This is a genomic window from Lentzea sp. NPDC005914, assembly GCF_040629405.1.
Taxonomy (GTDB): Bacteria; Actinomycetota; Actinomycetes; order Mycobacteriales; family Pseudonocardiaceae; genus Lentzea.
Window position 1 is genome coordinate 57,379 of record NZ_JBEXVQ010000031.1, and the last position, 57,305, is coordinate 114,683.

49 protein-coding genes and 1 pseudogene (2 of these 50 only partly in view) are annotated in these 57,305 nt (G+C 69.2%); 19 read left to right on the forward strand and 31 right to left on the reverse strand.

The features are described 5' to 3' along the window. The 6 genes from ABZ345_RS34520 to ABZ345_RS34545 form a co-directional block, all read right to left on the reverse strand. On the reverse strand, positions 1–12,227 hold the 5' portion of the coding sequence (locus tag ABZ345_RS34520; RefSeq protein WP_359858253.1) for an SDR family NAD(P)-dependent oxidoreductase. It extends 3,055 nt beyond the left edge of the window; only the first 12,227 of its 15,282 coding nucleotides appear in the window; it begins with the start codon at positions 12,225–12,227; its stop codon lies beyond the left edge, outside the window. A 198-nt stretch (positions 12,228–12,425) separates the two neighbouring features. Continuing rightward, the gene (locus tag ABZ345_RS34525) at positions 12,426–12,671 is read right to left on the reverse strand and encodes a DUF2630 family protein (protein ID WP_359858256.1); all 246 of its coding nucleotides are present in this window, start codon (positions 12,669–12,671) and stop codon (positions 12,426–12,428) included. Continuing rightward, complete coding sequence (locus ABZ345_RS34530) at positions 12,672–12,977, reverse strand: nuclear transport factor 2 family protein (protein WP_359858259.1); 306 nt, start codon at positions 12,975–12,977, stop codon at positions 12,672–12,674. Between the two features lie 24 nt (positions 12,978–13,001). Then, positions 13,002–13,346 carry a VOC family protein gene (locus ABZ345_RS34535; protein WP_359858261.1) on the reverse strand — a complete coding sequence of 115 codons (345 nt, stop codon included), beginning with the start codon at positions 13,344–13,346 and terminating at the stop codon, positions 13,002–13,004. A gap of 206 nt (positions 13,347–13,552) precedes the next feature. After that, on the reverse strand, positions 13,553–13,975 hold the full coding sequence (locus ABZ345_RS34540) for a hypothetical protein (protein ID WP_359858264.1): 423 nt from the start codon (positions 13,973–13,975) through the stop codon (positions 13,553–13,555). A gap of 42 nt (positions 13,976–14,017) precedes the next feature. Next, positions 14,018–16,489 (reverse strand): tetratricopeptide repeat protein, encoded by a 2,472-nt coding sequence (locus ABZ345_RS34545; protein ID WP_359858267.1) that lies wholly within the window; start codon positions 16,487–16,489, stop codon positions 14,018–14,020. 267 nt (positions 16,490–16,756) lie between these two features. Here ABZ345_RS34545 and ABZ345_RS34550 point away from each other — a divergent pair, with 267 nt between their 5' ends. The 4 genes from ABZ345_RS34550 to ABZ345_RS34565 are packed head-to-tail and all read left to right on the forward strand — an operon-like array spanning position 16,757 to position 19,613. After that, positions 16,757–17,602: a lytic polysaccharide monooxygenase gene (locus ABZ345_RS34550; RefSeq protein WP_359858270.1), complete on the forward strand. Its 846-nt coding sequence runs from the start codon at positions 16,757–16,759 to the stop codon at positions 17,600–17,602. Next, positions 17,602–18,135, forward strand: coding sequence for a DUF305 domain-containing protein (locus tag ABZ345_RS34555; protein WP_359858273.1), 534 nt, complete (start codon positions 17,602–17,604; stop codon positions 18,133–18,135). The genes ABZ345_RS34550 and ABZ345_RS34555 overlap by 1 nt, the downstream gene beginning before the upstream one ends. Positions 18,136–18,142: 7 nt before the next feature. Then, the gene (locus ABZ345_RS34560) at positions 18,143–19,159 is read left to right on the forward strand and encodes a membrane dipeptidase (RefSeq protein ID WP_359858276.1); all 1,017 of its coding nucleotides are present in this window, start codon (positions 18,143–18,145) and stop codon (positions 19,157–19,159) included. A 49-nt stretch (positions 19,160–19,208) separates the two neighbouring features. After that, positions 19,209–19,613, forward strand: coding sequence for a PRC-barrel domain containing protein (locus ABZ345_RS34565; RefSeq protein ID WP_359858279.1), 405 nt, complete (start codon positions 19,209–19,211; stop codon positions 19,611–19,613). 11 nt (positions 19,614–19,624) lie between these two features. Here ABZ345_RS34565 and ABZ345_RS34570 read toward each other — a convergent pair whose 3' ends face one another. Further along, positions 19,625–20,809: a PP2C family protein-serine/threonine phosphatase gene (locus tag ABZ345_RS34570; protein ID WP_359858281.1), complete on the reverse strand. Its 1,185-nt coding sequence runs from the start codon at positions 20,807–20,809 to the stop codon at positions 19,625–19,627. A gap of 35 nt (positions 20,810–20,844) precedes the next feature. Then, positions 20,845–21,216 (reverse strand): STAS domain-containing protein, encoded by a 372-nt coding sequence (locus tag ABZ345_RS34575; protein ID WP_359858284.1) that lies wholly within the window; start codon positions 21,214–21,216, stop codon positions 20,845–20,847. A gap of 147 nt (positions 21,217–21,363) precedes the next feature. Between ABZ345_RS34575 and ABZ345_RS34580 the strand changes: the two genes are divergently transcribed. Both ABZ345_RS34580 and ABZ345_RS34585 read left to right on the forward strand, forming a co-directional pair. Next, complete coding sequence (locus tag ABZ345_RS34580; protein WP_359858286.1) at positions 21,364–22,185, forward strand: MEDS domain-containing protein; 822 nt, start codon at positions 21,364–21,366, stop codon at positions 22,183–22,185. Next, positions 22,182–23,108, forward strand: a complete 927-nt coding sequence (locus tag ABZ345_RS34585) for a sensor histidine kinase (RefSeq protein ID WP_359858289.1) — start codon at positions 22,182–22,184, stop codon at positions 23,106–23,108. Before ABZ345_RS34580 ends, ABZ345_RS34585 begins: the two co-directional genes overlap by 4 nt. On the opposite strand, the gene ABZ345_RS34590 is transcribed toward ABZ345_RS34585, so the two are convergent. From ABZ345_RS34590 to ABZ345_RS34610, 5 genes are read right to left on the reverse strand one after another with little or no spacing between them, the layout of a single operon-like run. After that, positions 23,036–23,542 (reverse strand): MSMEG_6728 family protein, encoded by a 507-nt coding sequence (locus ABZ345_RS34590; protein WP_359858292.1) that lies wholly within the window; start codon positions 23,540–23,542, stop codon positions 23,036–23,038. The two genes, ABZ345_RS34585 and ABZ345_RS34590, sit on opposite strands and share 73 nt — an antisense overlap. Positions 23,543–23,545: 3 nt before the next feature. Further along, positions 23,546–23,995 carry a general stress protein gene (locus ABZ345_RS34595; RefSeq protein WP_359858295.1) on the reverse strand — a complete coding sequence of 150 codons (450 nt, stop codon included), beginning with the start codon at positions 23,993–23,995 and terminating at the stop codon, positions 23,546–23,548. 9 nt (positions 23,996–24,004) lie between these two features. After that, complete coding sequence (locus ABZ345_RS34600) at positions 24,005–24,415, reverse strand: DUF2243 domain-containing protein (protein WP_359858298.1); 411 nt, start codon at positions 24,413–24,415, stop codon at positions 24,005–24,007. After that, complete coding sequence (locus ABZ345_RS34605) at positions 24,415–25,629, reverse strand: Nramp family divalent metal transporter (protein ID WP_359858300.1); 1,215 nt, start codon at positions 25,627–25,629, stop codon at positions 24,415–24,417. Before ABZ345_RS34605 ends, ABZ345_RS34600 begins: the two co-directional genes overlap by 1 nt. 14 nt (positions 25,630–25,643) lie before the next feature. Then, on the reverse strand, positions 25,644–26,507 hold the full coding sequence (locus ABZ345_RS34610; protein WP_359858303.1) for a manganese catalase family protein: 864 nt from the start codon (positions 26,505–26,507) through the stop codon (positions 25,644–25,646). Between the two features lie 198 nt (positions 26,508–26,705). Between ABZ345_RS34610 and ABZ345_RS34615 the strand changes: the two genes are divergently transcribed. Next, complete coding sequence (locus tag ABZ345_RS34615; protein ID WP_359858306.1) at positions 26,706–27,383, forward strand: bacterial transcriptional activator domain-containing protein; 678 nt, start codon at positions 26,706–26,708, stop codon at positions 27,381–27,383. A gap of 7 nt (positions 27,384–27,390) precedes the next feature. On the opposite strand, the gene ABZ345_RS34620 is transcribed toward ABZ345_RS34615, so the two are convergent. Next, entirely contained in the window at positions 27,391–27,585 is a 195-nt protein-coding gene (locus ABZ345_RS34620) for a DUF3072 domain-containing protein (RefSeq protein ID WP_359858308.1), read from the reverse strand. A gap of 50 nt (positions 27,586–27,635) precedes the next feature. Then, on the reverse strand, positions 27,636–27,962 hold the full coding sequence (locus ABZ345_RS34625; RefSeq protein WP_359858311.1) for a hypothetical protein: 327 nt from the start codon (positions 27,960–27,962) through the stop codon (positions 27,636–27,638). A 115-nt stretch (positions 27,963–28,077) separates the two neighbouring features. Between ABZ345_RS34625 and ABZ345_RS34630 the strand changes: the two genes are divergently transcribed. After that, positions 28,078–28,392, forward strand: coding sequence for a DUF6401 family natural product biosynthesis protein (locus tag ABZ345_RS34630; protein WP_359858314.1), 315 nt, complete (start codon positions 28,078–28,080; stop codon positions 28,390–28,392). 46 nt (positions 28,393–28,438) lie between these two features. Here ABZ345_RS34630 and ABZ345_RS34635 read toward each other — a convergent pair whose 3' ends face one another. The 3 genes from ABZ345_RS34635 to ABZ345_RS34645 form a co-directional block, all read right to left on the reverse strand. Further along, complete coding sequence (locus ABZ345_RS34635; RefSeq protein WP_359858317.1) at positions 28,439–29,227, reverse strand: hypothetical protein; 789 nt, start codon at positions 29,225–29,227, stop codon at positions 28,439–28,441. 68 nt (positions 29,228–29,295) lie between these two features. Continuing rightward, positions 29,296–29,472, reverse strand: a complete 177-nt coding sequence (locus ABZ345_RS34640; protein WP_359858320.1) for a hypothetical protein — start codon at positions 29,470–29,472, stop codon at positions 29,296–29,298. 127 nt (positions 29,473–29,599) lie between these two features. Further along, the gene (locus ABZ345_RS34645) at positions 29,600–31,378 is read right to left on the reverse strand and encodes a hypothetical protein (RefSeq protein WP_359858323.1); all 1,779 of its coding nucleotides are present in this window, start codon (positions 31,376–31,378) and stop codon (positions 29,600–29,602) included. Positions 31,379–31,513: 135 nt separating this feature from the next. On the opposite strand from ABZ345_RS34645, the gene ABZ345_RS34650 reads away from it, so the two are divergent. From ABZ345_RS34650 to ABZ345_RS34675, 6 genes are read left to right on the forward strand one after another with little or no spacing between them, the layout of a single operon-like run. After that, on the forward strand, positions 31,514–32,503 hold the full coding sequence (locus ABZ345_RS34650; protein WP_359858326.1) for a LacI family DNA-binding transcriptional regulator: 990 nt from the start codon (positions 31,514–31,516) through the stop codon (positions 32,501–32,503). A gap of 14 nt (positions 32,504–32,517) precedes the next feature. After that, positions 32,518–34,113, forward strand: a complete 1,596-nt coding sequence (locus ABZ345_RS34655; protein WP_359858329.1) for an FAD-dependent oxidoreductase — start codon at positions 32,518–32,520, stop codon at positions 34,111–34,113. A gap of 15 nt (positions 34,114–34,128) precedes the next feature. After that, positions 34,129–35,334, forward strand: coding sequence for a sugar ABC transporter substrate-binding protein (locus ABZ345_RS34660; RefSeq protein WP_359858332.1), 1,206 nt, complete (start codon positions 34,129–34,131; stop codon positions 35,332–35,334). Continuing rightward, positions 35,331–36,263: a sugar ABC transporter permease gene (locus ABZ345_RS34665; protein ID WP_359858335.1), complete on the forward strand. Its 933-nt coding sequence runs from the start codon at positions 35,331–35,333 to the stop codon at positions 36,261–36,263. Before ABZ345_RS34660 ends, ABZ345_RS34665 begins: the two co-directional genes overlap by 4 nt. Further along, positions 36,253–37,071: a carbohydrate ABC transporter permease gene (locus tag ABZ345_RS34670; protein ID WP_359858338.1), complete on the forward strand. Its 819-nt coding sequence runs from the start codon at positions 36,253–36,255 to the stop codon at positions 37,069–37,071. Before ABZ345_RS34665 ends, ABZ345_RS34670 begins: the two co-directional genes overlap by 11 nt. Then, a complete protein-coding gene (locus ABZ345_RS34675) occupies positions 37,068–37,979 on the forward strand; it encodes an alpha/beta hydrolase (protein WP_359858341.1) in 912 nt (303 codons plus the stop codon). The genes ABZ345_RS34670 and ABZ345_RS34675 overlap by 4 nt, the downstream gene beginning before the upstream one ends. Here ABZ345_RS34675 and ABZ345_RS34680 read toward each other — a convergent pair. From ABZ345_RS34680 to ABZ345_RS34690, 3 genes are read right to left on the reverse strand one after another with little or no spacing between them, the layout of a single operon-like run. Next, positions 37,939–38,304, reverse strand: coding sequence for an aminoglycoside adenylyltransferase domain-containing protein (locus ABZ345_RS34680; RefSeq protein WP_359858343.1), 366 nt, complete (start codon positions 38,302–38,304; stop codon positions 37,939–37,941). The two genes, ABZ345_RS34675 and ABZ345_RS34680, sit on opposite strands and share 41 nt — an antisense overlap. A 4-nt stretch (positions 38,305–38,308) precedes the next feature. Further along, entirely contained in the window at positions 38,309–39,373 is a 1,065-nt protein-coding gene (locus ABZ345_RS34685; protein ID WP_359858346.1) for a family 2 encapsulin nanocompartment cargo protein terpene cyclase, read from the reverse strand. Beyond that, entirely contained in the window at positions 39,373–40,215 is an 843-nt protein-coding gene (locus ABZ345_RS34690; protein ID WP_359858349.1) for a geranyl diphosphate 2-C-methyltransferase, read from the reverse strand. Before ABZ345_RS34690 ends, ABZ345_RS34685 begins: the two co-directional genes overlap by 1 nt. 644 nt (positions 40,216–40,859) lie before the next feature. Here ABZ345_RS34690 and ABZ345_RS34695 point away from each other — a divergent pair. After that, positions 40,860–43,598 (forward strand): right-handed parallel beta-helix repeat-containing protein, encoded by a 2,739-nt coding sequence (locus ABZ345_RS34695; RefSeq protein ID WP_359858352.1) that lies wholly within the window; start codon positions 40,860–40,862, stop codon positions 43,596–43,598. Between the two features lie 60 nt (positions 43,599–43,658). Here the strand turns inward: ABZ345_RS34695 and ABZ345_RS34700 are convergent. From ABZ345_RS34700 to ABZ345_RS34715, 4 genes and pseudogenes are all read right to left on the reverse strand, one after another. Further along, a pseudogene (locus ABZ345_RS34700) lies at positions 43,659–44,438 on the reverse strand (ion transporter). A 60-nt stretch (positions 44,439–44,498) separates the two neighbouring features. After that, positions 44,499–45,386 (reverse strand): cell division protein ZapE, encoded by an 888-nt coding sequence (gene zapE, locus ABZ345_RS34705; protein ID WP_359858355.1) that lies wholly within the window; start codon positions 45,384–45,386, stop codon positions 44,499–44,501. A 19-nt stretch (positions 45,387–45,405) separates the two neighbouring features. Beyond that, a complete protein-coding gene (locus ABZ345_RS34710; RefSeq protein ID WP_359858358.1) occupies positions 45,406–45,804 on the reverse strand; it encodes an FMN-binding protein in 399 nt (132 codons plus the stop codon). Then, complete coding sequence (locus tag ABZ345_RS34715; RefSeq protein ID WP_359858361.1) at positions 45,801–47,132, reverse strand: ferric reductase-like transmembrane domain-containing protein; 1,332 nt, start codon at positions 47,130–47,132, stop codon at positions 45,801–45,803. The genes ABZ345_RS34710 and ABZ345_RS34715 overlap by 4 nt, the downstream gene beginning before the upstream one ends. A gap of 78 nt (positions 47,133–47,210) precedes the next feature. Between ABZ345_RS34715 and ABZ345_RS34720 the strand changes: the two genes are divergently transcribed. Both ABZ345_RS34720 and ABZ345_RS34725 read left to right on the forward strand, forming a co-directional pair. Beyond that, positions 47,211–48,152, forward strand: coding sequence for a pirin family protein (locus ABZ345_RS34720; RefSeq protein ID WP_359858364.1), 942 nt, complete (start codon positions 47,211–47,213; stop codon positions 48,150–48,152). A gap of 99 nt (positions 48,153–48,251) precedes the next feature. Then, complete coding sequence (locus ABZ345_RS34725) at positions 48,252–48,653, forward strand: SsgA family sporulation/cell division regulator (RefSeq protein ID WP_359858367.1); 402 nt, start codon at positions 48,252–48,254, stop codon at positions 48,651–48,653. Here ABZ345_RS34725 and ABZ345_RS34730 read toward each other — a convergent pair whose 3' ends face one another. The 6 genes from ABZ345_RS34730 to ABZ345_RS34755 all read right to left on the reverse strand — a co-directional run bounded on the left by ABZ345_RS34730 (position 48,654) and on the right by ABZ345_RS34755 (position 54,799). Further along, positions 48,654–49,556 (reverse strand): lysyl endopeptidase, encoded by a 903-nt coding sequence (locus ABZ345_RS34730; RefSeq protein ID WP_359858370.1) that lies wholly within the window; start codon positions 49,554–49,556, stop codon positions 48,654–48,656. Positions 49,557–49,607: 51 nt separating this feature from the next. Next, positions 49,608–50,540: a glycoside hydrolase family 6 protein gene (locus tag ABZ345_RS34735; protein ID WP_359858373.1), complete on the reverse strand. Its 933-nt coding sequence runs from the start codon at positions 50,538–50,540 to the stop codon at positions 49,608–49,610. 24 nt (positions 50,541–50,564) lie between these two features. After that, positions 50,565–50,861, reverse strand: coding sequence for a hypothetical protein (locus tag ABZ345_RS34740; RefSeq protein WP_359858376.1), 297 nt, complete (start codon positions 50,859–50,861; stop codon positions 50,565–50,567). A gap of 1 nt (position 50,862) precedes the next feature. Then, a complete protein-coding gene (glpD, locus tag ABZ345_RS34745) occupies positions 50,863–52,419 on the reverse strand; it encodes a glycerol-3-phosphate dehydrogenase (protein WP_359858379.1) in 1,557 nt (518 codons plus the stop codon). 83 nt (positions 52,420–52,502) lie between these two features. Continuing rightward, on the reverse strand, positions 52,503–54,020 hold the full coding sequence (gene glpK, locus ABZ345_RS34750) for a glycerol kinase GlpK (RefSeq protein ID WP_359858381.1): 1,518 nt from the start codon (positions 54,018–54,020) through the stop codon (positions 52,503–52,505). 23 nt (positions 54,021–54,043) lie between these two features. Then, positions 54,044–54,799, reverse strand: a complete 756-nt coding sequence (locus tag ABZ345_RS34755) for an MIP/aquaporin family protein (protein WP_359858384.1) — start codon at positions 54,797–54,799, stop codon at positions 54,044–54,046. A 257-nt stretch (positions 54,800–55,056) separates the two neighbouring features. Here ABZ345_RS34755 and ABZ345_RS34760 point away from each other — a divergent pair, with 257 nt between their 5' ends. Continuing rightward, positions 55,057–55,821: an IclR family transcriptional regulator gene (locus ABZ345_RS34760; protein WP_359858387.1), complete on the forward strand. Its 765-nt coding sequence runs from the start codon at positions 55,057–55,059 to the stop codon at positions 55,819–55,821. 26 nt (positions 55,822–55,847) lie between these two features. Then, positions 55,848–57,305 carry the 5' portion of a glycerol kinase GlpK gene (glpK, locus tag ABZ345_RS34765; protein ID WP_359858419.1) on the forward strand. 36 nt of this gene lie beyond the right edge of the window, so 1,458 of the gene's 1,494 nt are visible here — the first part of the coding sequence; it begins with the start codon at positions 55,848–55,850; its stop codon lies beyond the right edge, outside the window.

Genomic DNA, 57,305 nt, shown 5'->3' on the forward strand with positions numbered 1-57,305 from the left:
TGCGAATGCCCAACAACCGCGTGCGGTTCGACCCCGAACTCCCGCCACAGCGCCGCGAGCGACACCATCACCGCCCACAACGCCGGCTGGACGACGTCAACCCGCTCCAGCGCCGCCGCGTCCTGGACGACCTCGAACAGATCCCAGTCCACCCACCGGCCCAGGGCGTCCGCGCACTCCTTCATCCGCACGGCGAACACCGGCGCGGCCTCGACCAACTCAACCGCCATGCCGACCCACTGCGAGCCCTGGCCGGGGAACACGAACGCGACCCGCCCAGCGTCCTTCGCCACCCCGGACGCGATCTCCGTCCCGCCGCGCGACTCCAGCACCGCCCGGTGCGCGAACTCCGACCGCCTCGCCAGCGTGCCGCCGACATCTCTCGGGTCGACCGCCTGCGCGCCACCGCTTTCTCGCCTGACGTCCGGCTCCGCGCCGGCGCGCGCGAACTCCACCAACCGCTCGACCTGCGCCCGCAACGCCGCCTCGGTCTTGGCTGACACGACCCACGGCACGCCAGCCGCAGTCCCCGCCACCGCAGTCCCCGCCGCGCCCTGAATCGATCCCGATTGACCGGCCCCCTGGGGGGATCGGGTTCCCATCCCAATCATCTCAAGCCGGTCTGACAATTCCGGCGCGCTCGGCGCCTCCAAAATCACGTGAGCGTTCGTCCCGCTCATGCCGAACGACGACACACCCGCGCGGCGCGGCCGATCAACTACAGGCCAAGGCTGAGCCTCGGTCAGCAACGAGACCGCCCCCGCCGACCAGTCCACGTGCGGGGTCGGGGCGTCGACGTGGAGCGTCCGAGGCAGCAGGCCGTGCCGCATCGCCTGCACCATCTTGATCACGCCGCCGACACCGGCCGCCGCCTGCGAGTGCCCGATGTTCGACTTCAAAGACCCCAGCCACAGCGACTCGGCCCGATCCTGGCCGTACACAGCAAGCAGGGCCTGCGCCTCGATGGGGTCACCCAAAGAAGTGCCGGTGCCGTGAGCCTCCACGACGTCGACCTCAGCAGCAGACAACCCGGCGGACACCAACGCCGCACGGATCACCCGCTGCTGCGAAGGCCCGTGAGGCGCAGTCAGGCCGTTCGAGGCACCGTCCTGGTTCACCGCGGATCCGCGCAGCACGGCGAGCACCTCGTGCCCATTGCGGCGTGCGTCGGAGAGCCGTTCCACCAACAACACGCCCACGCCCTCGGCCCATGCGGTGCCGTCAGCTGCGGCGGCGAACGGTTTGCATCGGCCGCCAGGGGCGAGCGCGCGCTGTTTGCTGAATTCGGCGAATGCGATCGGGGTCGGCATCACCGTCGCGCCGCCGGCCAGGGCCAGTGAGCACTCGCCGTTGCGCAACGACTGCGCGGCCCAGTGCAGGGCCACCAGAGAAGAGGAGCACGCCGTGTCGACCGTGATGGCCGGACCCTCGAACCCGAACGAGTAGGCGACACGCCCGGAGGCGACGCTGGCCGCGCCACCCGTGCCGAGGTAGCCCGTGACCTCCTCGGGCGCGCGGTCGTACGCGCGGGAGGCGTAGTCGTGGTAGACGATGCCGGTGAAGACGCCGGTCTGGCTGCCGCGCAACGACTGCGGGTCCAGGCCGGCGCGCTCCAGCGCCTCCCAGGAGACCTCGAGCAGCAGACGCTGCTGCGGGTCCATCGCCAGTGCCTCGCGCGGGTTGATGCCGAAGAACTCCGCGTCGAACTTCCCCGCGTCGTGCAGGAAGCCGCCCTCGCGGACGTAGGACTTCTCCTCGTCCAGGTCCCAGCCGCGGTCGACCGGCAGGCCACTGATCGCGTCGCGGCCCTCGGACACCAGTCGCCACAGGTCCTCCGGCGACCGCACCCCGCCCGGATACCGGCACGCCATCCCGACGATCGCGATCGGCTCGTCGGACGGCCTCGCCGTGGCGAAAGTGGTCGCCCGTGTGCCGCGCAGATGTTCCGCCAGTGCCAGCGGCGTCGGGTGGTCGAACAGCAGCGTCGCGGGCAACGTCCGGCCCGTGGCCGCCGACAGCCGGTTGCGCAGTTGCACCGCCATCAGCGAGTCGAACCCGCACCCGCTGAACGCACTCGCGGGATCAACAGCGTCCATACTCTCGTGCCCGAGCACCGCCGCCGCATGAGCGCGCACGAGGTCAAGCAGGTCCACCGGGTCCGGCACATCGACGGACTCCGCGGTCGTGCTGCCCAACCAGTACCGCTTGCGCTGGAACGCATAGGTCGGCAGGTCGACGCGGCGCGCGCCCGTCCCGTCGAAGAGCCGCGCCCACCCGACCGGCACGCCCCGCACGTACAACTCGGCCAACGCCTTCAGCACGGCGACCGGTTCGTGGCCCGAGGCGGCGAACACACATCCGTCCACTGAGGACAGACTGTCCGCGGCCGCCGTGGTCAGCACGCCGCTCGGACCCAGCTCCAAGAACGCCGTCACGCCCTCGTTCGCCAGCATCTGCACCGCGTCGCCGAAGCGCACGGCTCGGCGCGCGTGTTGCACCCAGTAGTCCGGTGTACCGAGGTCGGCGATCTGGCCGGTCATCGCCGACACGACGGGAATCGACGGCTCGTGGTAGGTCAGCCCTTCCGCGACCTCCCGCAACTCTGCCAGCATCGGTTCGACGAGCGGCGAGTGGAACGCGTGGCTGACGTCGAGGCGCTTCGACTTGCGGCCGGGGAAGGCCGCGGCGATCGCGAGCACCTCGGCCTCATCGCCGGAGATCACCACGGCGTCCGGGCCGTTGACCGCCGCGATGTCCACGTTCTCGGTCAGCCACGGCACGACCTCGTGCTCGCTCGCCTCGACCGCCCACATCGCCCCGCCGGCGGTGAGCGCCTGCATCAACGTGCCGCGCGCCGCAACGAGCCGTGCGGCGTCTTCCAGCGAGAGCACGCCGGCCAGGTGCGCCGCGGCCAATTCGCCGATGGAGTGCCCGGCGAGGAAGTCCGGCCGCACGCCCAATGTCTCGACGAGCCGGAACAGCGCCACCTCGAACGCGAACAGCGCCGCCTGCGTGTGGACGGTCTGGTTCAGCTCGTCGCCGGTGAAGACCACTTCGCTGCCGAGATGCGCACTCAGGTGCGCGCACACCTCGTCCAACGCCTCCGCGTAGGCCGGGAACGCCTCGTACAGTTCGCTCCCCATGCCCGGACGCTGGCTGCCCTGGCCGCTGAACAGGAACGCGACCCGCCGGCCCGCCGTCGCCACGCCCTGGACGACGTGCGGGCTGACCTCGCCGCGGGCAAGTGCCTCCAGCCCGTTGCCGATGACGACAGCCCGGTGCTCGAGCGCGGCCCGCGTCGTGACGAGCGAGTAGCCAAGATCGACCGCGCGGACGTCCGAGCACGCCAGCAGCCGGTCCGCCTGGACCCGCAACGCTTCCGCGCTCTTGGCCGACACCACGAACGGCACGCCCGCCGAACCCGCCCAGTCCGGCATGCCGGCCGAGTCCGCTGAGCCCTCCCCGCCCGCGCGACCCGGCACGCCCGCTGAGCCCGCCCAGCCCGCCGAGCCCTCCGAACCCGGTACACCCGCCCAGCCCGCAGAACCTGGTACACCCGCCGAGTCCGCCCCGCCCGCCGAGCCTTCCGAACCCGCCACGCCCGCCGAGTCCACCGAGCCCGCGCAGCCCGGCACGGCGGCTAAGTCCGCCGAGCCCACGCAGCCCGGCACGCCTGCCCATTCCGCCGAACCCGCTGGGCGTTCCGAACCCGGCACGCTCGCTGAGCCCTCCGAGCCCACCCAGTCCGCGCAGCCCGGCACACCCTCCGAGCCCATCGCCCGGCTCGGAATCGATTCCGATTGACCGGCCCCCTGGGGGGATCGGGTCCCCATCCCAATCATCTCAGGCAGGTCTGACAATTCCTGGCCCGCGGAAACACCCCCAGGCGGAGCCTCGAGGATCACGTGGGCATTCGTGCCGGAGACGCCGAACGACGAGACCGCAGCACGACGCGGGCGGTCGAGCGAGGGCCAAGGGCGAGCCGAGGTGAGGAGTTCGAGAGACCCCGCAGACCAGTCGACGTGCGGGGTCGGAGTGTCGACGTGGAGGGTCCGCGGAAGCAGACCGTGTCGCAGCGCCTGCACCATCTTGATCACGCCCCCAACACCCGCGGCGGCCTGGGCGTGACCGATGTTCGATTTCAGGGAACCCAGCCAGGCGGGGGCGGACCGACCCTGGCCATAGGTGGCCAGCAGAGCCTGCGCCTCAATCGGATCACCCAGAACGGTTCCAGTGCCATGCGCCTCGATCAGATCAACGTCCACAGCGGACAAACCCGCTGAAGCCAGCGCCGCGCGGATCACACGTTGCTGGGACGGGCCGTTAGGCGCGGTGAGCCCATTCGAGGCCCCATCGGAGTTGACGGCAGACCCGCGCAACACAGCGAGGATCGGGTGACCGTTGCGCTGAGCGTCCGAGAGACGCTCAAGCAGGATCACACCGACGCCCTCGGACCAGCCCGTGCCGTCGGCAGCAGCGGAGAAGGCCTTGCAACGGCCGTCCGGAGACAGACCGCGCTGACGGCTGAACTCGATGAACGTCGCAGGCGTGGCCATCACGGCCACACCTCCGGCCAGGGCGAGTGAACATTCGCCGCGCCGCAACGACTGCGCAGCCAAATGCAGGGCCACCAAGGAGGAGGAGCAGGCGGTGTCGACACTCACGGCCGGGCCCTCGAAGCCGAACAGGTAGGCGACGCGGCCCGAGGCAACGCTGCCCGCGGTGCCCAGGCCCAGATAGGCCTCCACGTCCTCGGGGATCGAGTCCAGGCAGGAGGCGTAGTCGTGGTACATGACGCCGGTGAAGACGCCGGTCTGGCTGCCACGCAACGACCGCGGGTCGAGGCGAGCGCGTTCCAGAGCCTCCCACGACGCCTCCAGCAACAGACGTTGCTGCGGGTCCATCGCGAGAGCCTCACGGGGCGAGAGACCGAAGAAGTCCGCGTCGAACTCCCCCGCGTCGTAAAGGAAACCGCCGTGGCGCGACGACGACTTGCCGGGGCGGTCCGGGTCTGGGTCGTAGAGGGCGCCGATGTCCCAGCCGCGGTCGGAAGGGAAGTCACCGATCGCGTCGACCTCCCCGACCACCAACTGCCACAGGTCTTCCGGCGAGCGGACACCGCCTGGATACCGGCAGGCCATGCCGACCAACGCGATCGGCTCGTCAGACGAAACCTGAAAGGCGAGCGGAGTCGGGGCGCCGAACAGTTCTGTGCGGAGGTGGCCGGCCAGGGCGAGCGGGGTCGGGTGGTCGAAGACGAGGGTGGCCGGGAGACGCAGGTCGGTGGCGGCGGCTAGGCGGTTGCGGAGTTCCACGGCGGTGAGCGAGTCGAAGCCGAGGTCGGAGAAGGCGCGGGCGGGGTCGACGGCCTGCGGGGTGTGGCCTAGGACGGCGGCTGTGCTGGTGCGGACCAGGTCTAGGAGGAGGCGGCGCTGGTCAGGTTCGGGGAGGGCTTGCAGGCGTTGGGAAAGCTTCATGTCGCGAGCCCGGTGGGTGCGGATCAGGCCGCGCAGCAGCGGAGGCACGGATGTTGTGGGGCGCAGGTCCAGTTGGGCGGCGACGAACGTGGGCTCGCCGGAGCGCAGGGCCGCGTCGAACAGGGCCAGGCCTGTCTCGTCGGACATCGCGATGGTGTTGTCGCGGACGCCGGACGTCAGGTGCGCGGTCAGGGTGCTGGAACGCGCCCAGAGGCCCCAGGCGATGGAGACGGACGGCAGGCCACGGGCGTGGCGGTGCTGGGACAGGGCGTCCAGGAAGGCGTTGGCAGCGGCGTAGCCGGCTTGGCCAGGGGCGCCGAACACGCCCGCCACCGAGGAGAACAGGATCAGCGGCACGGACGGCGCCAGCTCGTGCAGGTTCAGGGCTGCGGTGATCTTCGGGCGCAGGACGGTGTCGAGGCGTTCGGGGGTCAGTGAGGTGATCACGCCGTCGTCCAGGACGCCGGCGGCGTGCACGATGGCGCTCAAGGAGAAGCGGTCCAGCAACGCTGACAGCGCGGTGCGGTCGGCGGCGTCGCAGGCGGCGATCGTGACCTGGGCGCCCAGGGCGGTGAGCTCGGCTTCCAGTTCCGGGGCCTCGCCTCGCCTGCTGGTGAGCACCAGGTCGCGGACGCCGTGGGTGGTGACGAGATGCTTGGCCAGCAAGCCGCCGAGGGTGCCGGTGCCGCCGGTGATCAGCACCGTGCCGTCGAGGAACAAACCGTCCGAAGTGGACTGTGCGCGCTGCAGCCTGGGGACGTACGCCTGGCCCTTGCGCACCATGACCTGGGGTTCGCCGGACGCGACGGCGGCGGGGAGCGACGTGTCGTCGGCGTCGACGAGGATGATGCGGCCCGGGTCTTCGGACTGCGCCGAGCGGACCAGGCCCCACACGGCGGCGCCGTCCGGGTCGGGGTGGTGCGGGTCGACGGCGCCGTGGGTGCGGACGACCAGCTTGGAGTCCGTCAACTGCAGGTGACTGAGGGCCTCGTGGACGTTCTCCGGCGACACCACGATCACGTCGTCCGGGAGTTCAATCGTGTCGGGCAACGCGATGGGCATCCACTCGACTCGGTACAGCGAGTCGACGGTGGCAGGAGCCAGGTCGGATAGCGGGATTGCGCGCAACACCAAGGACTTCACCGCTGCGACGGGTAGTCCGGCGCCGTCGGCCAGCTGCACCGCGATGCCCTCGGCGGTGCGAGTCAGCCGGACCCGCAGAGTTGTTGCGCCGGTGGCGATCAGCTCTACGCCGTTCCAGGAGAACGGTAGAAGCGCTTGGCCTGGTTGGGTTTCTCCCCAGCCCACAGCTGCGATCGGGTGCAGGGCGGCGTCCAGCAGGGCCGGGTGCAGGCCGAAGTCCGCGGCGTCTGGCAGGTGGACCTCGGCGAAGAGCTCGCCGGCGTGGCGCCAGAGTGCGGTCAGGCCCTGGAACGCCGGCCCGTACTCGTAGCCTCGGGTGGCCAGCGTGTCGTAGATGTCCGTCAGGTCGACTGCAGTGGCGTTCGGGGGCGGCCAGTCGGTCAGGTCGAACGGCTCGGAAGTCGTTGTGGTGAGGCTTCCGACAGCGTGCCGGCGCCAGTGGTCGCCGGCGCGGCTGTGGATCGTGATCGTGCGGCGGCCCTGCTCGTCCTGGCCTACGACGGTCTGGACTTCGACGTCGCCGCGGTTCGGGAGGATCAGCGGTGCTTCGACGACCAGTTCGTCGAGGGCAGGGCTGCCGGTGTGATCGCCTGCCGCGATGGCCATTTCGACGAAAGCCGTGCCGGGCAGGAGGACCGTTCCGGACACCGCGTGGCCGGCCAGCCACGGGTGGGTCCGCAGGGAGATCCGGGTCGTGAACGCCGTGGTGCCCGTGTCCGCCATTTCCACGGGTGTGCCGAGGAGTGGGTGGCCTGGGGTGGGAGCGGACGACTCGAGCCAGTAGCGCTGACGCTGGAACGCGTAGGTGGGGAGATCGACTCGGCGGCCGGTGAAGTGCCAGTCGACCGGGACGCCGCGCACCCACAGCTGGGCGGCCGAGGTGTGGAAGCGGTCCTGGGCGCCGTCGTCGCGGCGCAGCGTGCCGAAGCCGGTCAGGAGGACGGGGTGCGGGCTGACTTCCAGCAGGATGCGGTCACTCAGGTTCTGGACCACCGCGTCGTAGCGGACCGTCTCGCGAAGGTTTCGGTACCAGTACTCGGCGTCCAGCGCGCCGCCGCCGCAGGTACTGAGGAACGGGATGTCCGGGGTGCGGGGCTCGATGTCGGCGAGGGCAGACAGGAGGTCGTCGCGGAGTTCCTCCACCTGGACGGAGTGGGAGGCGTAGTCGACCGGGATCCGCTTGCCCTCGACCGTTGCCAGCGCGTCGAGGTCGCCGGACAGGACGATCGACCCCGGGCCGTTGATCGCGGCCACGGACAGGCGCGGGTCGAGGTGGTCGGGCAGGCCGTTGACGACGATCATGCCGCCCTTGCCGGCGAGCTTGGTGGCGATCAGCCTGGCGCGCAACGCAACTACTCGGGCACCGTCCTCAAGGGACAGAGCATTGGCCACGACCGCGGCGGCGATCTCGCCTTGGGAGTGGCCCACTACGGCGGACGGTGAGACGCCGTAGTACCGCCAGAGGTGGGCCAGTGACACCATCACGGCCCAGAGCGCGGGTTGGACGATTTCGACGCGTTCCAGCGCTTCCTCGTCGCCCAGGACGTCGAACAGGTCCCAGTCCACGTGCGGGCTGAGGGCGTCGGCGCACTCCCGCATGCGGTGGGCGAAGACTGGTTCGGACTCGAGGAGCCGCAGGCCCATGCCCGGCCATTGCGAGCCTTGGCCGGGATAGACGAACACGACGCGGCAGGCGTCGGTGGCGATGCCGGACGCGATCTCGGTGTGGTCGTCCAGAACGGTGCGGTGCGGGAAGGCTGTGCGGGCCGCGAGGGTGGTGGCGACGTCGGCAGGGTGGAGGTCGCGGGACTCCACGAACGCCAGCAGCTGATGGACCTGAGCTTCGAGCGCCGCCTCGGACTTGGCCGACACGAGCCACGGCGCACCACCCGCCGCCACACCGCGCGCCGCCACACCACCCGCCGCCTCGAGGATCACGTGGGCATTCGTGCCGGAGACGCCGAACGACGACACAGCCGCGCGCCGTGGCCGATCGAGGACCGGCCACGGGCGTGACGACGTGAGCAGTGAGAGGGCGCCCGAAGCCCAGTCGACGTGCGGGCTCGGGACGTCGGCGTGCAGCGTGCGCGGCAGCAGGCCGTGCCGCAGCGCCTGCACCGCCTTGATCACGCCGCCGACACCCGCGGCGGCCTGGGTGTGACCGATGTTCGACTTCAGAGAGCCGAGCCACGCGGGAGTGGAGCGGCCCTGGCCATAGGTGGCGAGCAGGGCCTGCGCCTCGATCGGGTCTCCCAGCACGGTTCCGGTGCCATGCGCTTCGATCAAATCGACGTCCGCGGCAGACAAACCCGCTGAAGCCAGCGCCGCACGGATCACGCGTTGCTGGGACGGGCCGCTGGGTGCGGTGAGCCCGTTCGAGGCGCCGTCCGAGTTGATCGCGGAGCCGGACAGGACGGCCAGCACCTCGTGGCCGTTGCGCTGAGCGTCGGAGAGGCGTTCGAGCACGACCACGCCGACGCCCTCGGACCACCCGGTGCCGTCGGCGGCAGCCGAGAAAGCCTTGCAGCGGCCGTCAGCAGACAGGCCTTGCTGGCGGCTGAACTCGATGAACGTGGCGGGCGTGGCCATCACGGCCACACCTCCGGCCAGGGCGAGCGAGCATTCGCCGTTGCGCAACGACTGCGCGGCCCAATGCAGAGCCACCAGAGAGGAGGAACAGGCGGTGTCAACGCTGACGGCCGGGCCCTCGAAGCCGAACAGGTAGGCGACACGGCCCGAAACGACGCTGCCCGCGGTGCCGATGCCGAGGTGGCCCTCGACGCGGGCTCCGGTGGCGTAGTCGTGGTACATGACGCCCGCGAACACGCCGGTTTCGGTGCCGCGCAACGACTGCGGGTCGAGACCCGCGCGTTCGAGAGCCTCCCAGGACACCTCGAGCAGCAGCCGCTGCTGCGGGTCCATGGCCAGGGCCTCGCGCGGGGAGATGCCGAAGAAGTCGGCGTCGAACTCCCCCGCGTCGTGCAGGAAGCCACCGCGGCGGGTGTAGCTGGTACCGGGGTGGGACGGGTCCGGGTGGTAGAGGGCGTCGAGGTCCCAGCCGCGGTCCGCCGGGAAGTCTCCGATCGCGTCGACCTCCCCGGCCACCAGCTGCCACAGGTCCTCCGGCGAACGCACGCCACCCGGATAGCGGCAGGCCATGCCCACGATCGCGATCGGCTCGGCCGAAGAAGTCCGAGCAACCACAACAGGAGCAGGCGGTGCACCGAACAGCAGGTCGCGCAGATGAACGGCGAGAGCGCGGCAGGTCGGATGGTCGAAAGCGGCCGTCACGGCCAAGGACAGCCCGGTCGACGCGACGAGGTCGTCGCACAGGGCGACGGCGGTGATCGAGGTGAGACCCAGCTCGCGGAACGGGCGGTCCGCGGTGACGGGAGCGCCGCAGACTCGCGCGGCGGCAGCCGAGACGATCCCGAGCAGGGCAAGATCACGGTCCACTGAGGACAGTGCAGCCAAGCGGTCGCGCAGAGCGGTAGCACCATACGAGGAAGGTTCGGCGGAGGCGTCCAGGCGGACGCAGGCGTGGCTGCTGGAGGCGATCACGTCCAGCGGAACGTCCGAGGACCAGGCCACGGACACCGCGGGCAACCCCTGGGAGCGGCGGTGACGAGCGGCAGCGTCGTAGTAGGCGCCGAGGTCAGGGCGATCGGGAGGCCAGCACAGGACCAGAGGAGCCGCACCCGTCAGGGATTCCGTGCGAACGACCCCGGCCATGTCGGCGGGAGCGAACACCTCGAACGAGCCCGAAGCGGGGAGAGCGGGCAGCCGGGTCAGGCGAGGTGCGAGAACAACGCCGTCCCGCAACGCCAACCGGCACTCACCAGAGGCCACGACAGCAGCCACGTCAAAAGAATCCGTGTCCACATCGACCAGGACGACACGGTCAGGCCGCGCCAAACCCCACACGGAAGCGTGGGCCAGGTTGGGAACGCCCTCCGTGTCGTTCACGGCCATCGCGCGACGAGTCACGACCACGAACCGGGCGGACGGCGCCGGATCCGAAGCGAGCCAGGCATCCAGACGCTCAGCAACGTCGAGTCCACAATGGACGACAGTGAGGTCGAAAGCCGAGACCGAACCATCGACCGGCACCCAGTCGACACCGTAGAGCGGCTTTCCGTAGACCAGCAGACGGGCCGGCTGAGAACTGAGCAGATGCCGGGCGACCTTGCCGGACGAGGTGCGCGGCACGATGTCCACCTCGTACAGCTCCACAGGGACCTTCGCCGCGGAAAGCTGTTCGCAGCAAGCAGAAAGAAGAGCGCCGGGATCGAACGAACCGACCACGTAGGCGACGGGGACCTCGCCGAGTTCGTCGTCCGGCTTGCCCGTCACGGCGGCGTCCGAGACGCCCGGTGCAGCAAGCAGGACGCGTTCGATCTCGGCGGGATGGATGTTCTCGCCGCCGCGGATGATGAGCTCCTTGGTGCGACCGGTGATCGTGAGATAGCCGAGCTCGTCGCGACGAGCCAGGTCGCCGGTCCGGTACCAGCCGTCGCGCAGCACGGAAGCGACGACGTTCGGGCCGCTGACCCACACCTCGCCTTCGAGACCGGTGGGAACGTCGACGCCGGACGGATCCACGATCCGCACGGTCACACCCGGCACTGGCAGGCCGCAGGAACCTTCCACGCGAGCACCGGAAGGCCAGTTCGCGGTGATCAGGCCGCACGTCTCGGTGCTGCCATAGCCGTCCAGCAGGGAAACGCCGAAGGCCTCCTCGAAGGAAGCGCGCAACGAAGCCGGACAGACAGAGCCCGCAGTCACGCAGAGCCGCAACGACGGCGCGGCAACGTCAGACGCGGCACGGACCAGCTGGTGATACATGGCTGGAACACCGGCGAGGACCGTAACGTCGGACCGCAACGCGGACAGCACCTCGGAAGCGGAGAACCCGTTCTGGATGCGGGCAGTGGCACCGACAGCGGTCACGCCCAGCACACAAAGAACGTGGGCAAAGCTGTGGAACAACGGCGCGGGCCAGAGCATCACGTCCGAAGAGGACAGTCCGAAGATCGGCGCGTAGCACGCGGCGACCGACCACAGACAGCCGCGCTGAGTGGAGATCACCCCCTTGGGGCTGCCGGTGGTACCGGACGTGTAGAGCATCCAGGCAGGCTCGTCCAGGCCCAGATCGTCGCGAGCCGGACCAGCATCGGTGCAGGCCAGCACCTCGAACGACACCACACCGGGAAGCTCGGGACCGACGACGATCAACCGAACGTCGAAGCGCCGCAACCGATCCAGCTGAGAAGAGTCGGTGATCACGACGGAAGCGCCGCTGTCCGCGAGGAAATGAGCGAGCTCGGAGTCGGACGCGGCAGGGTTGAGCGGCACGCCCACCGCACTCGCGCGGGTGATCGCCAGGTAGCTCTCGATCATCTCGACCCGGTTGCCGAGCAGGATCGCCACGCGATCGCCCCGTTCCACCGAGCCGGCCAGATGCCCGGCCAGACGGCGGGTGCGGAGCTCCAGCTCGAAGTACGAAACGGAGCGCCACGGGTCGGAGAACGCGACCTTGGCCCCGCAACGGGCGGCATGCGCCCTGAGCAGGTCGGGCAACGGCCGGATCAGCTCAGCACGGAGCATGGACGCACACCTCTCAACGAATCGGCGCGTCCAATCCTGGTGCGGAAACCCCGCCCTCGATCCCCCTACGCGACCCCTACGGACAAGGGTCCTGCTCACTCGGCACCACCACGCCGAAGAGCGTTTCCGCAGGCGGGCAAAAGAACACGGCCACCTCTGAGCGATTACCCAGTGGTGGCCGTGGAAAGGTGGAACGGTCTACTGCAGGTAGCCCTCGACCTCACCGACAGGGCGCGGGGGCACGTCCTCCGCGGACTCGCCCTGCGCACGGGCCGCGCGACGCCGGCGCAGCAGGTCCCAGCACTGGTCGAGGGCCTCTTCCAAGGCACGCAGCCGGGCCTGTTCCTCAGCCGACGAGATCTCGCCCGCCACCACGCGTTCGCGCAGCTTGTGCTCCTCGTCGACCAGCTCGTGAATGCGGCCCAGCACGGATTCGTCGCTCATCTACGCCTGTCCCGTCTCGAAGCGGCTCACCTTCCCGGACTCTACGACGAAACGCCAGAAGGTGCGCATCTCGCCCCAGGTGTCGTTGCGGTACCGGATGATCAGGGACTTTCCGCCGTCGGAGGACGATTCGACCACCATGTGGCCGTTGTCGTCGAAGATCTCCTTGGCGGTCCACGCGCGGAGGTCGCGGTCGGTGCCGTCGTCGGACATCGTGGCGTCCGGCGTGAGCAGGTCGAAGAACGCGGTCCTGTCGCCCGCGTTCACGGCGGCGATGAACGCTTCCACGGTCGGGTCGCTCGTCATGGCGTCCAGTGTTGCCGCAAGAGGTCAAGGCAGCGCGGCCAGCGACAGGCTGTTGCCGTCCGGATCGAGCACCTCGACGTGCCGGACGCCGTTGGAATAGGTCTCGACGGGCTCATGGGCGATGCCGTGCGAGGCGAACCGGGCCAAAGCCCCCGACAGCTCCGGCCCGCTCACCCCGAACGTGATCATGGACCCCCCGACGCGCGAAGCCCGCACGTCCCGGTCGTCGATCACGAGGTAGGCGTTCTCCCCCACCCGCCAGAGGTGCTCCTCGCCGATGACCTCGTCGGCCTTGCGTCCGAAGAACACCTCGTACCACTCCAACGCCCTGGCGAGGTCACTCACACACATCACGCTGTGCAGATCCATGTGCAGGTGGACCTGCACAGCGGTCAGAACTCATCGGTGGTCAGCTGCTGCGAGGCAGCATCACGGTGGACGGTGGCGTGGCGCTGCCGGTCCAGACCCCCAGGCCGGGCCGGCAGCGCATCAGTGAACTCAGCACCTGCAGAGCGTCGCCCCAGGCCCCTCACCAGGGAAGACGTTCGGACGAGTCCGGACAGATCCGGACAGGCCTACCACTTGGAGCAGTTGTCCTCACCAGGACCGAGGCACACCCGCATGGAGACGTCGTCGACGTACATCCCCGCCGGCGAGGACCACGTGACGGACTTGCTCACGTTGAGACCGGACGCGGACCCGATCTGCTCCTTGTACGAGTAGCTGCCCACCTTCCCGTACTGGACCCACAGGTAGACGTCGTGACCGTCGTCCGCGAGGTCTTTGACGTACGACCGGTCACTGAACGACACGCTGTACTCGACGAACGTGCCCCATGCCAGTGTTTCGCCGCCGCCGGGCAGGCCGGCCCTCAGCGTGAACTTGCTGCCGACCTTCGAGCCCGGGTCGTAAACGGGATCGGTGGTGGCCTCGGCGGCGGGCGCGACGAGCACGCCCAGCACCAGGGCAGCAGCCATCGACGCAGTCATTTTCTTCATGATTCCCCCTTCGGTCACGGATCTATCAAGGTCCGTGACCGCTCACAAGCCGTTCGGACGGTCCCGGACACCCCGGTACCCCGCGCTCCGGAGCACCTCGTCGGCCCTGAACCGGGCCTCGGAAGCCGCGGAAGTGTCGCCAGCCGCCTCATGCGCCCTGCTCAGAGCAACGAGCGCGAGGCCCGCGAGGATGCTCTGCCCGGTCGCGAACGCGCGTTCGTGCGCCTCTGTCGCGTCCGTCACCGCCGCCTCGGTGTCACCGGCGGCGAGGTCCAGCCAGGCCAGCTCGACCAGCGCGTCCGCCACGCCGGGCCCGTAGCCGATCGCGACCGCCCTCCGCCACGCGCGGCGCAGGTCGTCACGGCGGCCACGCACGGCGGCGACCGTGATGAGCGCGTCGATCTCGACCCGGCCGGACCCCTTGGCGAGCGACAAGGCCTGTTCCGCACACCGCAGCGCCTCGTCGGGGCGTCCGGCGTCGCGGTGAACGCGGGCGAGGTCGTCGAACGCGGCCGCCTCGCTGACCCGGTCCTCGTGGTCGTGGTTGAGCTGCTGGGCCCGCCGCAGGAAGTGCGCGGCCTGGTCGAGGTCGCCGAGGTAGCGATGCACGACGCCGAGCGCGCCGAGCGAGTTCGCGGCGGAGCGGGTCTCGCCGATCTCCTCGCGCAGCTCGACGGCCAGCTCCAGATCGGCCGCGGCCTCGACCAGCCTGCCGAGGCGCATCTCGGTGAGGCCGAGGTTGCCCAACGAACGCGCGCGCCGGGCCGTGTCGCCGATCTCGGCGTAGAAGGCCAGCTCACGGCGGAAGCAGTCAGCCGCCTCCTCCAGCGATCCCAGCTCCGCGTAGACGCCGCCCAGGTTGCCGAGCGTGCTGAACTCGCGGAACCGGTCCCCCGCCGCCCGGCTGAACTCGACGGCCTGCTCGAAGTGCGTGGCCGCGGCACGGTGGTCGCCCGCTCCCCAGTGCGCGGTGCCGAGCGACAGGTGCATCGCGGCGGACGCACTCGGGTCCTGAGAAGCCGCCTCAAGTCCCACGCGCGCGACGGCGAGCCACTCCGCGGTGTGGCGGCGCAGCCAGTAGCAACCGCGCAGCGCGTCGGTGAGCAGCCACGCCATCGGCGTCTGGCCCAGCGAGCCGGCCCGTTCGATCGCGGTGACCAAGGTGGACCGTTCCGCGTCGAACCACTGCAGCGCGTCGGTGGCGCTCGCGAACGTGTGCCGCAGAGTCACGTCGGCGAGCACTGAGAAGTCCGGTCGCACGGCGCGTGCGGCCGCAACGGCCATGTCCAGGTATTGCGTGTAGAGACGAGCGATCGACTCGTCAGCTTGTTCCTCAGCCGCGTGACGCTCACGCGCGTAGAGCCGGAGCAGGTCGTGCAGTCCATATCGACCGGCCGGCCTGACCTCGACCAGGTGCGCGGCGACCAGCGTGCGCAAGGCCGCCTCCGCTTCCGGCCGGTCCAGCAACGCGGCGGCGGCCCGCGCCGGCAGCTCCGGACCCGGCGCCACACCCATGCGGCGGAACAACATCCGCGCCACCGGGTCGAGCGCCGCGTAGGAGTGGTCGAACGTCGTGCGCACCGCGGCGTCGGCGTCGCCCTCGATCTCCAGCGCGGTGAGACGGTCGCCCGCGGTCAGCTCGGCCATCAGCTCCGCGATCGTCTGGTGTGGACGGTCGGCGAGGTTCGCGGCCGTGATCCTCAACGCCAGCGGGAGATAACCGCACAGCCGGACGAGCTCGTCGACGGCGTCTTCCTCGCGCAGCACGCGTTCGGGGCCCAGCACGCTGATCACCACGGCCGGGGCTTCCTCCGGCGTCAGGACACCGAGCTCCAGGCGGTGCGCACCGTCGCGGGCCACGAGTCCGGCCAGGCGGTCGCGGCTCGTCACGACGGTCATGCAGCCAGAGCCGCCCGGCACGAGTGGACGGACGTGTGCGGCGCTGGGTGCGTTGTCCACCACGACCAGCACGCGTTTCTCCGACGTCATCGACCGGTACATGCCGATCATCGCGTCCTGCTGCAGCGGGATGTCCTCACCGGGCACGCCGAACGCCCGGATCGCCAGCGCCAGCGCCTGGTCCGGGGTGACCGGCGGCCCGGACGAGTAGCCGCGCAGGTCGAGGTACACCTGACCGTCCGGGAACCTGCCCGCGACCTGGTGCGCCCACTGCACGGCCAGCGCGGTCTTGCCCACGCCGGGAATCCCGCACACCACCGCGAGCCTGCTGCCGCCCTCCAGCAGCGCCGTGAGCTCCTTGAACGCCTTGGCGCGCCCGGTGAAGCCCGGGACCACCGCGGGCAGCTGCCGCGGCACCACAGCCGGCCCGGCCGCGCCGCGCAACGGTTCCGCCTGCACCCGGCGCCACGCGGCCAGCCACGGCCCGGTCTCGGCCTCCGGCACGCTGAACGCCCGCAGCAGCCCGCGGAACACGTCCAGCGCCGGAGCGGTCTTGCGTCGTGGACTGAGCGCGTCGGCCAGCGTGCTGCGGGCGAGCCCGGACAGCTTCTCCATCTGCCGCAACGAGGGATTGCCCGCCCACACCTTCAGCGCGCCAGCTCGGCGATGAGCTCGTCGAGAGCGTGCGCGTCATCAGGTCTCGGGCCGGACATGAGGTGAAGCCTAATGATCCCCGGGCTGTCGCAGGTGTCCGGCAGGCGGACCCGTTCCTTCGGTTGGCGGACGAATGGTCCGACCAATTGTTTACACTCGTGAACTGGGCCGCCGATCCCGCTGGCGAACACCTCTCGTGTTCGCCGCCTCCGCCTGCCAGGAGGAGCAATGAAGGCACGGAATCGGCTCGCTCTGGCGAGTCTCACCGCAACCACCGCACTGGCCGTCGCACTGCTCGTGCCCGTGACCGCCAGCGCCCACGGCACGATGTCAGACCCGGCCAGCCGGGTCTACACGTGCAAGCAGGAGAACCCGGAGAACCCGAAGTCCGACGCGTGCAAGGCGGCCGTCGCGGCCGGTGGCACGCAGGCGTTCTACGACTGGAACGAGGTGTCGCTGCTCGACGCGGGCGGCCGGCACCGCGAGCTCATCCCGGACGGCAAGCTGTGCAGCGCGGGCCGCGACAAGTACCGCGGCCTCGACCTGCAACGCGCCGACTGGCCGGCCAAGCGGATCTCGGCCGGGTCGCTGACGGTGACCTACCACGCGACCGCGCCGCACTCGAACAGCAACTTCGAGTTCTACATCACCCGGCAGGGCTGGAGCCCGACCCAGCCGCTGCGCTGGTCCGACCTGGTGCACCTGCAGACCTTCAACAACCAGAACCCGACCACGTTCACGAACTGGACGCTGACCATCCCGCAACGCACCGGCCGCCACATCATCTACTCGATCTGGCAACGCGTGGTCGGCAGCGCCGAGGCGTTCTACACGTGCTCGGACGTCGACTTCGGCGGCGGCACCAACCCTCCGCCGACGACGACCAACCCGACGCCACCGTCCACAACCACCACAACTCCCCCACCCTCTGGCGGCACGTGGGCCGCGGGCACGACGTACCAGATCGGCAACCGCGTGACCTACAACGGCATCGGCTACGAGTGCACCCTCGCGCACACCGCCATCGCCGGGTGGGAACCGCCGAACACGCCGGCCCTCTGGAAACGCCTCTGATGCGGATTCTGCTGGTACTGCTCGCTTTCGTGGTGTCCGGTTGCGCTACCGCGCAGCCGGGCGCCACGTTGCGCGGGGATCCGCTGGACGTGATGTTCCTGCAGATGATGATTCCGCATCACGAGCAGGGCGTCGCGATGGTGGCTCTCGCCAGGGACCGTGCCGCGTCCGAGGACCTGCGGATGCTGGCGGCGGCGATCGAGTCCACGCAGGCGACCGAGGTCGGCACGATGAAGGACTGGCTCAGTTCGTGGGGCGAGCCACTCACGGCACCGCCGGACTCGCACGCGGGGCACGGCGGGATGCGGCGCACCAAGCCCGAGGAGATCGCACGGCTGGAGGCGTTGCACGGCAGCGCGTTCGACCAACGGCTGCTCAACGTGCTGATAGCGCACCAGGACGACGCGGTGCAGATGGCCCGGTGGGAGACCGGGAGTGGCGCGCACAGGGAGGTGAAGGACCTCGCAGGGCGGATCGAGAAGTCCCGTGCCGCGCAGATCGACATGATGAAGAGGTTTCTCGGCCAGGCATGATGCAGGCATGTTCCCGATCGTCAACGCGCTGGGCGAGCTGACCGACCCCAACATCGCGCTGGACGAGGTCGTCGTCAACGACCGCGTACTGGCCGAGGCGAAGGACTCCGGCCTGACTGCGGTCAACGTCACTGTCGGCTACACGTGGGGCGACCACGATCCGTACGAACACACGCTGCGTGACCTGGACACGTGGGACGGGATCCTCGAAGCCCACCCCGGCCACCTGCTCCAGGTCCGCGGCGTCCAGGACGTCGAGCGGGCCCGTGCCGAGGGCAGGATCGGCGTGATCTACGGCTTCCAGAACGCCGCCGCGCTCGGTACCGCGCCGGTGGAGAGGATCCGGCAGTTCGCCGACCGGGGCGTCCGGATCGTCCAGCTCACCTACAACCAGGCCAACCGGCTCGGCGACGGTTCCATGGAGCCGCGCAACCGCGGCCTCACCGACCTCGGCCGGGAGACCGTCGCGGCGCTCAACGACGCCCGGCTGGTCGTAGACCTGTCCCACAGCGGGGAACGCACCTGCCTCGAAGCCGCGCGCGTCTCCACCCAGCCGGCCTCGATCAACCACACCGGCTGCCGGGCGCTCACCGAGCGGCCCCGCAACAAGACCGACGAGGAACTTCGCCTGGTCGCCGACCGCGGCGGGTTCGTCGGCATCTACTTCATGCCGTTCCTCGCCATCGGCCGTGACGCCCGCGCGTCCGAGGTCGTCGACCACATCGTCCACGCCGTCGACGTGTGCGGCGAGGACGCCGTCGGCATCGGCACCGACGGTCCCGTCACCACGGTCGACGACCTCGACGCTTACCGCGAGCATCTCGTGGCGCAGCAGGCGGCGCGCGCGGCCGCCGGAGCAGCGGCCGCGGGTGAGGCGGGGCTGGTGCCGTTCGTGCCGGACCTGCGCGGGGTCGACCAGTTCCGGCAGCTGATCCGCCTGCTCGAGGACCGCGGCTTCCGCGAGGAGCGCATCGCCAAGATCATGGGCGGCAACTTTCTCGCCCACGCGGCCCGCGTCTGGTGAAGACGGTCCTCCGCCGGGGTACCCCGGCGGAGGACATGAGGAGGTCGAGATGCAACCAGTCCCGTTCGTCCCGTGGGTGTGGCGGGACCCGTCCTGGGCCGACGAGCCGGAGCACGACGAGGCCGAGCTCGCGCGGAGGCCCGACACCGGTCTGATCGGCTACGAGGTCGAGGCGACCGACGGCAGCATCGGCAAGATCGACGACGACAACGCCAAGGTGCCCGCCGACTGCCTGATGATCTCCACCGGACCGTGGATCTTCGGGCGCACCGTCGTGCTGCCCGTCGGCGTCGTGCAACGGGTGGACCACGAGGAGCGCAAGGTCTACGTCGACCGCACCCAGGACCAGATCAAGAACGCGCCCGAGTACGACCCGGACAACCACGAGGACTACCGGCGCCGCACGGGTGAGTACTACAGCGAGAGCTACCGTCTGATGCCGCCCATGCTCTGACTGATCATGCGCTAACTGATGAGGAGTGACTTCTCGCGGTTGTGCTGCCACTCCACGAGGAGCGCGCTCGCGTCGTCCTGCAGTCGCCCGTGCTGGTGCTCGAGCACGGTCCGCATGAGACGGCGCAACGTCTCGGGCGCCGGGCAGCCGTCGGCCTCGCGGCGGATCACGAAGTCCGCGAACCGCCGCAGGCCGAACTGGCGGCCCTGGGCGTCGCGGGCCTCGACGATGCCGTCGGTGTAGAAGAGCAGCCGGTCGCCGGGTTCGAGATGTTCGTGGCACAGCACCGGTGACGCGGGCAGCTGAAAGCCCATCGGGGGCGCGGGACGGCACCGGAGCTGCCGCAGCCAGCGGCCCTGCCGGATCAGCAGCGGCGGCGGGTGCCCGCGGTTCACCCAGCTCAGCACGCCCGTCTGGAAGTCGAGCTCGGCGAGCACGCCGGTGGCGAACCTGCGGCCGCCGAACTGCTCGCCGATCACCTCGTCGATCCCGACGCTGGTGTCGACCAGGTTCGCGCCGCGACGGCGGTAGCTGCGGCACGTGGCGGTGGCGAGGGCGACGGTCAGGCCCGCGGACTGGTCGTGGCCCATCGCGTCGAAGATCGACAGGTGCACGACGTGTCCCTCGATCGCGTAGTCGATCGCGTCGCCACCGATCTCGTAAGCGGGCTCCAGCACCGCCGTGAGCACGAGGTTGTCCGTGGCGAAGGTCAGCGGCGGCATCAACGGCCACACCACCTCGGCGGCCACGGCCATCGGCTTGGCACGCACGAGGCGTTGGTAGGTGTCGCTGTGCGGGCGTTTGCTCACCAGCATCAACGCGACCAGCGAGGCCAGTGCCCGCACGCGGTCCACTGTGGACGGGGAACGGTCCGGCGCGGCGACTCCGAGCACACCGATGCGTTCCGTGCCGTCCAGCAACGGGATCCAGAAGTGATGAGCACCGGTCTGGATCAGGACGAGGTCGCGGAACGCCCGGCCCGCCATGCTCGCGTCCACCGGGAACGAGTGCTTCTCCTCGGGGTGCAGCGCCACCAGCGACTCTTCGCGCAGGTCCGCGAGCAGGATCAGGATCTCCGAGAGCCCGAGGGCGGCGGCGCGCTGCTCCACCAGCTCCGGCAACTGCTCCAGGGTGGCGAGGTGGCTGTCCTCGAGCAGGGCGGCGAGCATCGCGTACGCGCTGTCGTCCGTGGGCACGCCTCCTTCGAGTCCGAAGTGGACGGAGTGGCGGATCACGCCCGCCCGGAGACCGCCAGCGCGTCGGGCAGCGTCGGCCGCACGCCCAGGACGTCCATCAGCTCCAGCACCTCCAACGGGCGCAGCACGGCGGGCGCGCTCGCCACGACCACGAGCGCGCATCCCCTGCGCAGGCACAGGTCCTGGTGTTCCAGCAGGAGCCCGATGCCACACGCGCCGAGGAAGTGCAGGCCGGTCAGGTCCACGACCACCGGTGCGGGCGGATCGACCGAGCCCGTGGCGCCGCTCAGGCAGTCGGACAGCTCGTCGACCGTCACCTGGTCGAGCTCGCCTGCGACGCGTACGACGACTGCAGCGCCCACGCTCTCGCTCGTGGTGCGGAAAAGTGCATCGTCGTCAGTGCGCATGCGGCAACCTCTCGATGGGACGGCACGACCGTCTCACGGGCTGGCTGCTCAACCCGGTCCGACCGTAGCGCAGTCCGGCTACCAGTGCCCATCAGCGACCAGGTTCCCCCGGATGGACCACCGAACGCGGGCGTAGGATCAGGCGCCATGCGCACGTCCGGTGTGACCGACGTCGTCGTCGGGTTGCACTCCAACGACCATCTCTGCTGGCCCTTCGACGACTTCGCCGAGTTCCGCGCTCGGGCCGCGGAGTTCCTCGCCGACGGTCTGCAACAGGGACAACGCGCGTGCTACGTCGCTCACGGTGACGACCTCGTCGCGGATCTGGCGACGCAGCCCGTGCTCGTGGAGGCGTTGCGGGACGGCCGGGCCGAGGTGATCTCGCTGGAGTCCCTGTACGGCGCCGGCCCGACGGTCACGCCCGAGGAGCAGGTCAGCGTCTACGCCACGGCCACACTGGCCGCGATCGAGGCGGGCTTCACCGGCCTGAGGGTGGCGGCGGACGCGACGGCGTTGGTGCGCACGCCGGACTCGCTCGACGCGTTCTGCCGTTACGAGCACCTCATCGACCGGTACACGACCGCGGAACCGTTCTCCGCCATGTGCGCCTACCACCGCCCTGAGCTGCCCGAACCCGTGATCGCGCGCCTCGCCGCGCTGCACCCGGTCAACAACGCGTGGTGTGCGCCGTTCCGCCTGCACGCCACGGTGGACGGCCTCGCGCTGGACGGCGAGGTCGACTGGGTGAGCAGCGATCTGCTGGCGCTGGCACTCGAGAGCACGAGACCCGAGAACGGCGAACTTCGCGTGGACGCGACCGGTCTGCGGTTCATCGACCACCACGGTCTCCTGGCGCTGCACGAACACGCGCGCGCGAACGCGGCGAGGCTCGTGCTGCGGTCGGGCAGGGCGTTCCTCGCACGTCTGGTGTCGGTGCTCGAACTGGACGACGTGGAGTGCGTCCGATGACGGGCTTCTACCACGAGACCGCCTTCTACGGCACCGACGACGACTTCCTGACGATCGCGGTGCCGTTCGTCGAGGGCGGCCTGCGCGCGGGCCAGCCGACGTTGATCGCGTGCGCCGAGAAGAACACCGCTCTGCTGCGTGGCGCACTGGGCCACGAGGACGCCGTCATCTACCTGCCGGGCGCCGACCACTACTCCCGCCCGGCCGACGCGATCGCCAGCTACCGCGACATCTTCGGCGGGCACGCCCTGGCCGGCGCGACCCAGATCCGCACGGTCGGCGACGTCCCGCACCCCGGCTGGGGCGTGCCGTGGGACTGGTGGGGCCGCTACGAGAACGCGGTCAACCAGGCGTTCGCCGAGTTCCCGCTGTGGGGCCTGTGCCCGTACGACACCAGGATCACCCCGCCCGAGGTGCTCGCCGACGTCGCGCGCACCCACGAGTACATCGCCACGGTGAGCGGTGAGCACCTGCCCAGTCCCGAGTTCGGCAACGGCCTGCCGCTCAGCACCCCCGTCCCCGACGTGCTGGAGCTGGGTTCGCCGCGCGTCACGCTGGTCGACGCGACGCCGGCGGCCGTACGGGAGGCGGTGAGCGCGGCGATCACGGGCATCCGGCTCACCGAGGACAGCGCGCACGACGTCGTGTACGCGGCCAGCGAGATCGTCACCAACGGCCTGAGCCACGGGGTCGGGCCGGTGCGGTTCCGGTTGTGGTCGGACGACTCACGCGTGCTGGTGACCGTGACCGATCAGGGCGCCGGCCCGGCGGACCCGCTGGCCGGGTTGATGCCGACCACCGCCACCCGGTCGGCCGGGCTAGGGCTGTGGATCCTGCACCGCACGTGCGACTACGTGTCGATGGGGCGCGAGGAGGACGGGTTCACCGTGCGGGTGAGCATCGGCGGTTCCGGCCACACGTGAGGCAGATCGTCCGGCACGTCCGGGAAGAACCGCCGGTAGTGCTCAGGATCCTTGCGCACCAACGCCGACTGGTGACTGAGGTGCAGCTCCTCGTCGCCCAGCCAGCTCGGCAACGCTCCCGCGAGCGTGAGCTCGTCCTGCGTGCGCACCACCGTGATGTCCTTGGCCCGCGCCAGATCCGACCTCATGGTCGCCTCGCACGTGTCGAGAAATCCCGCGGCCCGCCACACCGCGCAGACCTCCAGCCCGTACCGCACCAGGGCTTCCTCGTACCCGGCCCACATCCTCACCGCCGGGTGATGCCGCCAGCCGTGCCCCGGCACCACCAGAGCGCGCTGCACCTGCAACGTCTCGACCCGCTGCTTGCCGAGCCGGCGCCGGTCCAGCACCCGTGCCGTGGCGGCGAAGTCGGGGAGTGGGAGGAACGTCTGCACGGCTCAGAGGACGTACCGCGCAGCCTGGGCGGCCTGCGCCTTGTCGACGTGCACCTCGTAGCGCCGCGCTTGCAGCGTCATGACGCTGGAGAAGTCGCGCTGCCCGCGCGTGCTCCAGTGCGCGACGAACCCGAAGACCGCACCCCAGAACGCACCGATCAGCAGGCTGACCAGCAGCAGCAACAACCATCCCGCGCCGGCGGTGAACAGCCCGAAGAGCAACCCGATCAGCACACCGAACCAGGCACCGCCCACCGCGCCCGACGCCGCCGCCCGGCCGCGCGTCATCCGGCCGGTCACCTGCTCGACGGTCCGGACGCCCTCGCCGACGATCCGCACGCTCTCCACCGGGAAGCCGTCGTCCGACATCCGGTCGACGAGCCGCTGGGCGTCGACGTAGTCGGAGTAGCTCGCCAGCAAGCTCGACTCGGTGACCCTCTGTTCGATCTCCACGGGAAATGGCTACCCACGAGCCCGGCGGGCAAACAGCGCGCCGAGTGCGAGAAGCACCACGCCCGACGCGAGAAAGCCCAGGTCGTAGGCCACTTGATCAGGTCCGGGCCGAACGTGGTGGATGCCCAGGACCTGGTGGTCCACGACCCCTTCGACCAGGTTGAACACGCCCCATCCGGCGAGGATCCCGCCCAGCAGCACGCGTTCCGGCAACGGCGCGCGCCGGTTCAGCAACGCCACCCCGATCATCACGATGATCAGGCACACCAGGTGGAACAACCCGTCGCCGATCATCATCAACGGCATGTCCGCGCTCGGGTACCAGCCGGACAGCATGTGATGCCAGCCGAGCAGTTGATGGATCACGATCCCGTCCAGAAATCCGCCGATCCCCACTCCCAGGACCACTGCCGCGAGCATCAGCCGATCACCGTTCGCACGAGTAGGAAGATGTTCAGCGCCGAGATCACCAGCGCCGCCGCCCCACCGGCCGCCGTAACGCCCCGCCGGTTCGCCGACGCGCCCATCACGTCCCGGCGCCGGGCCAGCAGCACCATCGGCACCAACGCGAACGGGATGCCGAACGACAGCACGACCTGGCTCAGCACCAGCGCTTTCGTCGGGTCGGCCCCGAGACCCAGCACGGCCAGCGCGGGTGCCATCGTCACGAACCGCCTCAGCCACAACGGAATCCGGCGGTGCAGGAGCCCCTCCATCACGACCTGACCGGAGTAGGTGCCGACGCTCGACGCGGCGAGGCCGGACGCCAGCAACGCCAGCGCGAACGCCAGTGCCGCGCCCGGTCCGAGGAGCTCGCCGAGCCCGGAGTGCATGTCCTCCAACGACTCCCGCGGCGCACCGGCCTGGTGGAACGCGCCGGCCGCCACCACGAGCATGCTCACGTTCACCAGCGCCGCGATGCCCAGGGCGACCACGATGTCGGTACGACTCGCCCGCAGCACGGCGCGCAGATCGCCCGGCCGGTGATGCCGCTGGGTCAGCGCCGAGTGCAGGTAGATCACGTGCGGCATCACGGTCGCGCCGAGCATGCCCGTCGCGAGCAGCACGCTGTCCACACCCGCGAACCCCGGCACCAGCCCGGCCGCCGCTCCGGTCAGCGGACCGACGTTCAGGGCCTGGTAGAGAAAACCGCCGAGCACGATCGCGAGCAACCCGATGATCACCGACTCGAACCGGCGGCGCCTCAACGGCGCCAGCGCGAGGATGCCGAACGACACCACCGCGGTGATCATCGCGGCGGGCAGCAGCGGCACGCCGAACAACAGGTTCAGCGCCACCGCCGCCCCCACGAACTCCGCGAGGTCGGTGGCCATGGCCACCAGTTCCGCCTGCACCCACAACAGACCGGTCACCGGCCGCGGGTAGTGCTCGCGGCAGAGCTCCGCGAGGTTGCGGCCGGTCACGATGCCGAGCTTCGCCGACTGGTACTGGACGAACATCGCCAGCAGGCTCGCGCTGACGATCACCCACAACAACAGGTATCCGTAAGCCGCGCCGCCCGCCATGTTCGTCGCGAAGTTGCCGGGATCGACGTAGGCGACCGCGACGACGAACGCGGGTCCCATGACGACGACGGCCGACCGGACGCGAGCTGGCACCGTGATGCCGACCATCTCCAGTGCCCTCCTCAGGTGAGCTTGCGGATCGCCTTCTCGATCAGCCCGAGGTTCGCCGGGCTGGTGGCGTACAGCAACGGGTCCGGCGTCGGCGCAGTTCCCTTGTCGCCCAACGGTTCGGGCTTCATCACGTAGGAGAACTCGTGCACGCCGTCCGGTGCGGTCCCACTCGCCCAGCCGCCCTCGGCACCCGCGGGACCATCGGAGTTGTGCCAGATCGAGCCCGCGTGCTCGGCGTACTCCTCGTCGAACAGCGCGCTCGGCGAGATCGGGCCTTCGAGTCCGTCCTCCTGCAGCTCCTCGATCGCGGCGAGCCACATGTTCTGGTGCGCGGTGTCCCGCGCGAGGTTGAACCTCAGCATGTCGCGGACACCGCTGTCGTCGGTCATGTTGTACAGCCGTGCGGTCTGCAACCTGCCCTGCGCCTCCGCCGCGACGTTCGCGCGGAAGTCGGCCATGAGGTTGCCGCTCGCGACGATGAACCGGCCGTTCCACGGCACGCCGTTGCTGTCGGACAACGTCGGCCCGCCGCCGCTGACGATCGCCTGCTGCGGGTCCATGCCGCCGATCACCGCCGCCATGACCGGGTCGTCGGACACCGCCTGCGCGGTGACGTCCGCGGGTGCGCCTTCGAGCAGACGCGCCACCATCGTCGCGATCATCTCGACGTGGCCGATCTCCTCGGTGGCCACGTCCATGATCAGGTCCTTGTACTTGCCCTCCATCCGGCAGTTCCAGCCCTGGAACAGGTACTGCATCGTCACGGTCATCTCGCCGTACGCGCCGCCGATCAGCTCCTGGAGCTTGCGCGCGTAGTGCGCGTCCGGACGGTCGGGCTTCGCCTCGAACTGCAACCTGCTGGTGTGCAGGAACATGTCGCCTCCCTTGCTCGAGGAGCACGACGCTAGGAAGCTGCTGTGACTCGCACGGCGCGGCGACAGCACGCGCGCGACACGACCGCGTCACCGCCGCTGGTCAGGACGGAGCAATTTCGTTCGGAGGGTGTGTGAACCGGCAACTACCGGGCACCCGGCGAATCCTTGGTCTCGCAGGCGGTCCGGCAGGTGGCTCTCATGACGCGGTTGCACATCCAGATGCTCGGCGGCTTCCAGTTGGCTTGCGACCGCACACCGATCCACGTCGTGCCCGGCGCGCGCAAGCTGCTCGCGCTGCTGGCGCTGCGGGACGCCCCGGTACCGCGTTCGGTCGCCGCCACGCAGCTCTGGCCGGACACGTCCGAGCGACGGGCCGGCGCGTGCCTGCGCTCGTCGTTGTGGCGCCTGGTCAAGCCGTTGACGCCGCTTGTCGTGGTCACCGAGGACACGCTCACACTCGGTGCGGAGGTCGAGGTCGACTTCCGGCACGCGTGCGCGTTCGCCGCCGCGCCCGGTGCCAGTCCGGAGGCCGTCGGGATGCTCAAGGCGGACCTGCTGCCCGGCTGGTGGCAGCCGTGGGTGCAGGCCGAGCGCGACTGGTGGCGGCAGGCCCGGTTGCGCGCGCTGGAGGCCCTCAGCGACAAGTTCCGGTCCTGCGGAGATCACCACCACGCGCACCAGGCCGCACTCGCGGCCGTGCAGACCGACCCGTTGCGAGAGAGTGCGCACCGCACGCTCGTCGAGCTGCATCTAGCCGACGGCAACCCCGCACAGGCTGTGCGCCAGTACCAGAGCTACCGCGCCCATCTGCGCGCCGAGCTGGGCCTCGAGCCGTCCAGTCATATTCACGCGCTCGTGCGACCTCTGCTCCGATGAGCGCGGGTCAGGTCCCGCGTCCGGTCTTCTCCTGGAGGCGGTCGATGAGCTGGGACGCCTCCACCTTGGTGAGGTCGTCCGGCACCTGCTCGCCCGCTTCCTGTGCGAGTGTGTGCAGGTAGGACTCCTGCGGACCGGTCATCGGCTCGTCACCGGTCGTCCAGTCGCGCGGGTCCTTCTCGGGCGTGCGGTTCACGGTCATCCCCTTTCATCCGAACGTGCGTTCGAATACCCGGGACGGCCGTGGATCAATCACCCGCGCAGCATCACGTCGCCGGGCGTGGACGGACGGGGCAGGACCGGCCGGGGCACGCGAGCCAACATGCGGTGGGCGACCGTCAGCAGGGTCCGCGCCTCCATCCGCTCGCGGTAGCCGAGGTGCTCGTCCGCGGCCTCCACGCAGGCCAGGACCTGCGGGGGCACGGCGGTTCCGGCAGCGGCGCAGTCCGTCAGCGCCGCGCTCAGGAACTTGCGCGCCTCGTCCGCCTCGATGTTGGTCAGCGCCGTGCACACGGCGTTGTCCAGCTTCTCCAACGCGGTCACGCGCACCTGGTGCAGTGACAGTTCGTCGAGAGTCATCGCTCGCCTCCACAGTCGAAAGCCCAGCGCCGACTGCTTGACGCACACGCGTGCGAGATGCCCGGTTCGAGCGTCTTCAAACCAGGGCTTCACCGGACGCCGTTACCGTGGCGGGATGCGTGAGAAGAACGCCCGGCAGTGGATCTCCGAGCTGTCGGACCGGATCGGGATCACCGGGTGGGCGGCACTCGCCGTCACGCCCGCACTCCTCGCCGAGGTCGACCAGCACGCCGCCGCGGTGCGCGACATCCTGCTGTTCGGCGTGGAGGGCGCGGGCACGGTGGCCGCGGTCGTGCTGCTCGCCGCCTACGCGCGCGGGTTGCTGGAGATCGAACCCGAGTGGACGCTCACGTCGTGGATCGGCGTGCGGCTGATGGCGGTCTGCCGGCTCGCCCACACTCACGGCACACGGCCGCTGTCCAACGCATGAGAAACGAGGCGCACCACGACGGGTGCGCCTCGTCCAGGGCGATCGGTCAGCGGACGTCCGGCCTCGTGGTGATGACCGGGTCCTCGACCGGCACCTCACGCGCGACCGTCTCCGCCTCCGCACGGGAGCGGACCGCGTCCTCACGGCCGCGCTGGTAGGCCTCGGCCTGAGCCTGGGCCTGCGGGAGCTCCTGCTCCACACGTCCCAGCCAGCCTTCCCACCGCTGCCGCATCGGGTCGATCAGGCCACCGCCCACGCCGACGACGAGGATGCCGCCGACCGTCGCGAGCACGGCGATCAGCACCGGCGTGGTCACCGTGGTGGCGACGCCGATCTGGTTCAGCGCCGCGATGATGCCCAGCGCCCAGATGAACACCGACGCGATGTTGGCCAGCACCCGGCCGTACGAGAGACCGCCGAGCGCGCTGCCGATGAAGTCCTTGACAGCGCTGGCGATCGCGCCCGCCACCACGACGATGATGATCGCGACCGCGGCCTTGGGCAGCCACGCCACGATGCCGGTCAGCAGCTCGGAGACGGGGTTCGGGCCCCACACGCCGAACGCGATCTGCAACGTGATCAGCAGCAGCGCGTAGAAGACGAGCTTCGCGAGCAGATCAGAGGCGTCGTACTTGCTGCGGGAGAGCATCTGCCGGATGCCGCCGCGCTCCACGAGCCGGTCGAAGCCGACCCGTTCGAGCACCTTGTCGACCAGCTTGGCCACCGCCTTGGCGACGAACCAGCCGATCAGCAGGATCAGCAGGAACGCCGCGAGCTTGGGCACGAACGTCGCCACCGCCCGCCAGGCGTCGGTCAGCCCTTGTCCGAAGTCCATGTCGAACTCCCTTCACGCGGGCGCCCCGACCGGGCGTCCCACCGGGCAGTACCCGGTGGGACCACCGTTCACACGACGGGCCTCAGCTCGCGGTCGCTCGCCACGAGGTGCTCCCACGTTCGGCCGCGCTGACTGGGAGGTGCCGCGCCGTCCGCGGTGCACACCGGGTACACCAGACCGAAGGGAACGGGTTGATCGAACTCGTCACCGGTGAGAACGTCGACCAGACGGCGCACATGTGCCATTACAACCACTCCCTCGCGGTATGAGCGGCTCAGCCAGCAGGTTTTGGGATCAACGAATACCCCGTGAGCTGCGAGAACATGCAGTTCGGCGTTGCGCCATCAGAGTGAACCGACAGTCCTTTGTGGACTAACGCACTGAGACCGCGAGAGTGAAGATCCCGTTGTGCGGCACAGTCAGGATGATCATGCGGCGGCCCGGATAGGTGATCGTCGACGCCGGACGCAACGAAGGATCGAGCTGCTGCGCCCAGTCGAACCGCACCACCACCCGGCCACGGGTCAGCGTGAGCCCGCGCGAGTCGAGCGCGACGGTGTCGGAATCCCTTACCACCAAAGGAATCTGTTCCGAGGCCGCCGCGGTCGCCCGCACCGACCGCGTGATCCGGTCGCCGACGGTGACCTCCGTCACGACCGAACCCGACGGCGTGCGGTACCGGAACCGGTACGGCTCACCACCGGGGAACTCGGCCTGCTGCGGCCCGTTCGAGTCCGGAACCTGGCCTGGAAACACGGTCGCCCAGCACGCGTAGTTGTTGTTGTTCAACGACTGCACAAGTGTGCCCGCCACCGGATGCCACAGGAACGTCAGCCCGGTGCGCGCCAACGAGGTCGCCCGGCGCGTGCCGAAGTAGCCGCCCAGGTAGAAGTTCGGCCGCCGCACGAACAGGAAGTCCTGCCCCTGATCACTGCGCCGCTCGGTGAAGTGCGCCTGCCGGTAGGGCAACCGCGCGATCGCCGCCGTGCGTTCCGAACGACTCGGATACCGCTCGCCGTAGATCGCGTGCGTCAGGATGCGCGGCGAGGTGTCCGGCTTGACCAACGCCGGCACCGGCGCGGGGTCCGCGGCCCAGGCCTCACGCGCTGCGGCGAGATCCTCCCGGCTGGACACGAACGCGGCCAGATCGGGGATGACCGGCACGAACTGGTTGTTCAACGCCGTCCGTTCGGGATCGGGCCGGACATCGGCGTAGAACCTGGTGGACGTGCGCGAGTTCGGGGCGACGTTGGTGAACCACCCGGACCCGTCCGGTTCGCGCAGCAGGTTGTAGCCGAGCCAGTCGGTGTACTTCCGGGCCATGGCAACGAGGTTCGCGTCCTCGGACTGCCGCCACGCGTCCGCCAGCTCCGGCAGCATGACCTCGAAGTTGTAGTTGGTGTCCGCGCCGCTCTCCTCGTAGAAGAAGCCGGCGGGACTCTGCCCGCGGACGGCCAGCCGCGCGAACGCCTCGGTCAGCCGCTGACGCAGGCCCGCGTCCGGGTCCTGCTTCACCGCGAGCGCCGACCCGGCCAGACCGGCGGTGGTCTGGTTGGCCCAGGTGAGCGGTGACTGCCAGACGACGTCGTTGGAGCCGTCCAGGAACCACGTCATCGCCCGCCGCAGCGACGCGGTGATCTGGACCTGGCGCTGCGGCAGCACTCCGGCCCGCCGCAGCAGCGCGTTCGTCTTGCTGAGATACCCCATGGCGAACCCGGTCGCCGCCAGCGAGTCCTGGTCGCGGGAGTACTCGGGCCACGAGCCGTCGGGATGCTGCAGCCCCAGGTAGTGGCCGAGCCCGGCGTCCAGCGCGGCCAGCACCTGGGCGTTGCCGCGATACGGGTTCCACGAGCGGGACTGCGTCGCGAACCACGCCAGCGTGTGGACGTGCTCCTGGACGCGGGCGTTGTACGAGACGTTCGGGCTGCGCCACCAGCCCCCGCCGAAGAACCCGCTGGAGTCCATGTCGGCGACCATCGGCGAGACCAGCATCAGGTACTGCGCGAACCGCTGTTCGTTCGGTGCGAACGAGTGCCGGTTCGGCGTGACCGGTGGCGGCGCGGGTAAGGCGTGCGCCGACGTGGGCAGGGTGGCGAGCAGTCCGATCGCGGTGGCACCGGTGATCAGGCTACGACGGCTGAATGCGTTCACGGGCCTACCTCCTTGGCGAAGCACCCTGGCTCTCGCAGACCGGGCCCGTCAAGATGCTAATTCGAATTATTACAGGGTTGACGGCGTGCGAGGTCCTGGCGCAGACTCCCTGCCAATTCGAATTGGCAGGTGCTCATGGCCAAGAGGCTCACCCAGCAGGACATCGCGCGGATGGCGGGCGTCAGCCAGGCCACGGTGTCGCTGGTGCTCAACAACCGGCAGGACGGCGGCGTCCGCATCGCGCCGGAGACTCGCGCTCGGGTGCTGGAGGTGATCCGCAAGACCGGCTACGTCGCGAACCCGATCGCCCGCAGGCTGCACGACCAGCGCAACCGCATCCTCGGCGTCTTCACCTACGAGGCGGTCTTCCCGAGCACCCGCGCCGACTTCTACCAGCCGTTCCTCGAGGGCATCGAGGAACAGGCCGAGGACGCCGGCTGCGACCTGCTGCTGTTCACCAGCGCCAAGGCGGCGGGCGGCAGGCGGCGGATCTTCAGCGACGACAGCAGGATCCGGCTCGCCGACGGCTGCGTGCTGCTCGGCCGTTCCCTGGATCGGAGCGATCTTGCCCAGCTCCTGACAGAAGGCATCCCGTTCGTGTCGATCGGACGCCGTGACGACGCGGGCGGGCCGGTGCCGTACGTCGGCGCCGACTACCCCGCGGCCGTCCGCGACCTGGTGGACCGCGCGGTTGCGTTGGGCCACCACAAGTTCGCTTACGTCGGTGCCGGCAAGGGCGCGGAGTCGTCCGCGGACAGGCTGCGCGGATTCCGGGAAGCCGTTGCCGCCCATGGGGTCGACGGCATCCACGTGCCGTTCACGGGGCTCGACCAGCTGCTCGATGCGGGAGTCACGGCGGTGCTCACCGAGGAGGTCTCCGACGGTGCCGCGCTCGTTCTCGCCGCGCGCGAGCGGGGACTGTCGGTCCCTGGTGATCTCTCCGTGCTGATGCTCGGTGCCGCCACCCGGCCCGCCCCGGACGACGTCGACCTCACCGGGTTCGGCATTCCTCGGCGCGAGATGGGGCGGCGGGCGGTGCAGGCGTTGACCGAGGTCCTGGAGAACGGGACCACGCCCCAGGAACTGCTCGCCTGCGAGTTCGTCGCCGGCTCCACGCTGGGTTGATCAGGAGGAAACCTTTGCTGGACAACACGGACGTCGTGGTGGTGGGCGGCGGGCTCGGTGGAGTCGCCGCCGCACTCGCGTTGCTGCGAGCCGGTCGCCGGGTCGTGCTCACCGAGGAGTTCGAGTGGCTCGGCGGGCAGCTGACCAGCCAGGCCGTGCCGCCCGACGAGCACAGCTGGGTCGAACGCTTCGGCGTCACCGCGAGCTACCGGGCGTTGCGCGAAGGCATCCGCGACTACTACCGCCGCCACTACCCGCTCACACCGCAGGCACGGGCCTGGCGCGAGCTCAACCCCGGCGCGGGAGCCGTCAGCAGGCTCTGCCACGAACCGCACGTCGCCGTGGCGGTGATCGACGAGATGCTCGCGCCGTATCGGGGCAGCGGCAAACTCACCGTGTTGCAACCGTGCCGGCCGATCTCGGCGCGGATGGACGGCGACCGGATCGCGTCGGTCACCGTCTCGTACAACGGCTCGGAGCTGGAGCTGTCCGCTCCTTACATCCTGGACGCGACCGAGACGGGCGAGCTCCTGCCGTTGTCCGGCACCGAGCACGTGACGGGCTTCGAGTCCACTCTGGACACCGGCGAACCCAGTGCTCCCGAAGTGGCCCAGCCTGCCAACATGCAGGCGATGTCGGTGTGCTTCGCGATCGACCACGTCGACGGCGACCACACCATCGACAAGCCCGCGCGGTACGGCTTCTGGCGCGACTACCAGCCTTCGTACTGGGGCGACCGGATGCTGTCGTTCCGCTCCCCCGACCCCCGTACGTTGAGCATCTCCGAACGCACCTTCACGCCGAACCCGGACGACGACCCGTTCAGCGTCGTCTCGGACCAGCGGGTGAGCGCGGGCGACAGCAACCTGTGGACGTTCCGGCGCATCGCCGCCCGCCGCAACTTCGTCGAAGGCGCCTACGAGAGCGACATCTGCCTGGTCAACTGGCCGATGATCGACTACTTCGAGTCGCCGGTGATCGACGTACCGGACGCTCAGAAGCACATCGCGGCGGCACGGGAGCTTTCGCGGTCGGTCCTGTACTGGCTGCAGACCGAGGCACCACGCGCGGACGGCGGCACCGGCTTCCCCGGCCTGAGGTTGCGCGGTGACATCACCGGCAGCGCGGACGGCCTGGCCCAGGCGCCCTACATCCGCGAGTCGCGACGGATCAGGGCCGAGTACACGATCGTCGAGCAGGACCTCTCGCTCGCCGTCCGCGGCGACAAGGGCGCGGTGCAGCACGCCGACGCCGTGGGGGTCGGCATGTACCGCATCGACCTGCACCCCTCGACCGGCGGCGACAACTACCTCGACGTCGCCAGCTGCCCGTTCGAGATCCCGCTCGGCGCGCTCATCCCCCAGCGCGTCGAGAACCTCCTGCCCGCGGGCAAGAACATCGGCACCACCCACATCACCAACGGTTCCCACCGGCTGCACCCGGTCGAGTGGAACGTCGGCGAGGTCGCGGGCGCGCTCGCGGACTTCTGCCTGGCGCACCGAGTCACCCCTCGCGCGGTGCGCAACACCCCCGGCCTGCTCGCGGACTTCCAGCACCGGCTGGAACGCGACGGGGTCGAGCTGCGCTGGCCGGACGTGTCCGGTTATTGATCCAGGGAGACAACGATGTCACGCCGCTTCACCGCTTTGATCCTCGCCGGACTGCTCGCGTTGACCGCGTGCAGCGGATCAGCCTCCTCCGGCCCCAAGTCGCTGCGCATGACCGTGTGGACCGCCAACGAGGCCCATCTCAAGCTGCTCAACGAGATCGCCGCCGAGTACAAGGCGTCGCACCCGGACGTCACCGAGATCAAGTTCGACTCGATCCCGGCCGACGGCTACACCACCACGCTCACCACGCAGATCGCCGGCGGCAACGCGCCGGACCTCGCGTGGATCCTGGAGGAGTCCGCACCGGACTTCGTCTCCTCCGGCGCACTCGCCCCGATTCGCGGCAAGATCGAGAAGGCGGACGAGCTGACGCCTTCGGGAACGAAGCTGTGGGAGAAGGACAGCGAGCTCTACGCCTACCCGTTCTCCACGTCGCCGTTCGGGCTCTTCGTCAACACCAGCCTGGTCAAGGACGTGCCGGCGAAGTGGACCTGGGAGCAGGCGATGGCGGCGGCCGCAGCCTCGGGCAAAGGCCTGGTGCTGCCGGACTTCAAGTACCAGAACTGGGCGGTGCTGTCGTCGGTCTGGCGCGGGTGGGACGCCAACGCGTGGAGCGAGGACGGCCGGTCGTGCGGCTTCTCCAGTCCGGAGATGAAGGACGCGATGTCGTTCCTCCACAAGGCGATCTTCACCGACAAGGCGATTCCCGGGCCGGGCACCACCGTGGACTTCTTCGCGGGCAACGCGGCGATGGCCATCAGCCAGATCTCGCGCGCGGGTGCGTTGAAGGACGCCAAGTTCACCTGGACGCTCGTGCCGCTGCCCTCCGGTCCGAAGGGTGACTACGCGGTGATCGGGCAGGCGGGTGTCGGCGTGATGAAGCGCTCCAAGAACGCCGAGGCCGCCGCGGACTTCCTCGGCTTCTTCACCAACGAGGCCAATTCGGCGAAGCTCGCGCAGTTCTTCCCGTCCGTGCGGTCGTCGTTGCTCAACGCCCAAACGCTGGCCAAGAGCAACCCGCTCATCCGGCCCGAGCAGCTGCAGTCGGTCGTGGTCGAGGGCATCAGCAAGGGCGTGGTGAAGCCGAGCCACCAGGGCCAGGAGGAGCTGAACCAGACGATCCGCGCGGCGCTGGACCCGTTGTGGAAGCCGGACGCGAACGTTTCCGCCGTGCTCGACGACGTGTGCGTGAAGATCAAGCCTCTCCTGGAGCGGAAGTGACGGCGGTCGTGCCCGCGGTGCGAGCCGTTGTACGAGATCGGGCGGCGTTCTGGACGTATCGCAGGCGCGACAACCTGGTCGGGTACCTGTTCGTCGCGCCCGCGTTGCTCGGCAGCCTCGCGTTCGTGCTCATCCCGTTGGGCCTGGTCGCGTGGTACAGCCTCAACGAGTGGAACGTGCTCGGCGGCACCTTCGAGTTCATCGGCGCCGAGAACTACCAGCAGCTCCTGAACGACGAGAAGCTGCGCTCGTCGCTGGTCGCCACCGCGTGGTTCGCCGCGGGCCTGGTGGTGCTGAACCTGTCGCTGGCGTTGCTGCTCGCCGTGCTGCTCAACCAGAAACTGCGCGGCACCACCCTGTTCCGCACACTGTTCTTCTCCCCTGTGCTGGTGTCACTGGTGGCGTGGACGTTGGTGTGGCAACTGATGCTGCAGCCAGAGGGCAGCGTCAACGGGCTGCTCGGGTTCTTCGGTGTCGACGGCCCGAACTGGCTGCGCGGCGACACCACCGCGATGGTCTCGGTGATCGTCGTGCAGGTGATCAAGAACGTCGGCCTGAACATGGTGCTGTTCCTCGCTGCCCTGCAAGGAGTTCCGGCTCCGCTGTACGAGGCGGCGAAGATCGACGGCGCGGGCGCGTGGACCCGGTTCCGGCGCATCACGATCCCGTTGATCAGTCCGACGATCCTGCTGACGTCGATCATCACGATCGTCGGCTCGCTGCAGGTGTTCGCGCAGATCGCCGTGCTCACCCAGGGCGGCCCCGGCACGTCCACGACCGTGTTGATCTACTACCTCTACCAGCAGGCGTTCCAGTTCCACCACTTCGGCTACGGCGCGACGATCTCGGTGCTGCTGTTCGTCATCGTCGCCGCGTTGACCCTGCTGCAGTGGCGCATGCGCCGGAAGTGGGTGCTGCATGAGTCGTAAAGTCCTGCTCTACGGACTGTTGTGCCTGCTGTGCGTGCCGTTCGTGTTCCCGACCTGGTGGATGGTCACCTCGTCGATGAAGCCGATCAGCGAGATCTTCTCCGAGTCGCTGCTGCCGTCGCAGTGGACGTTCTCCACCTACGAGCAGGTGTTCCGGATGCAGCCGTTCGGGCAGCAGTACTGGAACAGCCTCTACATCGCGGTGATCGTCACGGTCGGCACGATGGCGGTGGCGGCTCTCGCGGGCTACGCGTTCGCGCGCATCCGGTTCCCCGGCCAGAACGTGCTGTTCGTGGTGGTGCTGACCGGCCTGCTCATCCCGAGCGAGGTGACGATCGTGCCGCTGTTCCAGCTCTTCCAGTCGCTCGGCCTGACCAACACGCACTGGCCGCTGATCATCGTGCCGATCTTCGGGGCACCGTGCGTGCTGGCGATCTTCATCATGCGTCAGTTCTTCATCGCTCTGCCACCAGAACTGGAGGAGGCGGCGCGGATGGACGGGCTCGGCCGCGCCGGGATCTTCTACCGGGTGGCGCTGCCGCTGGCCCGCCCTGCGCTGGGGGCGGTGGCGATCTTCACGTTCCTGCACTCGTGGAACCTCTACCTGGAGCCGATCGTGTACCTGTCCACGCCGGACATGTTCACGCTGCCGCAGGCACTCACCCAGTTCGTGGACATCTACGGCGGTCCCATGTGGAACGTCCAGCTCGCCGCCGCCACGATGACCGCCGTGCCGATCCTGATCGTCTTCGTGCTGGCCCAACGGCAGTTCATCGAGGGCCTCGCACACACCGGGGTGAAGGGGTGATCGATCCGGAGATCGCGGCACTGGTCGACCTCTCCCGCCCACCGCTGACCCCGGCCGGAATCGCGGAGCGCAGGGCGAACAACCGAGTCGTCACCGACGCCGAACTGACGCGCGGCGGCTCCGTCACGTTCACCGAGGCCGACGCGGACGGCGTGCCCGTACTCGTGTTGCGCCCCAACGGTTCTGCACAGGGTCCGCCGGTGCTGCACCTGCACGGCGGCGGGATGGTCGCGGGCACTCGCCGCTCCGACCTGCACGTGCTGGCCGAGTGGGTCTCCGAGCTCGGCGTGGTGCTGGTGTCGCCGGAGTACCGGCTGGCACCCGAACACCCGCACCCGGCACCGGTGCAGGACTGCTACCGCACGCTGACGTGGATGGAGCGCAACGGCTTCAGCTCGCCCGTCGTCGCGGGCACTTCGGCCGGCGGCGGGCTGGCGGCGGCCGTGACGCTGATGGCCCGCGACTACGGAGGGCCGGAGATCAGCGGTCAGCTCCTGATCTGCCCGATGCTCGACGACAGGTGTTCAACGCCGTCCAGCCACCAGTTCCTCGACGGCACCACTTGGGTGCGCGACTCGAACATCACCGGGTGGACGGCACTGCTCGGTGAGGCGCGAGGCGGCCCAGACGTGTCACCCTTCGCCGCTCCGGCGCGGGCGCTCGATCTCTCCGGACTACCGGCCACTTATGTAGACGTTGGCTCGGTGGACGTGTTCCGCGACGAAGCTGTCGACTACGCCTCGCGGATCTGGCAGGCGGGTGGAGATGCCGAGCTGCACGTGTGGCCCGGCGGGTGTCACGGCTTCGACCAGCTCGCACCGGAAGCCGCGTTGTCCCGGCGAGCACGAGCCACCCGAATCGCCTGGCTCAGGTCCGTGACTCGGCATCGGCGACCACCGCCGACGTGAACTCACCGGCTGCGCGGATCGCCTCCCCAGGTGCCATGACACCGGTCTTCCCGGCGCGGTGTGCGAGCGCGGTGCGGATCAACAGCTCCCAGCGGCCGCCGAAGGTGTCGAGCGCGTACTCGCCAGCGGCCTCCTTGGAGATCACCTCACCGGTCACGACCGTGTGGTGCAGCCGCGGCGGACCCAGCACCCGCGCGACCGCCGCCCGGTGCGCCGGGACGAACGGCTTGGTCCGCGCCGAGCCGTTCAGGAGCTGCTCACCCCACTTGCGCCAATGACCGCGCGCCGGTGACGACGGGGTGGCCAAGTGGCCGCCCCGTCGCACGGGCCTACTTGTAGCGCGGGTGGGTGGTGTGCCATTCGAAGCCGCCACCCATCCAGGCCTTGGTGCCCTTCAGGAACCGGTGCAGCTCCACCGACGGGACGGCCAGCAACTCCTTGTGGCCCGCCTCGAAGTCGCGCACCAGCTGGTTGTGCAGCTCGACCGTCCGGGCCGTGGCCTCGGCGATCGAGCACTCCCGGTCGGCCGCGATCTGCAGCACCATGTTGCAGACCGGCTGCTCGTCGGCGGCGTCCTTCTCCACCGACACCAGGTCGTTGACCATCACCGACGCCGTGCCCGCGGCGGTGAGCAGCTGCCGCACCCTCAGGTCGTAGTACAGCGGCGCGGGCAGCTCGTAGCCTCCTACCGCGTCGATCAGCGTCATCGACGTGTAGAAGGTGTCGTGTTGCCGGGTCGCGAGGTACTGCCAAGCCGGCGGGTAGTTGCCGGTGTGCCGCCAGGCCGCGTAGGCGCTCCACGACACGAACATCGCGAACGTCGAGTAGCACACCCGTTGCACCACGGTGGGAGTGCTGCGCGACGAGAGATGCGCGATGCCCGAGCGCAACCCGACCGGCACCGGGTCCGCCGCCAGCCTCTCCTCCAGTTCCGAGGTGAACTCGGCGGCGGGCGCCACCGGGTCCATCGCGGCCATCGCCAGCGCCAGCCGCGGCGGCAGCTCAGCCGGGATCGCGCCCATCTCGGTGTCGTCGGCGTAGAGGTCGTCGGCCGCCCACCACGCCGCGTTGAGCCTGGCGGCGATCAGCAACTGGTCGACGTCGGAGGTGTCGACGTGGGTGAGCACGGCGAGACGGCCGAACTTGCCGCCCAGGAACCGTTCCGGCTCCTCGAAACCGCAGTCGCCCGCCCACGCGATCAGGCGCTCGTCCACGGCGGCGGCCAGCAGGTCGTCTTCGCGTTCGAGCACCGGCACGTACAGCGGCGGCGCCGTGCCGTCACCCCACGGCCGTTCCGCGTAGCCGGGTTCCGGTGGCAGGTCCACGGCCTCGGGCCGCCCGAGCCGGGCAGCGGAGGTGCCCAGCCCGGACGGCCCGGTGAGGAGGTCCTTCATCAGATGCGGTCCGCCACGATCAGCAGGTAGTGGAAGCTGCCTTCCTTGTAGGCCGTCAGGAACGGGTCCTCGACGCCGGTCGCGACCGACGACTCGGCGCGCAGCTCCCAGTACGGGATGGTCTCCGGCGTCAGGTCGACCACGCTGATCGGCACGAAACCGTTGTCCGCCAACGCCCTGAAGTACTCGCTGCGCGGGTGGATGTTGCAGATGTAGTGCTGGTCGATCTGGCTGACGGCCCGCGAACGCATGCCCGTCAGGTCGTTGGAACAGCCGGTGATGCAGACGTACCGGCCGCCCGGCGCGATCAGCCGCGCGAACTCTCCGTACAGCTGCTGGAGGTCCACGTACATCGTGGTCTCGTTGGTCCAGATGCCGTTGAACGAACCGGTCTCGAAGCCGGTGTCCAGCATGTTCTTGAAGTGGAACCGGACCTGGTCCGCGACATCGCGTTCCACGGCCTGGTTGTTGGCGAACGCGACCTGCTGCTCGGAGATGCTGACGCCGTCGATGCGGGCGCCGAACCGGGCGTTGGCCATGAAGCTCGTGCCGCCGCGGCCGGAGCCGCCGTCCATCAGGTGGCTGCCGGCGGGAACGTCGCCGAACGCGTCGAGCAGCACCTCCGCCTGCGCGGTCTCGAGCCTGTGCATCTCGGCGATGATCGCTTCGTCGCCCTGGTGCAGCACGGCCGGGTCGTACGCGCCGAGCCCGTAGTGGTGGTGGTAAAGGCCGTCGACCTCACCGAGCTTGATGTTGACCGGGTCCTTCTCCCTGTTCCAGTAGTCCGCGACGGAACGCTGGTAATCGGTGCGCAGAACCGGCTTCACAGTGGGGCTCGCCATGACCTGTCGTGCTCCTGTTCGTTGGAACGCTCGCTGCCGAACAGCTCTCGACCTTTGCAGCTGTCGGCCCAGGCGGCGATCCGCTGTTCAGGGTTGGTTCGGTCACGAACGGGTGCGCCGAATGACGCGCTCCAGTGGCGTCGTTCACCCGCGCAACCCCGCTGGTACCCCCACTTTCGTGGGTTCCCTGCGTCCATCCGGATGACAGGAAAGGCTGGATTCCACGTGAGACAGGAATAAATCCCGGTACTTCGTCGCACGACTACCTCACGCCGACTCGGGTCGCAACCGGCCCAATCGGCTCGCACGATTCAGACCCGTGAGCTGCCACGGGAACTGCCCAAAGAGGCGAACAACCGTCATTGAAAAGCATTTCAGTATTCCTCTATTCAAGAATGTGAATGTTTGACACATATGCACCTTTCGACTACAAAGAAATAGCCCCGCCCTGCCGGAGAGGGTTTTAGATGAAGCGAAGCTCCACACCCCTGCTAACACTCCTCCTAATCGGTTCACTCGCTCTGCCCGTGAGCGCGTCGATGGCCGCACCCACACTTACCGGCCTGGACGTCTCGTCAGGCAATCGACGTTCCCCTATTTCCGGCCTGCCCGACTGGTCGAAGGCGGGGTATCGCGGCAATGGCGTGCTACCCGGAAACAATGACGTCAACCCGAGCGCGAGTTGTCAGATCACATCCGCCGAACTCGCCTCCCAGTTCAACGTCCGCCCGAATGACGCTGCCGACGACACCGCCGGACTGCAGGCAGCGATCGACTCGATCCGGACGCAGTGTTCACCGAGCGCGAGCTATTCGAAGCTCAGCCTCATCACACTGCCGGCCGGTGAGCTGAAGGTGTCGCACGAGCTGCACGTCGACGCGGACTACCTGATCATCAGGGGTGCCGGAGCCACCACCACGAAGATCGTCTACACGCCGGACGCGAACACCCGGTACGACGCCATCACGCCCGACGGCTCGGACTGGGACGAGGACGGCATGACCTACGGGCAGGGCAAGGGCGGCTGGCTGTGGCCGGGCCGCGGCCTGTTCCGGGTGCAGTCGCGCGGCGTGCACTCGAGCTACGCCAGCGACTACAAGTCGGCGCCCGCCAACCGCAAGGACATCTTCGAGGGCACGGTCAACGTGCACTGGAAGGCGGGCGCGAAGGTGGCCGCCGCCGCTAAGACCGGGGACAGGACCATCAAGGTCCAGTCCGCGAGCACCATCAAGGCGGGCATGTTCGTGAACGTCCGCGCCGCCAACTCGGTCAAGTTCTACGAGCAGCAGCAGGCGACCGGCACCGAGTGGCCGTTGCTGAACATGCACATGCGGCAGCAGATCTTCACCGTCGCCTCGGTCTCGGGCACGACGGTCACGCTCGACAAACCGCTGGAGTTCGACGTCCCCGTCAACTCCACCTCGGACGGTTCACCGGCGATTGACGGGGCGACATACGACTCCAAGGTGTCGCCGCTGGTGGACCCGGTCCTCGGCGTGGGTTTCGAGAACTTCGGCTTCACGCAGGCGATGCCGAACCTCGACCCCGCCGAGGCCGTCGACAACTACGGCAACATGGCTCCCGCCGACGAGATGCACGGCATCGTCTTCAAGTGGGCGGCGAACTCGTGGGTGAGGGGCATCCGCGCGGAGATGACCGGGTCGCACCCGATCGTCACCGAGGAGGCCAAGAACCTGCAGATCGTCGACAACTACCTCGACGGGTCGTGGAACAAGGGCAAGGGCGGCAACGGCTACTTCCGCGGCTCCCGCGTCTGGGACTCGCTCTACGCCGGCAACACCTCGCGCAACCTGCGGCACTTCACCTTCCAGTGGTCCGCGTCGGGCAACGTCGTGGTGGGCAACGACTTCGACTCCGACCTGAACCTGCACGGCGGCTGGGAGCGCAACAACCTGTTCGAGAACAACAGCGTTCGCGTCTCCTACGGACACCGCTCCGGCAACTGCCGCGCGAACTGCGGTGAAGAAGGCGGCGGCGGGCCCGACGACTCGAACTGGTTCCCGATCTGGTGGGGCGCCGGCAAGAAGGCCGTCAAGTGGTCGGGTGCGTCCGGGCCGCGCAACGTGTTCTTCAACAACGACATGACGAAGCAGCTGTCCACCGGTGGTGCGTTCGAGCCGTTCTACCCGGACCGGCAACGCGTCTACCAGTTCGGCTGGAACGGCACCGCCTACAAGCACCTCGACGTCGGTGGCAAGCCCATCGCGGACTGGGCGAAGAACGAGCAGCGCGACTACACCGGCGGTCACGGCGTCGACCTGTCCAAATCGGACTCGGCCAAGTCGTTGTTCCTCAAGAACATCCCGGCTGGCTTCCTTCCCGGCGCCGCCGAGCCGGGCCACGCGGGATCCGGTAGTGCAGGGGCGGGGGCCGCAAGTTTCTCCGCACAGGCCACGATTCCCGTGTCCACCGCCGATCAACTGAAGTCGGCTCTGGCCAACGCGAAGCCCGGTGACACCATCTCGCTCGCGTCCGGCACCTACCGCGGCTCGTTCGTCACGCAGAAGGCCGGCACGTCGAGCAACCCGATCACGCTCACCGGCCCGTCGTCCGCGGTGCTGATCAACGACGGCCCGTCCGGTGACCCGCCTTCCTGCCCGGTACCGACCGCGGGCTGGGACTCGGGCTACGGCCTGTGGCTGTACAACGCGCCGTACTGGAACATCAAGGGAATCACCGTCGCGGAGTCCAAGAAGGGCATCATCCTCGACAACTCCCACCACGTGACGATCGACGGCGTGACCGTGCGCAAGACCGACGAGGAAGGCGTGCACTTCCGGCGCTCCTCCGCCGACGGCGTGATCATGAACTCGACGATCACCGACACCGGCGTCGTCACGAAGGACTACGGCGAGGGCGTCTACATCGGATCCGCGAACTCCAACTGGAAGTGTCACGGCAACTCCGGTGGCGTCGACAAGTCCGACCGCGTGCAGGTGCTGGGCAACAAGATCGGGCCGAACGTCGCCGCCGAGCACATCGACGTCAAGGAAGGCACACAGGCCGGTCTCATCAGCGGCAACACGTTCAACGGCACCGGAATCAGCGGCGCGAACTCCGGTGACTCGTGGATCGACGTGAAGGGCTTCGGCTACCGGATCGAGAACAACACCGGCACCTTCACCAAGCCGGGCACGTTCGCGAACGGCTACGAGACCCACAACCCGAGCACCACGCCGTCGTTCGCCAACGGCTGCGGCAACGTGTGGCGCGGCAACAAGTCCGATCTGGGCAACGTCGGCGAGTACGCCGTGTACGTCTCGTCCCAGTCGAAGTGCAAGTCCAGCCCCAATGTCGTCTACGCCTCGAACACGGCCACCAAGGCCAAGAAGGGCGTGTCGAACATCCCGGTCACCCCGTGACAACGGGGGTTGCAGGGATCCCGATCGGTGTACGGCGGCGTCGCCGATCGGGATCTCTGGCTACACGGTCTGCTTGAGCGCCCGCACCTCGTCCCGCAACGCGCGAACCTCCTGCAGCAGCAGGTCGTCGTGCGTCGCGGCACGGGGTGCGGGCACGTGCTGCACGTCCGACTCCATCGCGCTGCACACGACGGCGATGAACAGGTTGAGCATCGTGAACGTGCCGACCATCAGGTAGCAGAGAAAGAAGATCCATGCGAGCGGCTGGTGCACCATCAGGTCGCGCATCACGTCCGACCAGCCGTCGCCGGTGGTGATCTGGAACAGCGTCAGCAGCGTCTAGCCGAGGTCGCCGAACCGCGGGTCGCCGGAGTCGCCGAACAGGTTGCTCGCGATCACGCCGCCGACGTAGAGCAGCAGCACCAGCAGCCCGGTCAGCGAGATCAGGCCGGGCACCGACTTCACCAGTGCGGTGACCACCCGGCGCATGCTCGGCACCATCGCCACGAGCCGCAACGCCCGCAGGATCCGCATCGACCGCATCACCGACAGCGGCCCGGCGGCGGGCAGCAGCGCCACCGCGACGATGACGAAGTCGAAGACGTTCCACGGGTCGCGGAAGAACCGCCAGCCGAACGCGTACAGCCGCGCCGCGAGTTCGGCGACGAAGACGGCGAGCGCCAGGTGGTCGATCATGCCGAGCAGGTCGCCGTAAATCGCGACGAGGGACGGTGAGGTCTCGGCTCCCAGCGTGACCGCGTTGACGACGATCACGCAGATGATCATCCACTGGAACCGCGTGCTCTCGACGACCTCACCGATGCGGGCGCGCAACGTCATGCCTGACTACTCCTTGCCGGGGGGACAAGGGCTCTATCGGCCGCCACGACGTCGAGCTGATCACCCGGAGGTGTTGTTGATCAGCTCCAGGCGGCTCGCGGTGCGGGCGAGATCCAGGGCGGTGCCGCCGGCGATCTCCCGCAGCGGGTGCTCACTCACGAGCGTCAACCGGATGTCCTTGTCCACCAGCACGTCCACGACGTTCGCGAACCGTTGCTGTGCCTCGCGATCACACATTTCGAGCCTCGGCACCGCAGTGATCACCCAGTCGTCGTGCTGCTCGGCCAGTGCGAGGTAGTCCTGGGGCGACGTCGGTTTCTCGCAGAGGTCAGCGAAGTCGAACCAGATCTGGCCGGTGGCCTGCGGGGCCTCGGTGCGGATCGCGCCGGTCTCGAACCGCGATCGCGGACGGCCGTGCAGGTACCGGTAGTCGGGGCCGCCCTCGAGCTCCACGACCGTCATGAGCTCCTTCACCAGCGCGATGCCCGGCAGGAAGTGGTCGTGGTACAGCGGGTTCGGCAGCAGCCCGTCCGGCGGGTAGTTGGACGTCGCGATGACCGTGGTCCGGCTCGCTCGCAGCGCCTCCAGCAGCCTGGTCATCAGCATGGCGTCGCCGATGTCGTGCAGGTGGAACTCGTCGAACGCCAGCACCTCCGCCCGCCCGATCAGCTCCTTCACGGCGTCGGCGACGGCACCGCGTTCGTACAGCCGCGCGGAGATGCGTGCGTGCAGCTCCTGGAAGAACGCGTGGAAGTGCACGCGCCGCTTGCGTTTCACCGGGAGCACCTCGAAGAGCGCGTCCGCCAGGAAGCTCTTGCCGCGGCCGACCGGCCCGTGCAGGTAGACACCCCGGCGCCGCTCCCCCAGCTCCTGCAGCCGCGCGATGACCCGAAGCTGCGCCTCGTCGAGCTCGTACCCGCTGTTCGACACGTGTGCGCGAAGATCCATCGCGCTCACCCTACAAAGATCACCTGCCCGCCTTGTCCAGTGCGGCCTGCAGGGATTCGAGATATCCCTCACTGGTCACGGTCGCCCCGCTGACGGTGTCGATGTCGGCACTCTGCGCGTCGAGGGTCTCCCGCACGAGGATCGGCAACGCGCGTGCGTTGATCTGCTCGTCCTTGCGGTTGCCGTCCGGGTACCGCGGCACGGTGACGGCGGTGATCTTGCCGCCGTCCAGCGTGACCTCGACCTGCACGGGACCCCACCGGGTGTCCACGGCGGGCCCGGTCACGGTGCCCACGCCGCCGGTCTCGGCGAGCGGCTGCGTCTGGGTCGTCATCGGACCCGACAACGAGGTGCGGTACCCGAACAGCAGCACCAGGCCGGTGGCGGTGCCGATGAGCCAGACCAGGATTCGTTTCACCAGCTGAACTCCTCGACGTGCACCCGCTCCCGCGGCACACCCGCGGCGCTCGCGGCCCACTGCACCGCCTGCGACCAGGCCGCGGGCCCGCACACGTAGACGTCGCGTTCGGCGATGTCCGGCACCAGGTGACGCAGCGCGGTCACGTCGTCGACCGGTGCCCAGTCGCCCAGCCACGACCGCGGCGAGCGGCGGTGGCCCGGCAGGTCGACGACGCGCAGGCCTCGTTCGCGCGCCAGCACGTCCAGTTCGGCGGCGAACAGCGGACGGTCCCGGAAGCGGTGCAGCACCACCGCCTCACCGGGCGCGTAGTCGAGCTCCTCCGCCAGTGCGCGCAACGGCGCCATCCCGACGCCCGCCCCGATCAACGCCACCCCGCGCCGGGTGCGCACCCGTTCGGTGAGCCTGCCGAACGGTCCTTCGAACAGCACCGGAGTGCCGGGAACCACCCCGGACAGCTCGGCCCGCACGGTGATCCGCAGACCGCGGCCGTCGGGTGCCGCGGAGAGCGAGTACGGGTTGCCGCGCGTCCAGCCGGGACGGTTCAGGAACCGCCACCCGAAGAACTGCCCGGCCCGCGTGGGCAACCGGTCCAGCCGCCGTCCGGACAGGTGGACCGACACGACGCCATCGCCCTCGGGCACCACCGAGGTGACCCGCAGCCGGTGCGAGGCGTTTCGCCACAGGGGCAGACCGAGCCGCCACACCAGGACCGCGGTGGCGGCGGCTGCCCAGAGACTCCACCAGTAGACAGTGGCGGCGGTCGAGGTCAGGAACTCCTGGCCGGTCCACAGCTGGTGCGGCAGAGCGAGCCCGACGCCGAGGTAGCCGTAGAGGTGCAGCAGGTGCCACGACTCGTACCGCAGCTTCGCGCGTGCGGCCCTGATGCTGGTGACGACGGTGAGGATCAGACACGCGGTACCCGCGAGCGCGAGGAGCATCGCCGGGTAGTTCGTGACGAGGTCCCAGAACTCCGCGGGCGTGGCGGTCAGGTCACCGGCCGCGTAGCCCCACGTGATCAGCACCAGGTGGGCGAGCACGAGGTTGAACGACGTGAAGCCGACCGTCCGATGCACCCTGACCAGCCGGTCCTGGCCGAACGCCCGCTCGAGCGGCGGCAGCCGTGCCATCAGCAGCACCTGCACGAGCAGCAGGTCCGAGCCGAGCAGACCGGTGAGCCTGCCGAGCGAGCTCAGCCCGGTCTCCCAGACGCCGAGGTCCGTGATGCCACCGCCGGCCGCCCACCAGTACGTCACGAGCAGCAGTCCGGCCCACAGCACGGCGGTCGCGGCGGCCCGTACGCCTGTGTCGAGCGGACGTCTTCGCATCAGCCCATGTTCGGCAGTGAGCCTGAACGCCACAGCAGAGCCAGCTGTGAGCTACCTGAACCGCTTACGATCGGCGGCGTGAGCAATGTCGAGGCCGAGCCCGCCGAAGTGACGTGCACGTCGACACCCGGCAGCGTCGAGGTCCTGGAGCCGCGCGACGTGCCGCTGGGCGGTCCGCGTGCGATGTCGGTGCGCCGTACGTTGCCGCAGAAGCAGCGGTCGCTCATCGGTGCGTGGTGCTTCTGCGACCACTACGGCCCCGACGAGGTCAGCATGGACGTCGCGCCGCACCCCCACACGGGCCTGCAGACGGTCAGCTGGCTCTTCACCGGCGAGATCGAGCACCGCGACAGCCACGGCGTGCACGCCTTCGTACGCCCCGGCGAGCTGAACCTGATGACTGGCGGCCGGGGCATCGCGCACTCCGAGGTGTCGACGCCCGCGAGCACGATCCTGCACGGCGTGCAGCTGTGGCTGGCGCTGCCGGACGCGCACCGGGACGCCCCGCGCGACTTCCAGCACTACGTCCCGCCGGCCGTCCGACTCGGCGGCGCGGAGGTCCGCGTCTTCCTCGGCGAACTGGCCGGATCGGCCTCACCTGTGACGACGTTCACACCGCTGCTCGGCGCGGAGATCGTTCTGCCCGCAGGGGCAATGATCTCGCTCGACGTGAACCCCGAGTTCGAACACGGCGTCCTGCTCGACACCGGCGACGTGACGATCCACGAAACCGCTCTCACGCCCGGCGCCCTCGGCTACGCCGGCACCGGCCGCACCACGCTGACGTTGGCATCTCGGGACGGCGCAAGGGTTGTGCTGCTGGGCGGCGTGCCGTTCGGCGAGGAGATCGTGATGTGGTGGAACTTCGTGGGCCGCACCCACGACGAGATCGTCGCGTATCGAGACGGGTGGCAGGCGGAGACCGACAGGTTCGGCCGGGTGGACGGCTACGACGGACTCCGTTTGCCCGCACCGCCGCTTCCCGGTGGCCGTCTGCGTCCGCGCGGCAACCCCGCGTGACTGTTGTCAAACGTCATACTTCAGGCCCATTGAAAATCACGTTCTGATCGCTTTTCCTGAGCGAGGCATCCACGAAGGTTGCCACGCGTCTAAGGGGGCATGACGAACGTGACACGAGTGGGCGCCGAGTCCGTCTTCGCCTTCATCGCACCGTCAGGGCGCCCCATGCCCGTCGAGGTCGAGCTCGGCTATCGCGCCGACGACCCGCACGCCGTGACCATGACGTTCCGCATGGGACGCCAGGAGACGGTGTGGCTGGTCAGCCGCGACCTGCTCGCCGACGGTCTCATCACCACCAGCGGTGCGGGCGACGTCCGGTTGCGGCCGCACAACTCGACGACGGCCGTGCTCGAGCTGCGGTCCGACGTGTCGCAGGCGGTCTTCCACGTGCGTTCCTCGGAGCTGCAGGAGTTCCTGAACTCCACCTACGACGTGGTCGCCCCCGGTCACGAGAACGACCACTTCGACTTCGACGCCGAGATGCGCAGGCTGCTCGACTAGCTAGCTCACGCCGTTGCGGATCGCGCTCGCGTACTGCGCCGCGGTCCCCTGGGCCGAGCACTTCTTCATGTCGTCGTAGAGCCACATGAAGCCGCCGACGATCCCGGCGGATCCCTTCCACGACCTCATCCTGCTCTGCACGGTCGCGGGTGAGTCACCCGCCGTGCAGCCGGAACCGTGCTTGCTCCACAGGCCCGGATCCACCTTCATGCCGAGCGCCTGGTTCCACGTCGCCGGGTTGTTGCCGGCGCCTCCCGCGTAGCCCTGCAGGTACACGCGGTCGACCATCGCGGCGCCGAGGTTGTTCTTGAGGCTCGCCCAGAACGACTGGTTCGTGTACGGCGCGAACGTGAACTTCGAGTACCCCAGCCCGGCGGCCATCCGTGCGAACGCCGCGGTGGGCGCGACCTGGTAGAACGACTCGTCGTCGTTGTTGATCGCGTCGGCACCGGTGGCGGTCTTCAACGCCTGGAAGTTGCGGTACAGGATGCTCGACGAACCGGTGCCCTGCGAGCTGATCAGCTTCGAGATGTTCTCCCAGTCCGGCACGGCCCAAGCGCCGATCGACACCTCGATGCGGTTGACCGACGTGGGTGCCTGCTTGAGCGTCCGCAACCGCGCGGGCCAGCCGGCGTCGCCGACGTAGCGGCCGTTCTGCACGAGCAGGATGTCGTTGTAGTACAGGTCGCCGTTGGGGTGAACGTGGATGCTCCAGAGGATCACGGTGGTGAACCCGGAGGCGCGCAGGGTGTTCATCACGGCCTGGCCGTCGGCGTAGAACGGGCCGCCGCCGAAGATCGCCGACCGCGGCGAGGACTGTGCGGTGGCCGGGGCGTTGAGCGCTGCGAGCCCGCACAGTGCGAGCACTACGGCGAGGAGAGCGGGGAGCAGGGGCCGCCTCATCACGAATGTCCCTTCGTCAGGCGGCGGCCTGCTCCCAACATAGCGAGCCGGTCAGTAACCGTAAACGAGGTCGTAGGCGAGCTGCGGGTCGAACTTGCCGGCCTCGACGTTCGGCGCCTTGCCGCACTTGCCGTCCGAGTCGCCAGGCACCTTGACCCACAGCAGCATCTCCGCGCCGCCGCCGGTGCGGGCCGGGGTGCCGAGCTTGCGGCCGCCGGGGTTGCACCACTCGCCGTTGTGGCCGTTGCCGTTGCGGCTGGTGTCGATGACGTACGGCTTGGTGTAGCCGGGGAGGTTTCCGCTGACGCTGTTTCCGTACGTCGTCGAGGCGGCTGTGGTGTGGTAGTTCGAGACGTTGAGCGAGAAGCCGCGGACGTTGCGCACACCGGCCGCGTCGAGCCTGCCCGCCATCGTGTTCGCCGGGACCCACTGCGCGTTGCCCGCGTCGAGGTAGGCCCACGTGTTGGGCGCCTTGGCCTTGAACTGCTCGGTGGCGTACTTGATCATCGCTGTGCGCTCGGCGATCTTGGCGCTGTCCATGCAGTTGAAGTCCGCGAGCGAGTCGGGCTCGATGACGACCACGGCCGGACGGGTGCCGATGCCCTCGGCGAACTTCGAGATCCACGTCCGGTACGCCTCGGGTGTGCCCGCGCCGCCGCCGGAGTGGCCGCCGCACGCGTCGCGGCCGGGGATGTTGTAGGCGACCAGGACGGGCAGCTTCGAGCCGGTCTTGTTCACGTGAGCGCTGACGGACGACTTGATGTCCCCGCTCCAACTGCCGAACCAGCGGGCGATCGGCTTGGACGAGATGTTCGCCTTGATCGCGGGCTGGCGGCCGTCGCTCGCGTGGTCGCGCACCCACACAGCGGGGTTGGAGTCCGGGTCGACGTAGAAGCCGTCGGTCAGGCTGAGGGGGCTGGCGGCGTGGGCGGCCGGGGCCGTGGCGACGACGGCCAGCAGGGCCAGCGCGAGTGCTCTCATCATGGCTCGGAGGCTGGCGGGCCGCGCCTAAGGGGCGGTAAGTCCGGACTGAATCGGCAGCAGTGGAGCCACCACGGACGCGAACGGGCCGCTGCGGACCGTCCCGCCCGCCGGACCGGTGAAGGGCGCGCCGGCGTCGAGCGAGTCCGACAGCCTCGCGTACGCCGCCCACCTCTCGTCCCACGCCTGGATCACCTCGAGGTGGCCGCCGGGCAGGAACCGGGTCAGGTGCACCCCTGCGACCTGCCCGGTGTTCCCCAGCAGCGGGAGCAGCCGGAAGCCGCCCTCACGCCGCAGTCTCTCGATCAGCTCCGCGCCGTCCATCTCATCTCGCCGCCAACTCCGTGCTCGCCCGGTAAGCCTTGACAGCCTGATCGCGTTCAGAGGCGGACCACCCGAGCGGACCGGCGATCAGATCCGCGACCCGTTCGGCCACCGAGGCACCGAAGTCCAGGTGCTCCATGGAGATCCGCGTGCGACGGGCCAGCACGTCCTCCAGGTCCAGCGCACCCTCGTGCGTGACCGCGTAGACGATCTCCGCAGCCAGGTAACCGGCGATCTCAACGGCAAGCGAAGGATCCTGGGCGACCAGCGCGAGAACGTCCGAGACCGCGGAGCCGTAGCGCCGCAGCAGACGCTCCACAGTGGACGTGGGCAGGCCGGACTCGGCGGCGACTCGAGCCCGGTCCGCCCACAGCTCGTGGTAACCGACCGCGCCGCACAACGGCAGACGGGCGGTCAGTGAAGGTGCGACCGCGCGACCGAGACCGGCCACCGCGGAATTCACGACGTCCGCGGCCATCACGCGGTAGGTCGTGTACTTGCCACCGGCGATCACGAAGAAGCCCGGTTCCGGTTGCGCCACAGCGTGTTCGCGCGACAGCTTCGAGGTGTCGCCGGACGCGCCGTCCAGCAACGGCCGCAGACCCGCATAAGTACCAACAACGTCGTCAACGGACAGCGGCGACCGCAGCACGGCGTTGACGTGGTCGAGGATGTACGAAACGTCCTCGGAAGTGGCGGAGACGGCGGCGGGGTCGCCGTCATAAGGCGTATCAGTGGTGCCGATGATCCAGTAAGCGCCCCAGGGGATCACGAACAGCACCGACTTCTCGGTCTTCGTGATCAACCCGCCGTCGAGCTGGACCTTCGAGCGGTCGACGAGAACGTGCACGCCCTTGGACATCCGCACGTGGAACGGCGGCGTGCCCGGCGAAAGGGAGTTCAGCGAGTCGGTCCACACACCGGTCGCGCTGATGACCCGCTTGGCGCGCACCTCGACAACCGAACCGTCCACCTCGACCTGGGCACCGGAAACCCGGCCACCGGACCGCGTCAAGGACGTCACCCGAGCCCGCGACAACACCGTGGCGCCGTGCTGGGCAGCGGTGCGAACGAGGGTCAGGACGAGACGCGCGTCGTCCATCTGCGCGTCGTAGTAACGAATCGCACCGGCGAACTTCGACACGTCGAGCGACGGCCCGACCTGAGTCATCCGGGAACGGGACAGGTGCCGGTGCATCGGCACCGCACCCGCGCCGCCCATCGTGTCGTACAGCAGCACGCCCGCGCCGACGTAAGCGCGTTCCCACTGCTTGGCCAGCGGGAAGAGGAACGGCACCGGCCGCACCAGGTGAGGTGCGAGCCGGCGCAACAGCAGTCCGCGTTCCTTCAGAGCTTCCCGGACCAGCTTGAACTCCAGCTGTTCCAGGTACCGCAGCCCGCCGTGGACGAGCTTGCTGGACCGGCTCGACGTGCCCGCCGCCCAGTCGTGTGCTTCGACCAGCGCGACGGAGAGGCCTCTCGACGCAGCGTCCAAAGCAGCGCCCGCGCCGACCACACCACCTCCGACCACGAGCACGTCGAACTCCGTGTTGCCCACTGCGGCAACAGAGTCAGCACGCCGAACCGGATCCAGCCTTGCGAACAACTTCAGCTCCTAAGAAAGAAACCCAAGAGACAGGCTCAGCGAACGTCGGCGTCGACCCAGTCGAACGACTTGGTGACGGCCTTCTTCCAGTTGCGGTACTCGCGCTCGCGCTCGTCGGCGTCCAGCTCGGGCGTCCAGCGCTTGTCCTCGGCCCAGTTGGCGCGCAGCTCGTCCAAAGACGACCAGTAGCCGACGGCCAGACCGGCGGCGTACGCGGCACCGAGAGCAGTGGTCTCCGCGACGACCGGCCGCACGACCGGCACGTCGAGAACGTCTGCCTGGAACTGCATCAGCAGCTCGTTCTGCACCATGCCGCCGTCGACCTTCAGCTCGGTCAGCGGCACACCGGAGTCGGCGTTCATCGCGTCCAGGACCTCGCGAGTCTGGAACGCCGTCGCCTCCAGCACGGCACGCGCCAGGTGGCCCTTGTTGACGAACCGCGTGAGGCCGACGACCGCGCCACGCGCGTCCGCCCGCCAGTACGGCGCGAACAGGCCGGAGAACGCGGGCACGACGTAGGCGCCGCCGTTGTCCTCGACCGTGCGGGCCAGCGTCTCGATCTCCGGCGCCGACGAGATGATGCCGAGGTTGTCGCGCAGCCACTGCACCAGCGAGCCGGTGACCGCGATCGAGCCTTCGAGCGCGTACACCGGAGCGTCAGAGCCGATCTTGTAGCAGACCGTCGTCAGCAGGCCGTTCTTCGACGCGACCTTCTCCGTGCCCGTGTTGAGGAGCATGAAGTTGCCGGTGCCGTAGGTGTTCTTCGCGGTGCCGGGCTCGTAGCAGGCCTGGCCGAACGTCGCGGCCTGCTGGTCGCCGAGGATGCCCGCGATCGGCACACCCTTCAGCACACCGCCGGGACCACCGTTGCCGTAGACCTCCGAGGAGGACCGGATCTCCGGCAGCATGGACACCGGAATGCCCATCTCGCCGGCGATCTCGGCGTCCCACTGCAGCGTGTCGAGGTCCATCAGCATGGTCCGCGACGCGTTGGTCACGTCGGTCGCGTGCACACCGCCGTTGGGGCCGCCGGTGAGGTTCCACAGCGTCCACGTGTCGGTGTTGCCGAACAGCAGGTCGCCCGCCTCGGCACGCTCGCGGGCGCCCTCGACGTTGTCCAGGATCCAGCGGATCTTGGGGCCGGAGAAGTAGGTCGCCAGCGGCAGGCCGACCTTCGCCTTGTAGCGCTCCGCACCGCCGCCGAGAGCACCGAGCTCCTCGACGATGGCCTGCGTGCGGGTGTCCTGCCAGACGATCGCGTTGTAGACGGGTTCGCCGGTGTTCTTGTCCCACACCACCGCGGTCTCGCGCTGGTTGGTGATGCCGACGGCGGCGAGGTCACCGGTGTTCAGGTCGGCGGCGGAGAGCGCCTGGCCGATCACGAACCGGGTGTTCTCGGAGATCTCCACCGGGTTGTGCTCGACCCAGCCCGCGCGCGGGAAGATCTGCTCGTGCTCCTTCTGACCCACGGAGACGATGGAGCCGCTGTGGTCGAAGATGATCGCCCTGGTGCTGGTCGTGCCCTGGTCGACGGCGAGAACGTACTGCGTCATCGAAGTTTGTCCTTTCGGGATGGTCAGAACACGAGTGAGGCGACGACACCGGCGATGGCACCGCCGACGAGGGGTCCGACGACCGGCACCCAGGAGTAACCCCAGTCCGAGTCCTTCTTGCCCACGGCTTCGCCGTCAGTGCCCTTGTACGAGAGCGGCAGCAGGGCGTGCGCGATGCGCGGGCCCAGGTCGCGGGCGGGGTTGATGGCGTAGCCGGTGGGGCCACCGAGCGAGGCGCCGATACCGACGACCAGCAGCGCCGCGGCCAGCGGGCCGATCTGGGTCGGGGTCTTGCCGAACGCGAGGATCACGAAGACCAGGACGAACGTGCCGATGACCTCGCACACCAGGTTCCAGGTGTAGCTGCGGATCGCCGGGCCGGTGGAGAAGACGGCGAGCTTGAGGCCCTCGTCCGGCGTCTCGTCGAAGTGCGGCTTGTACGCGAGCCACGCCAGCACGGCGCCGAGGAACGCGCCGAGGATCTCACCGGCGAAGTACACGAGCGTCGAACCGACGCCGACCGGAACACCAGGGGCGTACTCGGCCGCACCGCTGGTCAGGATGCCCACCGTGACCGCCGGGTTCAGGTGCGCGCCCGACTTGTAGGCGACGTACACACCGGCGAAGACACCGAGGCCCCAGCCGAAGTTGATCAACAGCCAACCGCCGTCGAAACCCTTCGACTTGGCGAGCAGCACGTTGGCCACCACGCCCGCACCCAGCAACAGCAGGACGCCCGTACCGAGCACCTCGCTGAGGAACACTGACCCGAGACCCACGCTGGCCTCCCAATCATTTTCAAGAACGGCTGATCACCCGGTGGTGATTGAGGCGGAACGTAATGACCCAGGTCACGTCCGCTCAACGGGCACGTTTCGACAATGTCGACACCTGCCGGGTGCGCCCCTGTGACCACTCGGTCACTCTGCGCTAAAACCCCGGTTTTCCAGAGGTTTTCCGACGGCGTTCCAGGTCACGCGACGCGCGGAGCTGTTCGACATTGCCGACACGGGTCGTCTCAATTACGTTTGCCGCCGTGCCGGGACCCATCCAGTCGATCGAACGCGCCGCAGCCGTGCTGCGGCTGCTCGCGCGTGGCTCCGGCCACCACGGTCTCACGGAGATAGCCGACTCGCTCGGCCTCGCGCGCGGCACCGCGCACGGGATTCTCCGTACGCTGCAACGGGTCGAGTTCGTCGAGCAGGACCAGGCCACCGGCCGCTACCGGCTCGGCGCCGCCCTGCTGCACCTGGGCACCTCCTACCTCGACGCGAACGAGCTGCGTTCTCGATCGATCAACTGGGCCGACACGCTGGCCGCGCGAAGCGGCCAGGAGGTCCGGATCGGCATGCACCACGACGGCGCCGTGCTCGTCGTGCACCACGTTTTTCGGCCGGATGACTCCGTGCAGACCCTCGGCATCGGTGCGATGCTTCCGTTGCACGCGACGGCACTGGGCAAGGTGCTGCTCGCCTACGACCCGGACCTGTCGGCGGCCGCACGCCGGCGGGAGCTGACGTCGTTGACGCGCAGGACGATCACGCGCGCCCAGGCGCTGGAGCGCGTGCTGACCGAGGTCCGGGCGCAGGGCTGGGCGGGTGAGGCCGAGGAGTACATGCCGGGTGAGGCCAGCATCGCCGCGCCCATCCGGATCCCCGGCGGCCTCGTCGTCGGCGCGATCGGGATCTCCGGCCCGGTCGACCGCCTGTGCGACTCCGCCGGACGGCCGCGCGCGACGCTGGTGAAGCAGGTCGCCCAAGCCGCTGAAGCTGTTACCACGTCCCTGGTCGACGAGAACTGAGAGGCTTTGGCGTGCAACGGTTCGTGATGGCGATCGACCAGGGGACGACGTCGACGCGCTGCATCGTGTTCGACCAGAACGCCCGGCTCGTCGCGGTCGCCCAGCGCGAGCACCGGCAGTACCACCCGCGGCCAGGCTGGGTCGAGCAGGACGCCGTGGAGATCTGGCGCAACGTCGACCGGATCATGCCGCAGGCGTTGCGGCAGGCGGGGATCACCGCCGAACAGGTCGTGGCGCTGGGCATCACGAACCAGCGCGAGACGTTCGTGCTGTGGGACCGGCACACCGGTGTCCCCGTCGGGCGCGCGATCGTCTGGGAGGACGTGCGGACCGATCAGCTCGTGGCCCAGCTCGAGAAGCAGCCCGGTATCGAGGAGGTGCGCGAGCGGTGCGGCCTACCGCTGGCGACCTACTTCTCGGCGCCGTCGCTGCGGTGGATGCTCGACAACGTGGCCGGGCTGCGGGAGAAGGCCGAGCGCGGCGACGTTCTCTTCGGCACGATGGACACCTGGCTGATCTGGAACCTCACCGGCGGTGTGAACGGCGGTCTGCACGTCACCGACGTGACCAACGCGTCGCGGACGATGCTGATGAACCTCTCCACCCGGCAGTGGGATCCGATGCTGCTGGACTTCTTCGAGGTGCCCGCGGCGATGCTGCCGGATATCCGGCCGTCGTCGGAGATCAGCGGCACGACCACGCGGGTCGTGCCGGGCATCTCGATCACCGCCGCGCTGGGCGACCAGCACGCGGCGTTGTTCGGCCAGACGTGCTTCGAGAAGGGGTCGATCAAGGGCACCTACGGCACCGGCGGGTTCCTGTTGATGAACACCGGGAACGAGCTCGTGCGGTCGAAGCACGGGTTGCTGACGACGATCGGCTACCAGATCGGCGCGGAGCCCACGTACGCGCTGGAGGGCTCGATCGCCGTCGCGGGGTCGTTGGTGCAGTGGTTCCGCGACAACCTCGGGCTGATCCACTCCGCGCCGGAGATCGAGACGCTGGCGAGGACGGTGAAGGACAACGGCGGCTGCTACATCGTGCCGGCGTTCTCGGGGCTCTTCGCGCCGCACTGGCTCGCGCAGGCACGCGGGCTCGTCGTCGGGCTGACCTCGTACATCAACAAGGGGCACCTGGCGCGGGCGGTGCTGGAGGCGACCGGGTGGCAGACGCGGGAGGTCGTCGACGCGATGAACGCCGACCTCGGGGTGCCGACGCCGGTGTTGAAGGTGGACGGCGGGATGACCGCCGACCACCTGTTGATGCAGTTCATCGCGGATGTGCTGGACATCCCGGTGATGCGGCCGCTGGTCGCGGAGACCGTGTCACTGGGTGCCGCCTACGCCGCGGGGCTCGCCGCCGGATATTGGCCGGACCTGGAAGGACTGCGCCGCAACTGGCATCTGGCCGCGCGGTGGAACCCGGTGATGGACGCCCGGCACCGCGAGGACGAGTACGCGAACTGGAAGCGGGCCGTGGAACTC

Coding starts and splice junctions, on each gene's coding strand:
- ABZ345_RS34525 (WP_359858256.1), bottom strand. CDS start 12,671: ATGAGCGACGAATCCGTGCTGGGCCGCATTCACGAGCTGGTCGACGAG.
- ABZ345_RS34530 (WP_359858259.1), bottom strand. CDS start 12,977: ATGACGAGCGACCCGACCGTGGAAGCGTTCATCGCCGCCGTGAACGCG.
- ABZ345_RS34535 (WP_359858261.1), bottom strand. CDS start 13,346: ATGGATCTGCACAGCGTGATGTGTGTGAGTGACCTCGCCAGGGCGTTG.
- ABZ345_RS34540 (WP_359858264.1), bottom strand. CDS start 13,975: ATGAAGAAAATGACTGCGTCGATGGCTGCTGCCCTGGTGCTGGGCGTG.
- ABZ345_RS34545 (WP_359858267.1), bottom strand. CDS start 16,489: ATGGAGAAGCTGTCCGGGCTCGCCCGCAGCACGCTGGCCGACGCGCTC.
- ABZ345_RS34550 (WP_359858270.1), top strand. CDS start 16,757: ATGAAGGCACGGAATCGGCTCGCTCTGGCGAGTCTCACCGCAACCACC.
- ABZ345_RS34555 (WP_359858273.1), top strand. CDS start 17,602: ATGCGGATTCTGCTGGTACTGCTCGCTTTCGTGGTGTCCGGTTGCGCT.
- ABZ345_RS34560 (WP_359858276.1), top strand. CDS start 18,143: ATGTTCCCGATCGTCAACGCGCTGGGCGAGCTGACCGACCCCAACATC.
- ABZ345_RS34565 (WP_359858279.1), top strand. CDS start 19,209: ATGCAACCAGTCCCGTTCGTCCCGTGGGTGTGGCGGGACCCGTCCTGG.
- ABZ345_RS34575 (WP_359858284.1), bottom strand. CDS start 21,216: ATGCGCACTGACGACGATGCACTTTTCCGCACCACGAGCGAGAGCGTG.
- ABZ345_RS34580 (WP_359858286.1), top strand. CDS start 21,364: ATGCGCACGTCCGGTGTGACCGACGTCGTCGTCGGGTTGCACTCCAAC.
- ABZ345_RS34585 (WP_359858289.1), top strand. CDS start 22,182: ATGACGGGCTTCTACCACGAGACCGCCTTCTACGGCACCGACGACGAC.
- ABZ345_RS34600 (WP_359858298.1), bottom strand. CDS start 24,415: ATGCTCGCGGCAGTGGTCCTGGGAGTGGGGATCGGCGGATTTCTGGAC.
- ABZ345_RS34605 (WP_359858300.1), bottom strand. CDS start 25,629: ATGGTCGGCATCACGGTGCCAGCTCGCGTCCGGTCGGCCGTCGTCGTC.
- ABZ345_RS34610 (WP_359858303.1), bottom strand. CDS start 26,507: ATGTTCCTGCACACCAGCAGGTTGCAGTTCGAGGCGAAGCCCGACCGT.
- ABZ345_RS34615 (WP_359858306.1), top strand. CDS start 26,706: ATGACGCGGTTGCACATCCAGATGCTCGGCGGCTTCCAGTTGGCTTGC.
- ABZ345_RS34620 (WP_359858308.1), bottom strand. CDS start 27,585: ATGACCGTGAACCGCACGCCCGAGAAGGACCCGCGCGACTGGACGACC.
- ABZ345_RS34625 (WP_359858311.1), bottom strand. CDS start 27,962: ATGACTCTCGACGAACTGTCACTGCACCAGGTGCGCGTGACCGCGTTG.
- ABZ345_RS34630 (WP_359858314.1), top strand. CDS start 28,078: ATGCGTGAGAAGAACGCCCGGCAGTGGATCTCCGAGCTGTCGGACCGG.
- ABZ345_RS34635 (WP_359858317.1), bottom strand. CDS start 29,227: ATGGACTTCGGACAAGGGCTGACCGACGCCTGGCGGGCGGTGGCGACG.
- ABZ345_RS34640 (WP_359858320.1), bottom strand. CDS start 29,472: ATGGCACATGTGCGCCGTCTGGTCGACGTTCTCACCGGTGACGAGTTC.
- ABZ345_RS34650 (WP_359858326.1), top strand. CDS start 31,514: ATGGCCAAGAGGCTCACCCAGCAGGACATCGCGCGGATGGCGGGCGTC.
- ABZ345_RS34660 (WP_359858332.1), top strand. CDS start 34,129: ATGTCACGCCGCTTCACCGCTTTGATCCTCGCCGGACTGCTCGCGTTG.
- ABZ345_RS34670 (WP_359858338.1), top strand. CDS start 36,253: ATGAGTCGTAAAGTCCTGCTCTACGGACTGTTGTGCCTGCTGTGCGTG.
- ABZ345_RS34685 (WP_359858346.1), bottom strand. CDS start 39,373: ATGAAGGACCTCCTCACCGGGCCGTCCGGGCTGGGCACCTCCGCTGCC.
- ABZ345_RS34690 (WP_359858349.1), bottom strand. CDS start 40,215: ATGGCGAGCCCCACTGTGAAGCCGGTTCTGCGCACCGATTACCAGCGT.
- zapE (WP_359858355.1), bottom strand. CDS start 45,386: ATGGATCTTCGCGCACACGTGTCGAACAGCGGGTACGAGCTCGACGAG.
- ABZ345_RS34715 (WP_359858361.1), bottom strand. CDS start 47,132: ATGCGAAGACGTCCGCTCGACACAGGCGTACGGGCCGCCGCGACCGCC.
- ABZ345_RS34725 (WP_359858367.1), top strand. CDS start 48,252: ATGACGAACGTGACACGAGTGGGCGCCGAGTCCGTCTTCGCCTTCATC.
- ABZ345_RS34730 (WP_359858370.1), bottom strand. CDS start 49,556: ATGAGGCGGCCCCTGCTCCCCGCTCTCCTCGCCGTAGTGCTCGCACTG.
- ABZ345_RS34735 (WP_359858373.1), bottom strand. CDS start 50,540: ATGATGAGAGCACTCGCGCTGGCCCTGCTGGCCGTCGTCGCCACGGCC.
- ABZ345_RS34740 (WP_359858376.1), bottom strand. CDS start 50,861: ATGGACGGCGCGGAGCTGATCGAGAGACTGCGGCGTGAGGGCGGCTTC.
- glpK (WP_359858381.1), bottom strand. CDS start 54,020: ATGACGCAGTACGTTCTCGCCGTCGACCAGGGCACGACCAGCACCAGG.